Source organism: Stenotrophomonas lactitubi, from assembly GCF_002803515.1.
Classification (GTDB): domain Bacteria; phylum Pseudomonadota; class Gammaproteobacteria; order Xanthomonadales; family Xanthomonadaceae; genus Stenotrophomonas; species Stenotrophomonas lactitubi.
Map to the genome: position 1 here is coordinate 172,129 of NZ_PHQX01000001.1, position 54,654 is coordinate 226,782.

Sequence of the window (54,654 nt, forward strand, 5' to 3'; positions counted from 1 at the left end):
GGCGTCGGCGCTGCTGCTGGCGTGGCTGGGGCGCAGCCGCACTGCGGTGGCTGAAGCCTGCTGAGAGATGTGTTCCGGCAGGGCTGCGCCCTGCACCCGCCGAAGCGGTAGTGCCGGCCGCTGGCCGGCAACCTCAACAGCAACGGCAAAAACTGGCTATCCGTGGGATGGCGGGGTGGGTCCGGTGGCAGGGGACGGCGCAAGTACGTCCCTGTAGCCTCGGTCGCGCCATCCATGGCGCTCACGCCCCTGCCACCGGACCTACCCCGCCTTCGACAGTTTTCCGCGACCTGTCGGGACGGCGTTCTGTGCTGTTGGTAGGTGTCGACCTTGGTCGACACAAATGTCTGAAGAATCGGCTTTTGCTTTTGATTTTGATTTTTTTCTTTTGATCTCCCGCGGTGCGCAGGAAATTGTCCGTGGCCGGGAGGGTGGGTTGGCTGGGGGCGTAAGCGCCAAGGATGGCGCGCCCGAGCCTACAAGGACGTATTCACGGCGTCCCCCAGCCAACCCACCCTCCCGGCCTACCCCGATATCCAGCAAACACAACCACCGCGGAGGGGGCGGCGCTCGATGGCTGACGACGGCCGACACTCTCCACACGCCCGTTAACACCGACCATGGCATGCTCGGCGCTCAGTCCACCCGGAGCCTTGGCCATGCGCCTGTTGACCCGCCTCATTCCCCTGTTGCTGCTGGCCTCCCTGCTGTCCGGCTGCGGTTACAACGCCATCCAGCAGAAGGACGAAGCGGTCAAGGCCAGCTGGTCCGAAGTGCTCAACCAGTACAAGCGCCGTGCCGACCTGGTGCCGAACCTGGTGCAGACCGTGAAGGGTTTCGCCAGCCAGGAAGAGCGCGTGCTGACCGAGGTCACCAACGCCCGCTCGCGCGTTGGCCAGATCAACGTCAACGCCGACGATGAAGCCTCGCTCAAGCAATTCCAGCAGGCCCAGGGCGAACTCGGCAGCGCGCTGTCGCGCCTGCTGGTGGTCACCGAGAACTACCCGGTGCTCAAGTCCGACCAGAACTTCCGCGATCTGCAGGCGCAGCTGGAAGGGACCGAGAACCGCATCACCGTTGCCCGTGGCCGCTACATCCAGCAGGTGCAGGACTACAACACCTACATCCGCTCGTTCCCGCAGCTGATCACCGCCAAGATCTTCGGCTACCAGCCCAAGCCGAACTTCACCGTGGAAAACGAAGCGCAGATCTCCAACGCGCCGGCGGTTGATTTCGGCAACGCGCCGCAGCAGCAGCCAGCCCCGGCCCCGGGCCACTGACCGATGCGCCTGACCGCCACACTGCTGGCCCTGCTGTTGTGGCTGCCGTTGGGCGTGCAGGCGCAGACGCTGGCGCCGATCCCGGCGCTGGATTCGCCGGTGGTCGATACCACCGGCACCCTGGATGCCGCACAGAAGCAGGCGCTGGTGCAGCAGGCGTTGGACCTGCAGCAACGCAAGGGCAGCCAGATGCAGGTGCTGGTGGTGCCGACCACGCAGCCGGAAGACATCGCCCAGTACACCACCCGCGTGTTCGACCAGTGGCAGATCGGTCGCAAGGGCGTGGATGACGGCGTGCTGCTGGTGGTGGCCAAGGAGGATCGGCGGGTGCGCATCGAACCGGGCTATGGCCTGGAGGGCGCGATTCCCGATGCGATCGCCAACCGGGTGATCCAGGAGTACCTGGTGCCACGCTTCCGCGCCAATGACTATGCCGGTGGCATCACCGACGCCACGGCGATGCTGGTGAAGATCATCGACGGCGAACCGCTGCCGGCGCCGGTCAGCAGCCAGCAGGGACGTTCGCCCGAGGGCGGCGGCGATACCTGGTTCCTGGCGTTGTTCATCGGCGTGTTCGCCGGCAGCATCCTGCGCGGCGTCTTCTCGCGTGTACCGCGTCCGCTGCGCGGCCTGCTGGGGGGCGCCGGTGCGGCCGTTGCTGCCTTCCTTTTCACCTCCACGCTGCTGGCCAGCGGCCTGGCCGGCGTGGTTGGGCTGGTGGTGGCGATGCTGTCCGGCCATCCGGGGCGTTTCGCTGGCGGTGGCGGCTGGGGTGGAGGCAGTTGGGGCGGTGGCGGCTTCGGCGGCGGTGGTGGATTTGGCGGTGGCGGCGGCTGGGGTGGCGGCGGTGGCCGTTCCGGCGGCGGCGGCGCGTCGGGGGGCTGGTGATGATCCAGCGTCTCTGCAGGCATCTGTTTTCGCCATCGGTACGCCGGGCGTTCCCGCCGGCCACGCTGCAGGCGATCACCGAGGCGATCGCCGCTGGCGAGCAACGCCATGGCGGCCAGGTGATGTTCGCGGTCGAGGCCGACCTGCCGCTGCACGCGCTGTGGCACAAGGTCACCCCGCGGCAGGCGGCCGAACATGCCTTCGCCCGCTTGCGCACCTGGGATACCGTCCACAACAACGGCGTGCTGATCTACCTGCTGCTGGCCGACCATGCCATCGAGATCGTGGTCGACCGCGGCCTGCAGGGGCGGGTCGCGCCCGAGCAATGGCAGCGGGTCTGCACCCACCTGCGCGAGGGCCTGCGCGGCTCCCAGCCGGTGGCGGCGCTGCGCGATGCCATCGACGAGGTTTCCACCCTGCTGGAAGGGCACTTTCCGGCCTCGGCGCGGTCCGATCAGGACGGCCTGCCGGACACGCCGCAGATCCTGGGCTGAAGCCTGGCAATCGCGTGACCGGGGCCGCCGCGAGGCCGCTCCCGGGCGGCGCTAGAATATCTGCATCCCTGCAAGGCGCCCTTCATGATCTATTTCCACGACATCGACCCCATCGCCCTCTCGTTGGGACCGATCAAGGTGCACTGGTACGGCATCATGTACCTGCTCGGCTTCACCGCCGCCTGGCTGCTGGGGCGCAAGCGGATCGCCGACGGGCGCCTGCCGGGCGTCGATGCCAACGGCTTCTCCGACCTGCTGTTCTACGCCATGCTCGGCGTGGTGCTGGGCGGCCGCATCGGCTACATGCTGTTCTATGCGCTGGGTGATTTCCTGCACAACCCGCTGCTGCTGTTCAAGGTGTGGGACGGCGGCATGAGCTTCCACGGTGGCCTGCTGGGCGTGATCGCCGCCTGCTGGTGGTGGTCGCGCAAGCACGCGCTGCACTTCTTCGACACCATGGATTTCATGGCGCCGCTGGTGCCGCTGGGCCTGGGTTTTGGCCGCATCGGCAACTTCATCGGTGCCGAACTGTGGGGCAAGTACACCGACGGCAGCTGGGGCGTGGTGTTCCCGTCCGGCCTGCCGGCGCCGCTGAACCAGCTTGACCACGCCACCCTGCAGTCGCAGTTCGCCAGCGGTGCGCTCAACCAGTTCGCCCGCCATCCGTCGCAGTTGTATGAAGCGCTGCTGGAAGGGCTGGTGATGTTCGTGGTGCTGTGGACGGTGTCGGCCAAGCCGCGCCATCGCTATCTCATCGGCGGCCTGTTCGCGCTGCTGTACGGCATCTTCCGCTTCGCCGTCGAGTTCGTGCGCATGCCCGACAACGGCGTCTATGTGGCGTTCGGCTGGCTGACCAAGGGCCAGATCCTGTGCGTGCCGCTGATCGCCTTCGGCCTGGTGCTGCTGGTGATGTCGCGCCGCGCGCCGGTGCTGCAGCCGCAGCCGCTGGTGGTGGCGGAGGGCAAGGCGTGAAGGCCTACCTGGACCTGCTCTCGCACGTGCTCGAACACGGCGCGGAGAAGAGCGACCGCACCGGCACCGGCACCCGCAGCGTGTTCGGCTGGCAGATGCGCTTCAACCTCAACGACGGCTTTCCGCTGGTCACCACCAAGAAGCTGCACCTGCGCTCGATCATCCACGAGCTGCTGTGGTTCCTGAAGGGCGATACCAACATCGGTTACCTCAAGGACAACCAGGTGCGCATCTGGGACGAGTGGGCCGACGACAACGGCGACCTCGGCCCGGTGTACGGCAAGCAGTGGCGCAGCTGGGCCACGGCCGACGGAGGCAGCATCGACCAGATGCAGTGGCTGGTGGACGAGATCAAGCGCAACCCGGATTCACGGCGGCTGGTGGTCAGTGCCTGGAACGTGGGCGAGCTCTCGCAGATGGCGCTGATGCCGTGCCACAACCTGTTCCAGTTCTACGTGGTGGACGGCAAGCTCAGCTGCCAGCTGTACCAGCGCAGTGGCGACATCTTCCTCGGCGTGCCGTTCAACATCGCCAGCTACGCACTGCTGACCCATATGGTGGCGCAGGCCACTGGCCTGGGCGTGGGCGATTTCGTGCACACGCTGGGCGATGCGCACCTGTATTCGAACCACTTCGAGCAGGCCCGCGAGCAGCTGTCGCGTGAGCCGCGCGCGCTGCCGACGCTGTGGTTGAACCCGGAGGTGACCGATCTGTTCGGCTTCCAGTTCGACGACATCCGCATCGACGGCTACGATCCGCATCCGGCGATCAAGGCGCCGGTGGCGGTATGAGTACGATGAAGCTGTCGATGGTGGTAGCACTGGATCGCAATCGTGGCATCGGCCAGGGCAATGCCATGCCCTGGCACCTGCCGGACGACTTCAAGCACTTCAAGGCGCTGACCCTGGGCAAACCGATCCTGATGGGGCGCAAGACCGCCGAATCGATCGGACGGGTGCTGCCGGGGCGGACCAACCTGGTGCTGACCCGCAGCGGCCAGGTGCCGTTCAAGGGCATGCGTGCGGTGGCCTCGCTGGACGAGGCGCGGGCCATTGCCGAAGGCGAAGGTGCCAGCGAGCTGTGCATCATCGGCGGTGGTGAGATCTTCCATCAGCTGCTGGACCAGGCCAGCGACCTGTATCTGACCTGGGTGGATGCCAAAGTGCCGGCCGACACCCATTTCCCCGAGGTGGACGCGCAGGACTGGCAGGAAGCGAGCAGCGAGCCGCACCCGGCTGACGAACGCCACGCCTACGCCTTCCGCTTCGTGCATTACGTGCGCCGTTGATCGCGGAGTCCGGTAGAGCCGAGCCATGCTCGGCTGCTGTTGGCGGACACAAATCGCAGCCGAGCATGGCTCGGCTCTACAGCACCGCCTCACTCACGGCATGCGGTAGTGCCCGATGATCGCGTGCTGGAACAGCAGGTTCTCTTCCCGCGTACCACGCGCGATGTTGTGCAGCACCAGCGGCGTGCCGTCGGCCAGGCGCCGGTCGGAGACGATGCCCACGTGCAGCAGGCCGTTGCCGTTGAGCTTCCAGGCCACGATGTCGCCGGCAGCGAAGTCGCTGGCGCGCGCACTGATCGGTTGCTGCCAGCCCTGGCGATCAAACCAGCGCATCAGGTTGGGCACGCGCCGATGGTCGATGTTCCGATCCGGCCGCGACAGGCCCCACAGCGCTGGATAGGCGCTGAAATCAGCGCGCATGTCTTCGTTGACGCGGACCTGCAGGTCCAGCCCCTGCGTACGCAGGGCGCGTATCACCACGTCAGTGCATACGCCGCGATCAGCGGGCACGTCGCCAGCGGGGTAGGCCAGTACCTGATAGGCCGGGTCGTAGCGCGTGGTGACGCCGATCTGCGCGCGGGCGGCAGCGACCAGCGGTGGTGAAGGTGTCGGTGCAGGGGCGGCGGACTTGTCGGCGCCGGCGGTCGCTGGCGACGACGTGGGCTGGCAGCCGCTGGCCAGGGCCAGCGTCAGCAGCAGCACCGTCCATGGTGCGCGGTTGCCTGGCTTCATGCCGAAGGAGGCGTGCCGTTGTTGTTGCCGCCACCGCCGCCACCGCCACCGCCACCACGGCGGCGGCGCCGACGTGGACCACGGTTGCCGGGCGCACCAGCCGTTGCAGCGTTGCCGTTGCCCTGGCTGTTGTCCTTGCCTTGCCCTGCCGCGCGCTCATGTGCAGGCCGTGCAGGCGGCCGCGCGTTGGCGACCGGTGCCGGCACGTCACGTCCCGGTACCTGCACCACACGCAGTTCATCGGTGTCGAGCTGGATCGCGGTGAGCTTGCCGCCCCACACCGCGCCGGTGTCGATCGCGTGGATGCCCTGGGTGATGGTCAGGCCGAGCGCGGACCAATGGCCACAGACCACCTTCAGGTCGCGCTCGACCCGGCCCGGCACTTCGAACCAGGGATACAGCCCCTGTTCCTGGGTGCCCGGTGTGCCCTTGTCCTCGATGCCGATACGGCCGCGCGAGGTGCAGTAGCGCATGCGCGTCAGCACGTTGATGATCGCCCGCGAGCGCTCGTAGCCGGTCAGGTTCGGCGCCCAGCTGGGCTTGTCGCCGTACATGTTGCGGAACAGCTTGCGGTAGCCGGCGCCGTGCAGCTGCACTTCCACTTCGGCCGCATGCTTTTCGGCCATCTGCGTGGTCCACTTCGGCGCCAGGCCGGCATGCACCATCATCCAGCCAAGCTCACGGTCCACGTGCACCAGTTTCTGCAGGCGCAGCCAGTCCAGCAGCACGTCACGGTCTTCGGCCTGGACGATGCGCAGCAGGTCCGGGTTGACCTTGCGCTGTTCCTCTTCGGTGCGCGCACCGACGGCCAGCAGCGAAAGGTCGTGGTTGCCGAGCACCACCACGCTGTGTTCGCGCAGCGAATGCACCAGCCGCAGCGTTTCCAGCGACTGTCCGCCGCGGTTGACCAGGTCGCCGCAGAACCACAGGGTGTCCTGCGCCGGATCGAACCGGATCTTTTCCAGCAGGCGCTGGGTTACGTCATAGCAGCCTTGCAGGTCGCCGATCGCCCATACACTCATCGTTCGGCCTCCGTGTCAGTGCAGGGTGCGCGGGATGGCCAGCACGAAGGGTGCGACCGGCGCGGCGAATTCGGTGCCATCGTCGGCCACCATGTCGTAATGGCCCTGCATCGTGCCGTGCTCGGTGCCGAGCATGACACCTGAGGTGTAATGGAAGTCTTCACCCGGACGCAGGCGCGGCTGTTCGCCGATCACGCCATCGCCATCGACATGCTCGACGCGGCCGTTGGCATCGGTGATGCGCCAATGGCGTGCGACCAGGCGCGCAGCAACGCGGCCCTGGTTGTGGATGCGGATCGTATAGGCGAACGCATAGCGACCGTCTTCCGGTGCGGATTGGTCGTCGAGGAAGCGCGGTGCGACTTCGACGGAGATGGCGTAAACGTCAGCGTCTTCCATACCAGCAGTGTAATCAGGAGGCATTGGCCAAAGCGATGAATTCAGCCACGTCCAGCTGTTCGGCGCGGGCATCGGGACGCACGCCGGCGGCCACGAACTGCTCGGCGCTGACCACGTTGTTCAGGGCATTGCGCAGGGTCTTGCGGCGTTGGCCGAAGGCGGCCCTGACCACGTCGGCGAAGCGCTTGTGGTCCTTGATGTTGATGGTGGCCGGGTCACGCGGTATCAGACGCACCACGGCCGAATCGACCTTCGGTGGCGGCCTGAACGCACCCGGCGGCACCACGAACAGCGAGGTCACCTCGCAGTAGGCCTGCAGCATCACGCTGAGGCGGCCGAACACCTTGCTGCCGGGACCGGCGGCCATGCGATCGACCACTTCCTTCTGCAGCATGAAGTGCATGTCGGAAATCACCGCAGCGTGTTCCAGCGCATGGAACAGGATCGGCGAGGAAATGTTGTAGGGCAGGTTGCCGACCAGGCGGATCGGCTGGCCATCGGCAAGCTCGGTGAAGTCCACCCGCAGCACATCGCGGTTGACGATGGTCAACTCGCCCAGCGGTTCGGCGGCCGCGGTCAACGGCGCGATCAGGTCGCGGTCGAACTCGATCACCGTCATCTTCGGGTGCACGCGCAGCAGCGGCAGGGTGATCGCACCCTGGCCCGGGCCGATCTCGACCAGGCGGTCGCCGTCCCTGGGATTGACCGCCATCACGATCTTGTCGATGTAGTAGCGGTCGGCAAGGAAGTGCTGGCCGAGCTGCTTCTTGGCCGGGGCGGAAAACACCGGGCCGGAGGGGGAATGCGGGGAAGTCATGTGCTCAGTGTACGTTGCCGCGCCAGCCGCGCACACAGCGTCGTGGCGGCCTGCAGGCTGGAAGGATCGGCAACGCCGCGGCCGGCAAGATCCAGCGCGGTGCCGTGGTCCACCGCCACGCGCGGGTAGGGCAGGCCCAGGGTCAGGTTCACCGCCTGCTCGAAGCCGGAGTACTTCAGCACCGGCAGGCCCTGGTCGTGGTACATGGCCAGCACGGTGTCGAAGCCGGCCAGCTTGGCCGGCAGGAACGCGGTATCGGCCGGCAGCGGGCCGATCAGGTCCATGCCCTCGCTGCGCAGGCGCTGCAGCAGCGGGATGACCAGATCCAGTTCCTCGCGACCGAGGTGGCCGTCTTCGCCGGCATGCGGGTTCAGGCCAAGCACGGCGATGCGCGGTGCGGCCAGGCCGAACTCGCGGCGCAGCGCGGCATGCACGGTGCGCAGGGTGTGTTCCAGGCCGGGGGCGGTGATCGCATCGGCGACCTCACGCAGCGGCAGGTGGGTTGTGGCCAGGGCAACGCGGACGATGTCGTTGGCCAGCATCATCACCACCTTCACTCCGGCCTGGTCGGCCAGCAGTTCGGTGGTGCCGCTGTAGGCGATGCCGCCCTGGTTGATCACCGCCTTGTGCACCGGGCCGGTCACCACGCCGTGCAGCTCACCGGACAGGCAGGCCTGGCCAGCACCCAGCAGGGCAGCAATCACTGCGCCTGCGTTGGCAGGGTCGGTATGGCCAAAACGGCTGGGGGTGCGGTTGGCGACGGCGCGCAGGCGCAGGTCGCCGGGGACGCGGGCATGCGCGCCCTCGGGCAGCAGTTGCAGGGGCAGGTTCAGCGCGGCAGCGGCCGCGCGCAGGGTGTCCGGATCGGCGAATGCCAGCAGCCGGCAATCATCGCGCGGCTGCTGGACCAGTCGGACACACAGCTCCGGGCCGATCCCGGCGGGCTCGCCCGGTACCAGAGCGAGCTCGGGGAGCATGGCTCAGGACTGCGGAGGCGTGGCGGTATTTTCCGCCCGGTCACCGCTGCGGAAGCTGACGAAGGCTTCGCCACGCAGCTCCTGCAGGAAGCGGTTGTACTCGTCTTCCAGCTTGCGGCGACCGATGGTCTCGCGGACCTGGGCGCGCTGGTTGTCACTGCCGACATCGGTCTGGCGGGTGCCCACGCGCTGCACGATGTGCCAGCCCGCATCGGTGCGGAACGGCTGGCTGACGCCGCCGTCCTGGATGCCTGCCACCTGCTGGCCGAAGGCCGGGCCGAATGCGTCGGCCGGGAACCAGCCCAGATCGCCGCCCTGGCCCTTGCTGTTGGTGTCCTCGGACGATTCCTTGGCCACCTGCTGGAAGTCGGCACCGCCGGCAATGCGGGCGCGCAGGGTATCGATCTTGGCCTTGGCGGCCGCGTCGGACTGTGCATCGTCCACGCGCACCAGGATATGGCGGCCGTGGTACTCGGTGACGGTGTGGGTGCCTGCCGCCGCGCTGGCGTCACGCACTTCCACCAGCTTCAGCAGCTGGAAGCCGCTCGGGCCGCGGATCGGGCCAACCACTTCGCCAGCCTTCATCTGCTGCATCGTCTGTGCGAACGCCGCCGGGATTTCATCCAGGGTGCGCCAGCCAAGGTCGCCGCCTTCCAGTGCATTGGGGCTGTCGGAATAGCGCACGGCCGCCGCATTGAAGTCCAGTTCGCCCTTGTCCAGCAGCTCCTTCACGCCGTCGGCCTTCTTCTGGCCGGTGGCGATCTGCTCGGCAGTGGCGCCGTCGGGCAGGGCGACCAGGATGTGCGCCAAGTGGAATTGGTTGCCGGCATCGGCCTGCTGCTTCAGGGCCGCATCGACCTCGCCTTCGCTGACGCTGATGCGGCTCTGCGCAAAGCTCTGGCGCAGGCGCTGCACGGTGATCTCGTCACGCACCGAGGCGCGGAAATCGTTGAAATCGATGCCGTCATGGGCCAGACGCTGACGCAGGGCATCCAGGGTCGAACCGTTCTGCTGGGCGATGGCATTCATCGCCTGGGTCAGTTCCTGGTCGCCGACATGGATACCGCTGCCCTGCGCACGGGCCACCTGCAGCTTGACCAGCACCAGGCGCTCGAGCACCTGGCGGCTGAGCACGTCATCAGGGGGCAGCTGGGCCTCGCGGCCGGCGTACTGCGCCTTGATGTTGGCGATCGCACGCTGGAGCTCGCTCTGCAGGATCACGTCCTCATCGACGACAGCAGCGATGCGGTCCAACGGCTGGGCCTCCTGCGCAATGACCTGCAGGGGGGCGGACACGCTGGACACCGCCAGAAGCGATGCGAGGAGAACGGGGAAGCTCTTGGTCATGGGATCAGATTCGGATCGTAGTCATCGCGGGTCGCGCCGGTGTTGCTGGGCGGCACGAGATAGAGGTCGTCGCGGTTGTAGCCGAGGATAGCACGGCGCAAAGTGCGGTCCGTGTCCTGGCCGAGGGAGCTCAAGCCCTTGAGCACGAACTCGAGCTGGATGGAGTTGTTCATTTCGCCTTCGCGGTTGCGCACGTAGCGGCGGGCCACGGCGCGCACGGCCAGGCAGCAGCTGTCCCACTGTACGCCACCGATGATCTCCAGCGGTTCCTTGTCCTGGATCGAGTAGTAATAACGGCCCACCAGGCTCCAGCGCTCGTTCAGCGGGTACAGGAACGACAGGTCGGCCTGTTCCAGCAGGGTGCGGTCGTGCTTGTTGGCGGTGGCCGGGGCGCCGGAATTGATGCGGTAACGGTAGGTCAGGTTGACCACGCCGTCGTTGGACATCAGGTAGCGGGCACGGACGCTGGCCAGATCCTCGCGCTTGTACTTGGGATCCCACTGGTAGGTGGCGCCCAGCGTCCAGCGGTCGTTGATCATGTAGTTGCCGTCGGCGATCCAGGCCGACTTGCCCTTTTCCACCGGCGCGCCACCGGGGGTCACGGACACCCGCGATTCGTCGAAGTACTGGATCTGGCCGATGGAGGCCGAGAAGCGTTCCTTGCCGGTGGTCTGGTCGATGAAGCGGGTGCTCAGGGCCATGGTCAGCTGGTTGGCGTCGTTCTGGCGATCAGCGCCCGTATAACGCGAATCGCGGAACAGCTGGCCCCAGCTGAAGGTGAAGTCGCGGGTATCGAAGATCGGCAGCTCGTCCTGATCGCGGTAGGGCGTGCGCAGGTAGAACAGGCGCGGCTCCAGGGTCTGCAGGAACGACTTGCCACCGATCTTCGTCTCACGATCGAAGAACAGGCCGGCGTCGAGGCTGGCGATCGGCAGGCTGCGGCTGGGCGAGGTATTGCCGCGCAGCTGTTCCGGCGTGGCCGTGTTCGGATCGATGCCCTGCGAGACCAGGATGCTCCTGCGGGTGGCATCGGCCAACCCGCGGTCCAGCTCGTAGCCGGTGTAACGGTAGGCCAGGGTCGGGGTGACGTACCAGGCCGCGCCGCTGATCGGGAACGACACGTAGGGCTTCACATCCAGGCGCGAGCCGCCGTAAATGCGCTGGGTCTGGCCGTTGCGCGTGTACTGCAGGTCGGGACCGGCCTCGGCGCCGTACTTGAAGTTGATGTCGTCGTGGGTGAAGCGCACGGCCTCGGCATAGACACCGGTCTCCAGCCACGGCAGCAGCGGCTTGTCCCAGTTGAGGAACAGGCGTGGCTGCCGGTTGTAAGGCAGCGCGCTCTCGTTGAGGGTGTAGTCGGTCAGCTGCCAGCGGTCGGCCATGATGCCGGCCGTCCAGTTCTTGCCGGTGCCATACAGGCCCACGGTGCTCTGCAGGTTCGAGGCGGTGACACCTACCAGGCGGTTGGCGAAGTCTTCCACGTAGCGCTCGTCGCTGACCCAGGCCAGGTTGGCACGGGCCTGCCAGTGGCTGTCCACGTTGTGGTAGCCACCGAATATCACCTGGCCGCGATCGCGGTCGCGCAGCTTGTCGTTGGGCATGAACGCGGTGATCAGTTCGCCGCGGCCGCCTTCATAGAGGTAGCGGAACTCGTTGTCGAGCATCAGGCCGCGCCGGCTCATGTAGCGCGGGGTCAACGTGTCGTCGTAGTTCGGCGCCAGGTTGAAGTAGATCGGCTGTGCGTAATCGAAACCGTTGCGCCCGGACATGCCCAGCTGCGGGAACAGCAGGCCTGTCTTGCGCCGGTCATCGATCGGGAACTTGAAGTAGGGCGCCCACAGGATCGGCACCTTGCCGATCCGCAGTACGGCGTTGCGGGCGGTGCCGAAGCCTTCGTCGTTGTCGACTTCGATCTCCGGCGCCGTCAGCCGCCATACCGGCTGCGACGGGTCGCAGGTGGTGTAGGTGGAGCGGTGCATCTGCCCGACCGCGCCCTGCAGGTCGACTGATTCGGCTTCGCCATTGCCGCGGCGGGACACCAGCTGGTACTGGATGTCGGTGATCTTGTGGGTGTCGCTTTCCTGGTTGCCCTCGGCGCGCTTGGCGACCATCCGGATCGAGGCATCCTGGTAACGGACGTTGCCGTCGGCGACGTAGTTGCCGCTTTCGGTATCGAAGCTGAGCTTGTCGGTGCCGACGAACTGGTCGCCCCGGCGCAGCGCCACATTGCCCTGGTACTGCGGCACGGTGGTGGTGCCCAGCAGCTGGTCGCCCTCGATGTCGGTGGGCTGCTGTTCGCGCGCAGCGCTGGCGGCAGCCTTGTCCTGGCCGGGCACCGGCGTCGGCGCGTCGGTGAACGCAGGGATCACGTCCGTGGCCGGGCAAAGGCCCCAGTTGAGCGGCTTGTCATCGGCCCATGCCGGAAGGCAGACGGCGATGCTCAGGGGCAGGGGAAGCAGGCGGAGGGCTCGGCGCACGCGGTTCGGATTCGGGCGAAAACGGACGGTAGCTTGCCCCATCCCTTGCATAGGGGCAATGAAGGCCTCCCCGGATTGCCGGTTCGGGTTCATCCAGGCCCGTTGCCGGAAGGCGTCGCCATCAGTGCCTGCAGATGGGCCACGCTGCACTCGGCCAGGGCCTGCAGGTCGTATCCGCCCTCCAGCATCGACACCACCCGGCCAGCGGCATGGCGGCGTGCCAGCGCGTGCAGTTCGCGGGTGATCCAGGCGAAATCGTCGGTCTCCAGCATCAGGTCGGCCTGCGGATCGCGCAGGTGGGCATCGAAGCCGGCCGAGATCAGCAGCAGCTGGGGGCGGAAGTCGTCGATCGCCGGCAGCATCTCGTCGGCCCAGACGTTGCGGAAGCGGAAGCCACCGCTGCCCGGTGGCAGCAGGATGTTCATCAGGTTGCCGGCGCCGCGGTCACGGCGCAGGCCGGACTCGGGGAACAGCCCTGCCTGATGGGTGCTGTAGTAGGACACCCGGGCGTCGTGCTGGAAGATGTCCTGGGTGCCGTTGCCGTGGTGGACATCGAAATCGACCACCGCGATCCGCTCCAGGCCGTGGCGATCGCGGGCGTAGGCGGCGGCGATGGCGATGTTGTTGAGCAGGCAGAAACCCATCGCGGTACTGCTGGTGGCATGGTGGCCGGGCGGGCGCACCGCGCAGAAGGCCAGTGGATCCTCACCCAGCATCACTGCATCGACGGCCGCGACACCTGCGCCGGCGGCATGCACCGCGGCACTGGCCGAACCCGGCGAGGTCCAGGTGTCCATGTCCAGCTGGCGCAGCGGTGCGGTCTGCGGTTGCAGCACCAGATCCAGCAGCGCGCTGTCGTGGACCCGGGTCAGTTCGCCAAACTTGGCCGGTGGCGCTTCGCGCCACTCCAGTTGGCCGGGGAAAGCCTCATGCAGCGCATCGAGCACCACCTGCAGGCGTTGCGGGCATTCAGGATGGCCAGGGCCGGGATCGTGCAGCAGGCAGGCGGGATGGGTGAAGACCAACATGGCGGCTCAGCGCTGGCGATGCTGTGGTTGCCACAGCGCTTCGCCGTGGCCATCGGCCCGTGCCAGCACCCGGGCCAGCACGAACAGCAGGTCTGACAGCCGGTTGAGGTACTGCAGCGCTTCGCTGCGTACCGGTTCCACCCGGGCCAGGGCCACCGTGTCGCGCTCGGCGCGGCGGACCACGGTACGGGCCAGGTGGCAGCGCGCGGCGGCCTCGCCGCCGGCCGGCAGGATGAACTCCTTCAGCATCGGCAGGTCGGCGTTGTAGTGGTCCAGCTGCTGTTCCAGGGCCGATACGTCGGCGGCGTGGATCGCGGCATGGCCGGGAACGCACAGTTCGGCGCCCAGATCGAACAGCTGGTGCTGCAGGTGCACGACCAGCGCGCGGATGTCCTCCGGCAGCGGCACGGCGAGCAACAGCCCGAGCGTGGCATTGGCTTCGTCGACGGTGCCATAGGAGGCAACACGCAGATCGTCCTTGCCGACCCGGCTGCCGTCACCCAGGCCGGTGCTGCCGTCGTCGCCGGTGCGGGTGTAGATGCGCGAGAGGCGATGACCCATGGCGCGGCTCAGTGATGGATGTCGCGGCGGGCCTGCAGGAGCTTGAGCACCTGCTCCACGGCCAGCTGCAGTGCGGCGGCCAGGGCCACGTAGATCGCGGTGGTGCGCAGGTAGGGGCCGAACCACTGTGCGTAGTTCTGCGCCCAGCCGGCCACGGTCGGCTCGGCCACGTTCTGGCTGGTCCAGTAGAAACCGCCCTGTGCCAGCAGATGGCACAGCGCCACCGACGCCACCAGCAGCAACGCACCCTTGCCCAGCACCGACCACTGCGCACTGCGGTAGTTGCGGCCCAGCAGCATGCCGCCGGCCCACATGGCGAAGTACGCCGGCAACAGCAGCCAGTAGCCCGGCGACACGCAGTAGTGCTGCCAGAAATCGAGGCCGCTGCTGCGGATCACGATCCAGTCGACCAGCACCGCGAACACCATCAGCAGCGGGAACGCCCAGCGGGTCCAGCGGGCGAGGTAGAAGCCGCCGATGAAGAACACGGCCCAGGAGGCGTCCGGGATTGCCGCGAAGTGATTGACGCGGGTCGCCGCCAGCAACAGCACGAGCACTGACAGGACGAAGGCGCGGGGTGCGGAGTCGGACATGGCGGTGGGGGCCGGAGCGGATTCAGGTTTCATTCTAGCCCGGCGCGACGCTGGGCGCAGGCGGGGCCGTGCCGGGCATGCAGGCGCGGCGAGCGCGTATCATGCGCCCATGAGTGAACGACATGACGTGCTGATCGTCGGTGGTGGTCTGGTGGGTGCCAGCCTGGCCATCGCCCTGGACCGGCTGGGCCGCGACGTGGGCCTGCTCGAGGCCAGCCCGGCTGGCGAACTGCCAGCGGTGTTCGACCAGCGCAACCTCAGTTTTGCCGCAGCCACCATCAACGCGCTGACCGCGCTGGGGGTCATGCAGAAACTGTCGATGGCGCCCGGCCCGATCCGCCGCATCCATGTCAGCCGCGCCGGTGATTTCGGCCGCGTGCAGCTCGATGCAACGGATTACGACCGGCCGTGGTTCGGCCAGGTGGTGGTGGCGCGTGATTTCGGCCAGGCGCTGGAAAGCCGGCTGCAGGAGCTGCCACGACTGCGCCGCTACCGGCCGATGCGTTTCCTTGGTCTGGGCGATGTGATTGATGGTTACCGCCAGGTGCGGGTGGCCGATGACAGCGGCGAGCGCGTGCTGCTGGCGCGACTGGTGGTCGGTGCCGACGGCACCAGCAGCGGCGTGCGAGATGCGTTGGGCATCGAAGTTGATCGCCACGATTTCCAGCAGACGCTGTTCGTGGCCCGCGTACGCAGCCAGCGTGCGCCCGATGGCACCGCCTGGGAGCGCTTCACCGATACCGGCCCGACGGCGTTGCTGCCGCGTGGCGACCGCCATTTCGGCACCGTGCATGGCGTCGCCCGTGACCAGGCCGAAGCGGTGATGGCGCTGGACGACAGCGCGTGGCTGCAGCGCCTGCAGCAGGCCATCGGCTGGCGTGCGGGTCGCCTGCTCGACTCTGGTCCGCGCAGCGCCTATCCGCTGATCCAGGTACTGGCGAGCGCGCTGGTGGGGGAGCGCACGGTGCTGCTTGGCAATGCCGCGCAGACCATCCATCCGCTGGGTGCACAGGGTTTCAACCTCGGCCTGCGCGATGCGTTGACGTTGGCCGAGCTGCTGGAAGTGGAGGGCGACGCTGGCAGCGACGCACTGCTGCGATCCTATGTGGCCCGCCGTGAAGAAGATCGACGACAGACGGTGGCGTTCTCCGGTGGTCTTGCGCGCCTGACCAGCAATCCGGCGCCGCTGCTGCGCCCCCTGCGCAGCCTGGGCCTGGTGGCCGCACAGCGCGCCTCGGTGCAGTCGATGCTGGTCGGTGGTGCGATGGGCTTCCGTGGCGACGTGCCGCGCCTGTGTCGCGGAGAAGCCGCATGAACCGGCGCGCACGCCTGGACGTGGTCATTGTGGGCGGCGGCGTGGTCGGCGCTGCCTGCGCGCTGGCCCTGGCCGATGCTGGTCTTGCCGTGGCGCTGGTGGAAGGACGCGAGCCTGCACCGTGGCAGGCCGCACAGCCGGATCTGCGGGTGTTCGCCTTCGCCGCCGACAACGTGCAGCTGCTGCAGCGTCTCGGTGTGTGGCCGACGATCGCGCAGGCGCGCGCCTGGCCGTACCGGCGCATGCAGGTGTGGGATGCGGCCGGTGGCGACGACCTGCTGTTCGACGCGGACCGCTTCGGCCGTCGCGAACTGGGTTTCATCGTCGAGAACGGGTTGCTGCAGGATCGCCTGTGGGCGGCGCTGCCGGCCGCCGGCGTGGAGCTGCATTGCCCGGCGCGCGTGGAAGCGCTCGAACAGGACGAGCACGGTGTGCGCCTGCGCCTGGATGATGGCCGTCGCATCGAAGCCGCGCTGGCCGTGGCTGCCGACGGTGCGGAATCGACCCTGCGCGGACTGGCCGGGATCGAGGTCGAGCGCCACGATTACCAGCAGCGCGGGGTGGTCGCCTATGTGGACAGCGAGCTGCCCAACCAAGCGACGGCCTGGCAGCGTTTCCTGCCGACCGGTCCGCTGGCGCTGCTGCCGGTGGCCGAGCGCCGCAGCTCCATCGTCTGGACGTTGCCCGACGACGAGGCGGCACGCGTGCTGGCGCTGGACGAAGACGCATTCAATCGTGAACTGACCCGTGCCTTCGCCGCGCGCCTGGGTGAGCTGCGGCTGGCCTCGCCGCGCGCGGCGTTCCCGCTGCGCCGGCAGTTGGCCCGCCACTACGTGGCCGGTCGCGTGTTGGCGCTGGGCGATGCCGCCCACGTGGTGCACCCGCTGGCCGGGCAGGGCGTCAACCTCGGCCTGCGCGACGTCGCCGCCCTGCGGCACTGGCTGGCGCCGTCCGCCGAACGTCGTGGGCAGCCACGGTTGTCGCCGCAGCGTCTGCAGCGCTGGGCGCGTGAGCGTCGCAGCGACAACCAGATCGCTGCTTACAGCTTCGACGCGATCAACCGACTGTTCTCCAACGACGAGATGCACCTGACCCTGGCGCGTGGACGCGCGCTGGGCTGTGCGGGCAAGTGGCCGCCGCTGGTGCAGGCCTTCTGGAAGCGCGCCGCAGGGGTGTGACGCCTGGGTGCCAACCAAGGTTGGCAACTACCAACCACGGGTGATGCGGGCCCGCGCCGAATCGCTTCTGGTAGACGCCAACCTTGGTTGGCGCGCGTGCCCCGGATCATCCACCGGTAGCGCCGGGCCATGCCCGGCGAGCGCGCAGCGCGGTTCATGGATCCCGCCGGGCATGGCCCGGCGCTACCGCCGTCGGTAGATCCACGCCATGCGTGGATACCGTTACCGCAGCGGCGTCAATCCACCAGCCAACCGGCCAGATCGGCGCGGTCCAGCTTGCCGCGACGCTTCACGTCCAATGCGTTGAACTCGTCGGCAAGCGCCGGGTTCACCTGCGCCTCCTCACGGCTGATGAAGCCATCACCGTCCACGTCCAGCTCGGCGAAATGGATGCGGTACTGGCCGACCACGCTGGCCGGCGCCACCGAACGCACCGTTATCGGGGTTTCGCCCAGCGGCACCACGATGTCGACGCTGCCGGTCACCCGGCCGGCCGACAGCGACTGCTGGCGGACCACGCCACTGTCATCGCGCAGCGGAGCACTCTGCGCCGGCTGCGGGCGCACCGGCTGTGCCAGTGCCGGCGATGCCAGCAACGCGGTACACAGCAGCAGGGAAATGCGCGGGGTGTTCATCAGCGCAGCGGCGACGCCAGCACCGTGATTTCCTCACGGTCGTGGTACAGCTGCTTGGCACGCACCACCAGCGGCTTGCCGGCCTGGTCCTGGAACAGGTCCAGGCACAGGCGCGTTTCGTCCCAGCGCTTCTTCATCGGCAGCTTCAGGTTGAAAATCGCGTGCTTGCACCAGCCTTCGCGGAACCAGGTGGCCATGCGTTCGGCGACGCGACGCGGTTGCTCGACCATGTCGCAGACCATCCAGTCCAGCGGCTGCTCCGGATGCCAATGGAAGCCATCGGCACGCAGGTGCTCGACCAGGCCGGTGTCCAGTACGTGCTGGCGCAGCGGGCCGTTGTCGATGCTCAGCACATGCACGTGCTGGCGGGTCAGCACCCAGGTCCAGCCGCCCGGTGCCGCGCCGAGGTCGGCCGCGCGCATGCCCGGGCGAACCAGCGCTTCGCGTTCTTCCGGGGCAAGCAGGGTCAGCAGTGCCTCATCCAGCTTCAATGCCGAGCGCGAGGGTGCGTCGGGCAACAGCTTCAGGCGCGGAATGCCCAACGCCCAGGGTGCACTGTCGTCCGGGTTGGCCACGCAGATGAAAGCGTGGGTGCCATCGACGAACACCACGTGCAGGCGCGGCAGGCGTGCGTTGGGTTTGTCGCTGAGTTTGCCGGCCTTGCGCAGCGCCGGGCGCAGGGCATTGCCGAACGCACGCGCCAGTCCGGACAGCGGTTTGCCAGCGTCCGAATCGGGATGCTCCACCCACAGATCACCAAAGCGCGGCGCATCGGCCAGCACGTCCAGCATCGGGGTGATGCGGTCGGCCGGGTCCAGCTGCGGCAGCTCGGCCAGCACCACCAGCTTCTGGCGGGCGAAGATCAGCTCGCGCCACGGCAGTCGCGGTGCAAGCGCCGCGGCTTCATCGCACATGAAGAGCACGTAGCCATCATTGCGCTGGGTGCGGGCGTAACCGGCAAAACCGGCAGCGCCTGCGCGGAACTGCAGTTCGCCGGCCAGCTCGGGCTCGAAGCCCTGCCGGCACAGGCACAGCAGGCCGATGCCGGTCTCAGTAACGGGCGCCATCGCTTTCCCCATAGGCACGCAGCACGCTGCGCGCCGCATCGCGGTTCAGACCCTGCACCACTTCGATGCCGCGCTTGTTGAGTTCGCCCACCCAGTCGGCCGGCAGCGGGCCTTCATCGAACGGGGTCAGTTCTTCCACGTCGGCCGAACTCGCGCCGATCAGCAGGCGGTCGATGCCGGCCCACACGGTGGCTCCGTAGCACTGGCAGCACGGCTGCGAGCTGGTGGCCAGGGTGATCGGCGACAGCACCGCGTTCAGGCGCGGGGTCTGCAGGCGCTGCTGGGCCAGCATGTAGGCCATGTTCTCGGCGTGCGCCAGCGAGGTCGAGTGCGGCATCACCCGGTTCACGCCGGCGGCGATCACCTTGTCATCCGGCCCGAACACCACGGCGCCGAACGGGCCGCCACTGGCGTGGTCGACGTTCAGCCGCGACAGCTCGATCGCCAGCGCGACCTTGGCCTCGTCGCCCGGATATCGACGATCCAGGTCGATCTGGTCGTGGATCCAGGCGGGAAGGGTCAGGTGGACTTGCGCGTACAGCATCGCGGGGGTGCCTCGTTGGGAGTGAAAGGAACAGGTGCAACAGATGTCGGCGCGCAGTGTAGCGGCAGTGGCATGTACCGGGCGTGCGCGCTGGATTCAGGCCGGTGACGGTGAGCCGGTGCGGATCACCACGTACTGCTTGCGGAACTCCAGCCCCGCCTGCGGCCAGCGTGCGGCATAGGCGCGCAGCAGTGGCAGGGCAGGGGCGAAGTCATGGCCGTTGACCCTGCAGTCGGCTTCGCACTGGCCCTGCTCGTCGCGCGACGCGAACAGGCGGATGGCCAGGAAGTGGTGGGCCTTCAGCAGGTCGTCGAAGGCGTCGATGCTCTTGGTGAACAGGCAGCAGGGGCAGGAGCCGTGGTCGTCCTCGCTGCACGCGGCAGCGTCGTCCAGTTCGCGGGCGCGGTAATGGGCCAGCGGCCCCAGCACCACGGTGCGCTCGTGTTCTTCGCCTTCGTCGCCGCTCGGGTAAGTCAGCCCCATCATCGGCAGATCCGGTGCGTCTTCGGCACCGACGGCGGCCTGCAGGGTCGCCAGATCCACCCGCACCCAGGTGTCGAAGCCGGACAGCAACGACTCCTGTTCGGTCGCGCCATTGGCGTGCTGGTATTCGAACAGGCCATCGGCGAACAGGCCGGCGTGACGGGTCTCGATGACGGTGGACGTCTGCCAGCCGCCGTTGTCGCGTTCGTTGCTGGAGACGCTGTGCGGCGTCAGCTGCAGGCCGCTGTCGAGCAACAGGTCGCCGCCCTCGACGGTGCAGGCGATGTCACGGCCCAGCAGGACCTGTTGCAGCAGCGGCAGAAGTGCACTCGGGTCAGCGGACATGGCAGGGCCTGACAGGGGCGAGGAGGGGATGATGACGCCGACAGCGGCTGCGCGGTGGCATTGCATGCCTGCGCTCGCGCAGCAAGGCCTGCCGTTACCGAGGGTCGGCTACGCAGGCTTCAGCAGAGGATGAGGCAGTTGCAGGATGACGCGGGCGCCTTCGCGGCGCCCGCGCAGGTCCTCAGGCCGACCAGGTGTCGCGCAGGGTCACGCTGCGGTTGAACACCGGCTTGGCTTCGGTGTGGTCACGGCGGTCGGCAACGAAGTAGCCGGTGCGCTCGAACTGGAACGACTGTTCCGGCGCCGCGGTGGCGGCAGCCGGCTCGACATAGCCGGTGACGGTGCGGCGCGATTCCGGATTGAGATAGTCGCGGTAGGTCTTGCCTTCCGATTCGTCGTCCGGGTTCGGTACCGAGAACAGGCGGTCGTACAGGCGGATCTCGGCCGGCACGCCGTGCACGGCGCTGACCCAGTGGATGGTGCCCTTGACCTTGCGGTTGGCGCCTTCCATGCCCGGGCGCGATTCCGGATCCAGCCAGCCGCGCAGCTCGGTGATGGTGCCGTCGGCATCCTTGATCACGTCGTCGCAGCGGATGATGCCGGCACCGCGCAGGCGCACTTCACCACCAGGAACCAGGCGCTTCCAGCCCTTCGGCGGCACTTCGGCGAAGTCCTCGCGGTCGATCCACACCTCACGTGCGAACGGCACTTCGCGGGTACCGAAGCTTTCGTCCTTCGGGTGGTTGCTGAAGGTCAGCTGCTCTTCGTGGCCTTCGGCCAGGTTGGTCAGCACCAGCTTGACCGGGTCGACCACGGCCATGCGACGCGGCGCGGCGCTGTCCAGGTCTTCGCGCAGCGCGCCTTCCAGTACGCTGAAATCGATCATCGAATTCTGCTTGCTGATGCCCACGCGCTCGGCGAACAGGCACATCGCCGCCGGCGTGTAGCCACGGCGACGCAGGCCCTGCAGGGTCGGCATGCGCGGGTCTTCCCAGCCGTCCACCAGCTGTTCGGTGACCAGCGCCATCAGCTTGCGCTTGCTCATCACCGTGTAGTTGATGTTCAAGCGCGAGAACTCGATCTGGCGCGGTTTGGCCGCTTCGCGCGGCAGGCCGGCGTCGACCAGCGGCTGGGTCAGCGCGTCATCGTGGGCGAAGTCGACGTTGTCCACGCACCAGTCGTACAGCGGGCGATGGTCTTCGAACTCCAGGGTGCACAGCGAGTGTGTGATGCCCTCGATCGAATCGCCCAGCGCATGGGCGAAGTCGTACATCGGGTAGATCGGCCATGCGTTGCCGGTGTTCTGGTGCTCGACGTGCTTGATGCGGTACAGCGCCGGATCGCGCAGGTTGATGTTGCCGCTGGCCATGTCGATCTTGGCGCGCACGGTGCGCGCGCCATCGGGGAATTCCCCGGCGCGCATGCGGCGGAACAGGTCGAGGTTTTCCTCGACGCTGCGCTCGCGGTAAGGCGAGGGGCGACCCGGTTCGGTCAGGGTGCCGCGGTAGGCGCGCACTTCCTCGGCCGACAGGTCGCAGACATAGGCCTTGCCGTCGGCGATCAGCTTCTCGGCGGCCAGGTAATAGGTCTGGAAGTAGTCCGAGGCGTGGCGCAGCTCGTTCCACTCAAAGCCCAGCCAACGCACGTCGTCCTGGATCGCAGCCACGTACTCCGGGTCTTCCTTGGCCGGGTTGGTGTCGTCGAAACGCAGGTTGCAGACGCCACTGAACTCACCGGCGATGCCGAAGTTCAGGCAGATCGACTTGGCATGGCCGATGTGCAGGTAGCCGTTCGGCTCCGGCGGGAAGCGGGTCTTGATCGCCTGGTGCTTACCGCTGGCCAGGTCCTCGCGCACGATCTGGCGGATGAAATCGCGCTTCTCGTGGCTGTCGGCGGGGGTCTCGGGGCTGGCGGGGGTGTGCTCTGACATGAGTCGGCGAAAGTAAGGCAGAAAGATTGCCAGTCTAACGCTTACCGGGAAGGGCTGCCCGGTGGGCGGGCATGGATGGTTGGTGTTGCCGGCCAGCGGCCGGCACTACCTGCGTCATCTGTAGTGCCGGCTGCTGGCCAGCAACCCGCGGATGCCGCCCCCGGCACCATTCATCCCCCGGGCGTATGCTGGAATCCTGTCCCACGGAGCCGCCCGCATGCACATCGTGTACAAGGCCGACAATCTGTTCGACGCCCACCTGGTCAAGCACGCGCTGGAAGACGCCGGCATCCCGGCCTTTGTGTTCGGCGAGTCGCTGCTGGGTGGCATGGGCGAGCTGCCGTTGTTCGGCGTGCTGCGGGTCGGTATCCCCGACGCCGCGCGCCCGCAGGCCGAGGACATCGTCGCCGCGCTGGACTTGGGCCACGCCCCCGGCGACCCCATTTCAGATGCCGACGACATTGCCGGCCTTCCGGCGTAGGAGCGCATCATGTTGGGAATCGGACAGGGCATCCTCGGCATCGGGGCCTTCAAGCAGCGCCTGCCGCGCCCGGAAGAAGCGCTGCCGGGCCGCGAGCAACCGCTGCCGCTGCACAGCAACCAGCACTTCGTGAACAGCCATCCGTTGAAGGACCGTTTCGCCGGCCTGCAGCAGATCCGCTTCGCCCTGGGCTGCTTCTGGGGCGCCGAGCGCAAGTTCTGGAGCGAACCGGGCGTGTACAGCACCTCGGTGGGCTATGCCGGCGGCATCACCCCGAACCCCACCTATGAAGAGGTCTGTTCAGGCCTGACCGGCCACACCGAGGTGGTGCAGGTGGTGTTCGACCCGGCGGTGGTGAGCCTGGAGCGGCTGCTGCAGCTGTTCTGGGAGAGCCACGACCCGACCCAGGGCATGCGCCAGGGCAACGACACAGGCACCCAGTACCGTTCGGCGATCCACGCTACCGACGAGGCGCAGTACGCGGCGGCGCTGGCCAGCCGCGAGGCCTACCAGGCGCAGTTGGCTGCAGCGGGCTATGGCCCGATCACCACCGAGATCGTGTACCCGGCGCCTGAGTACTACTACGCCGAGGACTATCACCAGCAGTACCTGGCGAAGAATCCGAACGGTTACTGCGGCATCGGCGGTACCGGCGTGAGCTGCCCGATCGGGTTGGATGTGGAGGTGCCGCGCTGACGCGCGGTGGTCCGCCTGCGGCGGGCAGAAGCTGAAAGCAACGGCCAAAGCCAAAGCCAAAGCGGCTCTGGGTTGCTGCGGGTTGGGCGGGGCGGTGTGGGTTGGCAGGACACGCCGTGAACCCATCCATGGGGGCTCGATGGCGCCATCCATGGCGCCAACGGTCCTGCCAACCCACACCGCCCCGCCCCCGACAGTTTCCCGGTGACGGTGGGCAAGAGCATTGGGTTACTGACGACCTGATAGAAAACAAAAAGGACGCGGCATTCGCCGCGTCCTTTTTGTTTGTGAGCACGCGTAGCGCGCGACCCGCTTTTGCTCTTCTTTTCTTTCTTCCGTGGCGGACCGCCGCAGGAAACTGTCAGAGGTCGGGCGGGTTGGGTTCGCGGGGGTGTCCGCGGCATGGATGCCGCGGCCAAGCCTCCATGGACGGATTCACGGCGTCTCCCGCGTACCCAACCCGCCCGGCCAAGCGCAGCTTTTGCTCATAGCGACCCGCCACAAGGGGCTCAGCCGTTGGCCGGAATCCTCACAGCGCCTCGCGGATCCGCTGACGCAGCGCTTCCAGATCCTTGGCAAACGCATCGATACCCGTCGCCAGCTTCTCGGTCGCCATCGGATCGGCCGCCAGGTCCGCAGCGAACGTCGCCGCGTCGATCGGCGTCACCTGCACCGCTTCAGCGGCACCGGCCACCAGCTTGCGCGGCAGCACGCCGTGGTCGGCATCCAGCTTCTCCAGCAGGTCCGGCGAAATGGTCAGGCGGTCGCAGCCGGCCAGCGCTTCGATCTGCGCGGTCGAACGGAACGAGGCGCCCATCACCACGGTCGGCGAACCGCGGCGCTTGAATTCGGCATACACGCCACGCACGAACACCACGCCCGGGTCTTCGTCGATGTTCGCCGGGGTCTGGCCGTTGGCCACGTACCAGTCGAGAATGCGGCCGACGAACGGCGAGATCAGGAACGCACCCGCTTCGCTGCAGGCCAGTGCCTGGGTCGGGTTGAAGATCAGGGTCAGGTTGCAGTCGATGCCTTCGGCCTGCAGCACGCGCGCGGCTTCCACGCCTTCCCAGGTCGCAGCGATCTTGATCAGGATCTTCTCGCGCGGCACGCCGGCATCGGCGTACATCTGGATGAACTGGCGGGCCTTGGCCACGGTCGCGGCAGTGTCATGGGCCTGGTCGGCATCCACTTCGGTGGACACACGGCCCGGTACCAGCGTGCTCAGCAGCGCGCCGACGCCGATGGTCAGGCGGTCGGCCACGGCGTGCACCACGGTCTCGCGGTCACCGCCCTGCTGGCGGCCCCAGGCCAGTTCGCGTTCGATCAGTTCCGCATAGACCGGCAGGTCCAGCGCCTTCTTCACCAGGGTCGGATTGGTGGTGCAGTCCACCGGCTGCAAGCGCTTGATCGCCTCGTAGTCACCGGTATCGGCAACGACCACGGACAGTTCGCGCAGCTGGGACAGTTTGGACGGGGTACTCATTACGGCTCCTGGTGCGGGGATTGCAGGGAAACTGATCGCGCGCGGTACGCAGCGCAGGTCAGGGACGGTCGTTGTGGACCGCGCTCACGCGCAGCCGCAGCTTGCGGCCGCCGGGGGCGGTCCAGTCGATGCTCTGGCCCACGGCCAGGCCAAGCAGGGCGCTGCCCACGGGCGCCAGCACGGACACCTTGCCTTCATCGACATTGGCTTCGCGGGGGAAGACCAGGGTCAGGACATGCTTTTCGCCCGACACTTCATCTTCGCACTCCACGCGCGAATGCATCATGACGATGCCTTCGGGAATCTGGTCTGGCGGCAACACGGTCGCCCGGTTGAGTTCGTCGGCAAGCGCACGCGCGGCCGGCGTCTGGCTGTTTGCCGGAGATTCGAGCATGGCGTCCAGGCGGTCCATGTCGAGGGTGGAAACGGTGATCGACGGCGGCAGGCCGCTGGCGGTGTTCATGGTGACGCTCCTTGGTTGAAAGCCATGCAAAAGGCGGCACCTGCTGGCGCCGCCTGACTGTATTGTGGGGACAAATGCGGCCGGAATCGACTCCCGGCGGTTTCGAGGCCCGGCTGCGGTGTCTCAGCCGTTCAGCACCGGCGTGGGCGGGGTGGCAGCATCGCCGTTTGCCGGGGCCAACGCCTCCAGCGTAAACAGCGCATCGGGCAGGCGCTTGAACTGTTCGGCCAGCTCCATCAGGAACTCGTTCATCGCCGAGCTGCGGCGCCAGATCATGGCGATGCGACGGCTGGGACGGCCCTCGCCGACGAAGTCGATCAGGCGGATGTTGTTCGAGCGCGGCACCGGCGGCTGGACCGACAGGCTGGGCAGCAGGGTGATGCCAACGTCGGCGGCGACCATCTGTCGCAGCGTTTCCAGGCTGGTGGCGCGGAATTCGGATTTTTCATTGGCGCCGAACAGGCGACAGACTTCCAGCGCCTGGTCACGCAGGCAGTGGCCGTCTTCCAGCAACAGCAGTTTCTGCGTGGCCAGTTCCTGCACGTCCAGATGCTCGCGCGTGGCCAGCGGATGGCGGCCGGACACGGCCAGCAGGAACGGCTCCTCGAACAGGAATTCGGCATGCAGCTGGTCGTCGATCACCGGCAGTGCCAACAGTGCGGCGTCGAGCTTGCCTTCGCGCAGGCGCTCCAGCAGCACATCGCTCTTTTCTTCCACCAGCAGCAGTTCCAGCTCGGGGAAGCGCGTGCGGATGCGCGGAATCACGTGCGGCAACAGGTACGGGCCCAGGGTGGGGAAGATCCCCAGGCGCACGGTACCCGCTTCCGGATCGCGGCTGCGTCGCGCCGCTTCCTTCAGCTGTTCCACTTCGGCCACGATCACCCGTGCCCGCGCGGCCGCTTCGTGGCCGGCAGGCGTCAGCATCACCTTGCGCGGCGCACGTTCCACCAGTGGCAGGCCCAGTTCCTCTTCCAGCTTGCGGATCTGCGTCGACAGCGTGGGCTGGCTGACGAAGCAGGAGGCGGCGGCCCGGCCGAAGTGCTTGTGATCGGCCAGGGCCACCAGGTATTTCAGGTCACGCAGGTTCATCCTCAGACCTCTCGGGGTACTGCACCGGCATGGCGTTGCCCCGCCGGTTGATGGTGCTCCCGATGGCCTGGGAACGTTGGATCAGGCCGCTTCGGCCACCGCACCGCTACTCTTGGGAACCGAGGAGCGGATCAGGTGATCGAAAGCGCTAAGTGCGGCGGTCGAACCGGCGCCCATCGCGATGATGATCTGCTTGTAGGGTACCGTCGTGCAATCACCCGCGGCGAACACGCCCGGCAGATTGGTCTGCCCGCGGTCATCGATGACGATCTCGCCACGCGGCGAAAGAGCCACGGTGTCCTTCAGCCATTCGGTGTTCGGCAGCAGGCCGATCTGCACGAAGATGCCTTCCAGTTCAACGCGATGCGAATCGCCGCCGACACGGTCCTTGTAGACCAGGCCGGTGACACGGCTGCCGTCGCCCAGCACTTCGGTGGTCTGCGCGCTGGTCAGCACGGTGACATTGGCCAGGCTGCGCAGCTTCTTCTGCAGCACTTCGTCGGCACGCAGGCTGGAATCGAATTCCAGCAGGGTCACATGCGACACGATGCCGGCCAGATCGATGGCGGCTTCAACGCCCGAATTGCCACCGCCGATCACCGCTACGCGCTTGCCCTTGAACAGGGGGCCATCGCAGTGCGGGCAGTAGGCCACGCCCTTGTTGCGGTACTGGTCTTCGCCTGGCACGTTCATCTGCCGCCAGCGGGCGCCAGTGGACAGGATCACCGAGCGCGACTTCAGCACCGCGCCGTTTTCCAGCTGCACCTGCACCAGGCCGTCTTCACCGGCCGGCACCAGCGCACTGGCGCGTTGCAGGTCCATGATGTCGACCTCGTATTCGCGCACGTGCTGCTCCAGCGCCGCGGCCAGCTTCGGGCCTTCGGTCTCCTTCACCGAAATGAAGTTCTCGATCGCCATGGTGTCCAGCACCTGGCCACCGAAACGCTCGGCAGCGATGCCGGTACGGATGCCCTTGCGCGCAGCGTAGATCGCCGCTGCGGCACCGGCTGGGCCACCACCGACCACCAGCACGTCGAAGGCCTCCTTGGCGCCGATCTTCTCGGCATCACGCTTGCTGGCGTTGGTGTCCAGCTTGGCCACGATCTGCTCGAGGGTCATGCGACCCTGGTCGAACACCGCACCATTGAGGTAGACGGTGGGCACCGACATGATCTCGCGCTGCTCGACTTCTTCCTGGAACAGCGCACCGTCGATGGCTACGTGCTGGATGCGCGGGTTGAGCACGGCAGCCAGGTTCAGCGCCTGCACCACATCCGGGCAGTTCTGGCAGGACAGCGAGAAATAGGTTTCAAACCTGTAATCGCCTTCCAGGTTCTGCACCTGTTCGATCAGCTCGGCGGTGGCCTTGGACGGATGCCCGCCGACCTGCAGCAGTGCCAGCACCAGCGAGGTGAACTCGTGGCCCATCGGCAGGCCGGCGAAGGTCAGGTGGATGTCCTGGCCCGGCGTGCCCAGGTCGAAGGACGGCACGCGGCCTTGGCCATCACGCAGCACCTGCAGCGAGATCTTGTCCGACAGGCTTTCCAGGGTCTGCAGCAGGTCCAGCATCTCCTGCGACTTGGCACCGTCGTCGGCATGCGCGGTGATCTGGATCGGGCGGGTCACGCGCTCCAGATAGGTCTTCAGCTGCGACTGCAGGTTGGCGTCCAACATGGTCTTCTCCTGGCTTCAGGCAAAACGGGGGCGTGGCACCGCTGTAGAAGGTAGCGGACCAGCGAGGGGTAGGGGTGAACCCAAGACAGCGACACCGTGGAAGGGGCTGGCTGGCCAAGGCTGGCGCGCGTTGGCTTGCGGGCTCGGCTGTCTTGGGTTCACCCCCACGCCGGCGGGGGGACCGGCACGGGGATGAAGGCCGCACCGCAGCGTGGGGCTGCGGCAGGCCGGTACTGCTTTAGATCTTGCCGACCAGGTCCAGCGACGGGGTCAGGGTCTTTTCGCCTTCCTTCCACTTGGCCGGGCAGACCTGGTTCGGGTTGGCGGCGGTGAACTGGGCAGCCTTCAGCTTGCGCAGGGTCTCGGAGACGTCACGGGCGATCTCGTTGGAGTGGATCTCCAGGGTCTTGATCACGCCTTCCGGGTTGATGATGAAGGTGCCGCGCAGGGCCAGGCCTTCTTCTTCGATGTGCACGCCGAAGGCGCGGGTCAGCTGGTGGGTCGGGTCGCCGACCAGCGGGAACTGGGCCTTGCCGACGGCCGGCGAGGTTTCGTGCCAGACCTTGTGCGAGAAGTGGGTGTCGGTGGTGACGATGTAGACCTCGGCGCCGGCCTTCTTGAACTCGGCGTAATGGTCAGCGGCGTCTTCGATCTCGGTCGGGCAGTTGAAGGTGAAGGCTGCCGGCATGAAGATCAGGACCGACCACTGGCCCTTCAGGGTGCTGTCGGAGACCTTGATGAACTCGCCATTCAGGTAAGCGTTGGCTTCGAACGGCTGGATCTGGGTGTTGATCAGGGACATCGTTTTTCCTCTGGGTGAAGGGGAGTGGGTGAATCGACAGGACCTAGATTACTGGTTCTGTTTCGATAAGGACAATGCATTGATTACATCTATTTAATAGATGGAGACTATCAAAATCCAATGAGCAGGCACTGAACCCGGCCACGTCCATCCTGCAACTGCCTGTGTGACAAGGAAAATCTTCCTGGACGTGTGAAGAGGGCTGATAGCCCCTCCTTATCCCCTCTGGCGGAACCTGAACGGATTCCAGCATTCTCTAGCGTCGAGCCATGCCCGGCTGGGGCTACCGCGAACAGCAGCCGAGCATGGGCTCGGCTCTACAATTGCCGGATGTCTCTACAACCCGAACCCACCCTGCGCCAAGTCGTGACCGACGCGAGTACCCGGCTGGGCGGCGTCGACGCCCGCCATGAGGCCGAACTGCTGCTGCTGCATGTGCTGGAGCGGCCGCGCAGCTGGTTGTTCGCGCATGCCACCGATCCGTTGCCGGCCGCCGAACAGGCCGCCTTCGAGGCCCTGCTGGGCCGTCGCCTTGCGGGTGAACCGGTGGCTTACCTGACCGGCCGCCGTGGCTTCTGGACGCTGGACCTGGAGGTCGACCCGGCCACCCTGATTCCGCGGCCGGAGACCGAACTGCTGGTGGAACTGGCATTGGACCGCCTGCCACCGGACCGCGCGCTGCAGCTGGCCGACCTCGGCACCGGCAGCGGCGCCATCGCCCTGGCCCTGGCCAGCGAACGGCCGCAGGCGCAGGTGCTGGCCACCGACGCCAGTGCCGCGGCCTTGGCGGTGGCGGCCCGCAACGCCGCGCGCCACGAGCTGGGCAACGTGCGTTTTGCCGAAGGGGGCGACGACTGGTACGGACCGCTGCGCGGCGAGCGCTTCGATCTGATCGCCAGCAATCCGCCCTATATCGCCAGCGACGACCCGCACCTGGAACAGGGCGACCTGCGCTTCGAGCCGGCCACGGCACTGGCCTCGGGCGTTGATGGGCTGGACGACATCCGCCGCATCGTCGCCGGCGGCGGCGACCATCTGCAGCTCGGCGGCTGGCTGCTGATCGAGCACGGCTGGGACCAGGGCGATGCCATCCGCGCGCTGTTCGAGCAGGCCGTCTACAGCGACGTGCAGACCGTGCAGGACCTGGAGCAGCGCGACCGGGTCACCCTGGGCCGGCGACCGGCCTAGAATGGGGGTTCTCCTGCCAAGGGCAGGGCACCACCACGGAGCTGCAAGCATGCGTACGCTGTACCCCGCCATCACCCCTTACGACGTCGGCACCCTGAAGGTCGACGACCGCCACACGCTGTACTTCGAACAGTGCGGCAACCCGGACGGCAAGCCGGTGGTGATGCTGCATGGTGGGCCGGGCGGCGGCTGCAGCGACAAGATGCGCCAGTTCCACGACCCGGCCAAGTACCGCATCATCCTGTTCGACCAGCGCGGCGCCGGTCGTTCCACCCCGCACGCCGATCTGGTGGACAACACCACCTGGGACCTCGTTGCCGACATCGAGAAGCTGCGCCAGCACCTGAAGGTCGATCGCTGGCAGGTGTTCGGTGGCAGCTGGGGCTCGACCCTGGCGCTGGCCTATGCCGAAACCCATCCGCAGCGAGTGACCGAACTGGTGCTGCGCGGCATCTTCATGCTGCGCCGCTGGGAACTGGAATGGTTCTACCAGGAAGGCGCCAACCGCCTGTTCCCGGATGCGTGGGAGCACTACCTCAAGCCGATTCCGGCGGTGGAGCGCCACGATCTGATCTCCGCCTTCCATCGCCGCCTGACCAGCGAAGACGAAGCAACGCGGCTGGATGCGGCCAAGGCCTGGGCGGTGTGGGAAGGTGCGACCAGCTTCCTGCATGTGGACGATGACTTCATCAACAGCCATGAAGACCCGCATTTCGCGCTGGCGTTCGCCCGCATCGAGAACCACTACTTCGTCAACGGCGGTTTCTTCGAAGTGGAAGACCAGCTGCTGCGCGACGCGCACCGCATCGCCGATATCCCGGGCGTGATCGTGCACGGGCGTTACGACGTGGTCTGTCCGCTGGCCAACGCCTGGGACCTGACCAAGGTGTGGCCGAAGGCCAAGCTGGAGATCACCCCGGCCTCGGGGCACTCTGCGTTCGAAGCCGAGAACGTCGACGCGCTGGTGCGCGCCACCGATAGCTTCGCCTGATCTTTGGTAGTGCCGGCCGCTGGCCGGCAACGCCTTACCGGTAGCGCCGGGCCATGCCCGGCTGATCTCGCGTCGAAGCATTCATCCACGCATGGCGTGGATCTACTACGGGTCGGTATCCACGCATGGCGTGGATCTACCAGTCGCCAGCGAGCAACGCCTCGGCCAGCACCTGCAGCTTCGGCGAGTGCTGCCGCGACGGCGGGTAGATCAACGACAACGCGCGGCTGCGGCCTTCGAACGGCTGCAGCACGCGCTGCAGGCGGCCATCGGCCAGCGCGTCGGCCACCGCGAAATCCATCACCTGCACGATGCCGATGCCAGCGATCGCTGACTCCACCAACGGATCGCCGCAGTCGAACACCATCCGCGTCGGCGGCGTGACCTCGCGCAGCTGCCCGTCCTGCAGGAACTGCCAGTCCACCAACCGGCCACTGCGCAGGTTGCGCACCGCCAGGCAGGCATGGTCCTGCAATGCCGCCACGTCGGCCGGCTCGCCCTGCGCGGCCAGGTAGGCCGGGCTGGCCACGGTCACCCAGCGCAGTGGCTTCAATGGACGCGCGACCATCCGCTGGTCGGCGATGGTGCCGGTGCGCAGGGCGGCATCGAAGCCTTCCTCCACCAGATCCACCAGACGGTCACTGAGCACGGCCTCCACCTGCAGCTGCGGATGCCGTTCCAGCAACGGCCCCAGCAATGGCACCAGCACCTTGCGCCCGAACATCGAAGGCGCGCTGATCTTCAGTACGCCCGAGGGTGTGCAGGGGCGGTCGGCCAGCAGTCGCTCGGCGTCTTCCATCCCGCACAGCAAGGGTCCCACCTGCTCGACGAACTGCTGGCCATCCGGGGTCAGCGCGACATTGCGCGTGTTCCGCTGCAGCAGCTTCACCCCCAGCGAGGCTTCCAGCCGGCCGATTGCGCGCGACAGCCCGGACTGGCTCAGGCCGAGTTGGCCGGCGGCCACGGTGAAGCTGCGCGCTTCGGCCACCTGCACCAGCATGCGCACCGCATTGAGGTCCATCGACGATCCATTCATGCCAAAAATCATGACAGATATAGCCGCCAGGGGGTTTATTGATTCGTCCGCATCAATGAGACTGCCGTCCCCCCTCCGCACCGGGCGCCTCATGCCTCCCCTGAAATACCCGCGCTGGGCGCTGACGCTGCTGGCCACCGCGCAGCTGATCATCGCCCTGGACGCCACCATCATCTTCGTTGCCCTGCACGACATGGGCCGCGCGCTGCAGATCAATGCGCAGCAGCTGCAGTGGGTGGTCAGCGCCTACACCGTGGCCTTCGGCGGCAGCCTGCTGCTGGGCGGGCGGGCGGCTGATCTGCTGGGCCGGCGCCGCTTCTATCGGCTGGGCATGCTGCTGTTCGCGCTGGCCTCGCTGCTGGGCGCGCTGGCGCCCAATGCCACGCTGCTGATCGTGGCGCGTGCGGCGCAGGGCATCGGTGCGGCACTGCTGTTCCCGGCCACCCTGGCCTTGATCAATACCCTGTATGCCGAAGGCCCCGTGCGCAACCGCGCGCTGGCGATCTGGAGCATGGCCAGTGCGGCGGGCCTGGCGCTGGGCACGCTGCTGGGCGGCGTGCTGACCCAGGCCTTCGGCTGGCCGGCGGTGCTGGCAGTGATCGTGCCGCTGGCGACCGCCTGTGCGGTTGCCGCCGGTGCATGGCTGCCGGCCGATGGCCCGCGCGTGCGCGGCCGTTCCTTCGACCTGGCCGGTTGCCTCACCGTCACCGCCGGCGGCAGCCTGCTGGTCACCACCCTGGTGCAGGGGCCGGAGTGGGGCTGGACGGCGCCGGCCACGCTCATCTGCCTGCTGCTGTCAGCCGTGCTGCTGACGGTGTTCGTACAGATTGAAAAGCGCAGCCGTGACCCGCTGATGCAGTTCGCGCTGCTGCGCCTGCCTGGCCTGCGTGCGGCACTCGGCCTGACCTTTGCGTTCATGAGTAGCTATGGCGTGCAGTACTACTTCCTGGCGCTGTACTTCCAGGATGGTTACGGCTGGAGCCCGCTGCAGGCCGGCATGGCTTTCCTGCTGCCGACGCTGGTGTGCACCTTCGGCATCCGCATTGCCGAACGCATGCTGCAGCGCCGTTCGCCGCGGCAGGTGTTGGCATGGGGCTTCGCCGCCGGTGCCGTCGGCATCGCCGCGGTGGCGCTGGCGATGCCGCACGGCGCCAGCTACTGGCCGCTGCTGCCGGGCATCGTGGTGCTCAGCGTGGGGCAGGGCATGAGCTGGACGGCGATGTGGATCGTGGCCGGGCAGGGCGTGCCGGGGCCGCAGCAGGGTGTAGCGTCCGGCATGGCCGCCACCGCGCAGCAGATCGGTGGTGCGCTGGGCCTGGCGGTGCTGGTGATGGTGGCCAACGCCGCGCGCGGCACGCAGGCGGCAACCAGTGCCGATGCCCTGCAGGGCATGGTCAACGCACAGTACGGCGCTGCGCTGTTCGCTGCACTCGGCGTGGTCATCGCGCTGGGCCTGCGTCCGGCAAGGGTAGACTGCAGCTCCGCCGACGCACTGCCCAACGACGCATGATTGCACTGCTTGATCTTCGCCAGACGCTGGAGGCGTTTGCCGCCTGCAACGATGACGATGAGGTGTATGCCTCCTTCGGTTGGGTGCACGCCACCGATGACGACCTGCTGCAGGCGCGCTTCTGGTTGCCGGCCGATGAAGACGCCGCGTTCGATGATGACGGTGAGGTGCCCGGGGCCGCGCAGGCGCTGGGTCTGACGACCTACCTGGAACCGGCCACGTTCGCTGACGTCCTGGATGTGCAGAAGCGCCAGCGTCCGCTTTCTTCGCTGCGCGATTACGCCGAAGCGTTGGCGTACTACGCCGAGTACGACGCTTTCCTGCAGGTGGACGGTGTCGATGAAGCATTGGGCGAAGCGGGTGCTGCCGAGCAGGCCGCTGCGCACGCAGCCGGGGTAGGGCAGGGCATATTCGCCGCGTTCGGGTTGACGCTGGAGGGATGTGCGGACGAACAAATCAAGGCTGCGGCACAGCGCGTGGCGCACCTGCTCGACATTCCGGTGGGCGAAGCGCTGGCACGTTGCCGCGCGCTGCCGTTGGTGCTGGGGGAGGCACTGGATCGGCGTCGAGCACAGGCGATCAAGGATGATGTTGAAGCGCTCGGCGCACGCGTGCAGGTGCGCGGGTTCAAGCCGTTCCCGTGGATGGATGTTCCCGTGCTGCGTTGACGAAAATCATCCACGCATGGCGTGGATCTACTTGTAGTGTCCCAGTAGATCCACGCCATGCGTGGATGCGGTCATCCGAACGCCAACAACTGCGGCTGCAACGCGGTGAAAATCCGCGCCAACCGCTCCGCCCATGCCTGCTGCCCGGCTTCATCGGCAATCAGGTCCTGGCGGATCTCCAGTTCCACATGCACCAGGCCGCGGCCTTCGCCGTGCACCGGCACCGCGTAGTCGCTGCTGCTGTTGACCGAATAGGGTTCGTTGTCGCCCACCACCAGGTCGCCTTCATCGCGCAGCGCCTGCAGCAAGGCGTGGGCAAAGCGCGTGTCCTGGTGGTACAGCACGCCGGCATGCCAGGGACGCTCAACGCCGTTCATCACTGGGGTGAAACTGTGCATCATCACCAGCAGCGTCGGCCGTGCCGCATCGCGGCGCGCATCCAGTTCGGCATCGATGCGTGCATGGTAGGGCGCGTGGATCGCATTGATGCGCTGCTGCCGCTGCGCGGGCGACAGCCCGGCATTGCCCGGCACCACGGTGTGGTCGCTGACCTCGGGGATCAGCGTGGGCGAAACCAGCGGACGGTTGCAGTCGATCAGCAGCCGCGAATAGGTCTGCTCGATCGCCCACGCATCCAGCCGCTCGGCCAGTGCACGCGTGGTGCCGCCGATGCCGATGTCCCAGCCGATATGGCGGTCCAGTTCGGTCTGCGGCAATCCAAGATCGGCCAGCGCACGCGGTACCCGCTGGCCTGCATGATCGGCCAGCAGCAGGAACGGCGAAGCGCCCTGCGCACGGTGCACGCTGAAGATCGCCGGATCGTCGGCACCCAGCAGCGCCGGCAGCGCGTGCAGGCCGGCATCAGCCACGGGGGCGGCCGTCCAGGTGGTGCTCGATCATCCACAGGCCGGCCCACAGCTTGGCATCGGCTTCATAGCCTTCGGCCATTTTCTGCACCAGCCAGGCGGCCGCCTGCGTGCGTGGGATCTCATGCACGGTGATGTCCTCGCTCTCGTCGCCGCCGCCTTCGCCGATGCGACGCAGGCCGGTGGCACGGACGAAGGCGATCTTCTCGCTGCTGGCACCGGAGGAGGTAGGACCGATCATCAGCACTTCGGCGTGCTCGGCGGTCCAGCCGGTTTCCTCTTCCAGCTCGCGTACCGCGGAAACTTCGATCGACTCGCCCGCATCGATGTCGCCGACCAGCCCGGCCGGCATCTCGATGGTCGGTGCCTGCAGCGGCACGCGGAACTGTTCGACGAACAGCACCTTGTCCTCGGGGGTGACGGCGATGATGATCGCGGCCAGGCCACCGGCGTGGGTGCGCTCGCTGTATTCCCAGGTGCCGCGCACCACCATGCGCTGGTATTTGCCTTCGTAGACGACACGCGGTGCTTCGGTGTTGCGCTGGCTCATGCGGGCTCGCTGGAAGTGGGAGAAGTGGGAACGGGGTCGGAAATGCCGGCGGCATTGAACAGCCGACGACGGGTCATGGGGCCGAAGCGCAGGGTCTGGCACAGGCCGCCAAGCAGCTCTGGATCGGCCGCCTGGCGCGGCATGCCGGGCTGGCAGCCTTCCAGTGGGGCGTCCAGGGCGATGGTGGTCAGCTGGCGCCAGAGCTGGGCGTGCTCGCGCTGCTCACGCAGGCGCACCGCCATCTGGGCCGCGCCGCGCAGGCGCAGGAACGGCACTTCGTCGAGGCGTTCGTACAGCACGTCCATGCTGCCGAAATGGGCCAGCAGCACGGCTGCCGATTTGGCGCCGACACCGCTGATCCCCGGGATGTTGTCGACCGCATCGCCGCACAGCGCCAGGTAGTCGGCGATCTGGTGCGCGTGCACACCGTGCCTGGCCTTTACCCCGGCCACGTCCCAGCGCTGGTTGCGTGCGTAGTCCCATTGCTCGTCATGGTCGAGCAGCAACTGCGACAGGTCCTTGTCGGCGGAAATGATCACGCCGCGATGGCTGTTGCGATGGCCATGCAGGGCGCTGCCGATCAGGTCGTCGGCTTCGTAATCATGGTGGGCCAGCACCGCCAGGCCCAGTGCCGCGCACAGCGCCTTGCAGTGCACGAACTGGCGCTTGAGCGCTTCCGGCGCCGGGTCGCGGTTGGCCTTGTAGGCCGGGTACAGGCGGTGGCGGAAGCCGCTGTCGAGCGCTTCATCGAAGGCGATGGCGATGTGCCGCGGGCGCTCGCGTTCCAGCAGGTCGAGCAGGAAACGGGCGAAACCATGCACGGCGTTGGTCGGCCAGCCCTGGCTGTCCTGGAACTCGTCCGGCAGCGAATGCCAGGCGCGGAACACATAGATGCTGGCGTCGACCAGGTACAGCGGCGGCGGTGCCGGCAGGCTCATGCCGGCGGGGTCCAGTCACGCAGCAGGGCCGCCGGGTCCGGGCGCTCGCGCTCGGGCACCTCGGCCTTGGGCGTGCCGATGTGGATGAAACCGGCAATGCCTTCGCCCTCGGCCAGTCCCAGATGGGCGTGCACGGCGGGATCAAAGGCCATCCACGCGGTCAGCCACTGCGCGCCGAAGCCCAGCGCCTGGGCCGCCTGCAACAGAGCAAAGCACACGCAGCCAGCGGTCATCAGCTGTTCCTGCGCGGGCACCTTCGGGTCCGGGCGCGGGCTGGCCACCACCACGATCACCAGGGGTGCGTGGCTGAAGCGCTGGCGGTCCTTCTCGAACACGGCGTCGCCGGCATGCGGGTCTCGCTCACGGCTGCGCGCGGCCAGGAAGTCGCCCAGAGTGTGACGTGCATCGCCGGCGATCTTCAGGAAGCGGAACGGCACGCGCTTGCCGTGGTCGGGCACGCGCACCGCCGAGGCCAGCATCCGCTGCAGGGTGGCCGGGTCTGGTCCGGGCTCGCCCAGTTGCCGCGAGGGCACCGAACGGCGGGCATCCAGGGCAAGCAGGGCAGCAGGGTCGGGCATGGAGTCTGAACCGGTCATCACGGGTCGCTGATTATAGTCGGGGAGGTAGATGACGCCGTTTGTGTCGCGTCAGACCCCTGAATAGCAAACTGTGATGAACATCATGCCACTGGCGGATCACGGAGCCCCGCTTCCCCTCGCCTCGCAGGCCCTGCACGGCTTACGATACGTAATATTGCCGGGCCGCCGTTCATGAGGTTTGAAGTGAGGACTGTTTCACTGTCCGTGATGGGCTGGCCGGCCTACCATCGAGGGACCGGTGCATGGGGTGCACCGGCCGTCGCGATGTCCATGATGTCTGTCGCACCAGAGAAGGTGGGGAGCCTTCCCGAATGATGAGCGCGCCCACTCCGATGGGATCGCCGGGCCGTGACCCGGCCCAGCTCCAGCTTGCCCGGGACATCGTCCTGCCGGCGTTGTGCCAGGCCTTTGGCGCGGCACTGGCCCGCTTCGATGATGCCCTGTTCGACCGTGCCGGCAATGCCGGCTCGTCGCAGTTGCTGTTCCTGGACGCGATGCGCGAGCTGCGTCGCCGCCGTGAGGAGATTGCCGGTGCCTTCGCTGGCCATCTCGGCCATGCCTGGGCCGGCTTGGCTGCGGGCGAGCCCGTCTCTGCCGAGCTGACCCTGTCCGGACAGGCCCAGGACGGCCTGAGCCTGGTGCCGGAACATGTACTGGAATCGCGGTTGGCGGTGCGCAACTTCGCCACCGTGCTGCTGCGCGACTTCAAGCCGGTGCTGGCGCGGCTCGACCGTCGCCTGGGCTGGCTGGGCGGCGGTATCGACCTCGATGCCGACCGCAACCCGATCAGCCCCGAGCATCTGGGCGTGGCCATCCACGAAGCCTTCGCCGGCTGTGAGCTTGCCCCGGAAGTGCACCTGGTGCTGATCAAGCTGTGCGAGCGCGACCTGCGCGCGCCGGTGGGCCGCATCTACGAAAAGCTGGACGAGCACCTGGCCGCGGCCGGGGTGATGTCGCAGATGGGCGCCCCGCGCCGACCACTGGCGCCGGCCCCGACGCAGCACGTTGCGCATGGCCTGGATGATCTGGTCGAGCAGCGCACGGCACCTGGCTTCGACAACGAATTCAATGACGACGAACAGGCCGCACCGGCCTGGGCGCAGCGATTCGCCGCGCGCTGGTCGGAGCGTCGTGGCCACATGCAGCAACACGCGGGTGGCGAAGAGAGCCCGTCCGGTGAAGCCTATTCCGGCCAGCAGGGCATGCTGCTGGAGGCCCTGCACGAACTGCTGCAGCAGACCCGCCACGTGCGCGAGGACGCGACCTCTGCGGCGCAGGTCGCGGTCGGCCAGCATCGCCCGTTGAGCCAGCGCGAAATGATGTCCGTACTGTCGCTGCTGCAGGCCACGCCCAGTGCGACCCTGCGCGCGGCGATCGGCGAGGACGGCGAATCCCTGGCGCAGCGCTTGAAGAGCGAAGTGCTGTCCAGCGCCACCCGGCTGGGTGTCGATCCGGGCCAGACCCGGCTGGACGCGCAGGACGAGGATGCGATCGACCTGGTCGGCATGCTGTTCGACGTGATGCTCGATGAGCGTGAACTGGAAGGCCGCTCGCGTGAGCTGATCGGCCGCCTGGTGGTTCCGTTCGTGAAGGTGGCGATGCTGGATCGCCGCATGTTCGTGCAGAAGACCCACCCGGCGCGCAAGCTGCTCAATTCGCTGGCTGAAGCCTGCGAGGGCAACACCGGCGAAAGCCAGGCCGAACGCATGCTGATGGCCAAGGTCGAAGAAATCATCGAGCGGTTGGTCGCCGAGTTCAACGAGAACCTGGCAATCTTCCTGACCCTGGAAGAAGAGTTCCGCGATTTCCTGGTACAGCACCGCCGTCGCGTGGAAATCGCCGAGCGTCGGGCCGCCGAGACCCAGCGCGGCCAGGAAAAGCTGGAAATGGCCCGTACCCGTGCCGGTGCCGAACTGGATCGTCGCATCGGCGACGCCACCCTGCCGCCGGCGATCGCCGAATTCCTGCGCCAGCCCTGGCAGCACCATCTGACCTTGGCGCTGCTGCGCGAGGGCGAGGAGGGGGCTTCGGTGGCCGAGGCGCTGAACCTGGCCGATGGCCTGCTGGAGGAAGTGGCCGAGGCGCGCCGGCAGATTGTAGGCAAGCCGTGGCTGCAGGCCTGGCAGCCGCTGCTGGCCAAGGTGTTTGCCAGCGTCGGCGTGCATGGCGACGCAGCCACCGCCGCCGTCGATGCGCTGCACGACACATTGCAGGGCATCGCCGAATCGCGACCGGAGCTGCAGCGCGCGTTGCCTGAGCTGCCGCAGGTGGTGCTGCCCGCACCGCCGGCACCGGAAACGCCGGCCGTGGAGCTGGGCAGTAGCTTCAATACCGACGATTTCGACAACGCCGATGCCGATCGCTTCCGCCGGATGGAAATCGGCAACTGGCTGGACTTCGTCGACAAGGATGGCAAGGTGCAGGCCGGCAAGCTGTCCTGGATCAGCCCGATTTCCGCGCGCCTGCTGTTCGTCAACCGTCGTGGCGTGCGCTTCTGCGTGGCCTCGCCCGAGGAGCTGGCGGTGATGGTGCGGTTGGGTCGCCTGCGTCCCCACGTCGACGATGGCGCCTTCGACAGCGCCATGCAGGGCGTGCTTGACCGCCTCGACCCGGGTGGTGCGACGCTGCACTGAGCCGCGTACGCCTGCTAGGATCGGACCCACTCACCGATCAGCGGGAATCTGCATGGCCGTGGCGTTGCTGGGGATCAAGGAGACCGCGCCGGGCGAACGACGCGTTGCGCTCACGCCGGAGACGGCGCGCAAGCTCGGTGCGCTGGGCATCACCGTGTGGTATCAGCCCGGTGCGGGCCAGGCCGCCGGTTTCACCGATGCCGCCTACGACGACGCAGGTGCCCGCGCATTCGACGCCGCCCGTTGGGCCGAGATCGACATCCTGCTGTGCGTGCAGGCACCAGCGGCCGAGGTGCTGGCCCAGCTCAAGCCGGGCGCCAGTGTGGTCGGGCTGCTGACCCCGGCGGCTGACCCGGCGTTGGCCGCATTGGCTTCGGATGACCGCCTGCACCTGTTCCCGCTGCAGCAGTTGCCGCGCACCACGCGCGCGCAGGCGATGGACGTACTCAGTTCGCAGGCGGGCATGGCCGGCTACAAGGCGGCATTGATCGCTGCCGAACGTGCGCCGCGCTTCTTCCCGATGCTGACCACTGCCGCCGGTACCGTGCGTCCAGCCAAGGTGCTGGTGATCGGCGCCGGTGTCGCCGGCCTGCAGGCCATTGCCACCTCGCGCCGCCTGGGTGCGCAGGTGGAGGGCTTCGACGTGCGCCCGGAAACCCGCGAGCAGATCCAGTCGCTCGGTGCGCGCTTCCTCGATCTCGGGGTAAGCGCGGCGGGCGAGGGCGGGTACGCGCGGGCGCTGACCGATGAAGAACGCGCCGAACAGCAGCGGCGCCTGGGCGACCATCTGCGCAGCGTGGACGTGGTGGTCTGCACTGCCGCCGTGCCGGGACGCCGTGCGCCGACGATCGTCACCGCCGCGATGGTCGAAGGCATGGCAGCGGGCAGCGTGATCGTCGATCTGGCCGCAGAGAGTGGTGGCAACTGCGAACTGACCCAGCCCGGCGAATGCATCGAGCACCAGGGCGTGACCATCGACGGCCCGCTGGGCCTGGCCAGCTTGGGTGCGACCCAGGCCAGCGAGATGTATGCGCGCAACCTGATGAACTTCGTCGCCCTGTTCGTGCGCGAAGGCCAGCTTGGTTTCGACTGGGAAGACGAGCTGCTGGCGAAGACACGCTGGCAGGCATGACCCGGCAACGCCGGTTGCCTCTCCGGTAGATCCACGCCATGCGTGGATGAGGGGCCCCGCGTGCGGATGGCGGGTTACCGCGGCTTCGCCGGCGGCGGATTGTCGCGCACCCATTCCCTGCGTTCGTCCGCGCTCATCTGTGACCAGCGCTCGCGCATGGCATCGCGCTGGGCCGGGCTGAGGTCACGCATCTGGCCGAACAGCGCCCGGGCCTGCTCGCGCTGTTCCGGGCTCATGTGTTCGAAGCGGCGCAGGCCGCGGCGGGCCTTGTCGCGCTCTTCCGGGCTCATCGACTGCCAGCGCTGGCCGTGCGACAGCATGCGCTGGCGCTGCGCGGGATCGGCGCCGTTCCAGCGGTCACGCAGCGGCGCCAGCAGCGCCTCGCGCTGGGCCGGGCCCAGCTGTTCCCAGTTTGGCAGCGGCGTGGCAGCAGGTGCCGGCCGGGTGGCAGGCACCGGTGCGGAGGCCTGTGCCAGGGCCGACGCAGCCGGCAACAGGGTCAGGGCGATCAGCAGGGGCAGGGAGGGGTATCGCAACATGGGTTCACTCCATCGCCAGGTCGTTGTCGCCCAGCCACAGGTACAGATCGGGATTCTCGTCGTACAGCGCGCCATTGTCTTCTTCTGCGGCCGCGATCGGCGTGGTGGCAGCGCCCTGATGCTCGCCCGGGCCGACGAACTGGACACCGATGCCCAGCGCGATCACCAGCGAACAGGCGCTGGCCAGCCACCAGCGCCAGCGACCGGCGTGCGCTCTGGCAGCGCTGTGACGGGCACTACGCAGGCGTGCCAGCGTGGCCGGCGACAGCGCCTGCAACGACTGCGCGTGCAGGCTGCGCAGGGCGTCATCGGAAGGCAGGGGGCGGTTCACAGGTGCATCTCCAGTTGATTCTGCAGCGCCTGTCGGGCGCGCGCCAGATGGGTCTTTACCGCGCCCTCGCTGCAGCCCATGGCGCGGGCGGTGGTGGCGCCGTCCAGGTCCTGCAGCACGCGCAGGGTGAAGGCTTCGCGCTGGCGGGCGGGCAGCGCGCGCAGTGCCTGCACCAGCTGCTGGTACTGCTGGCGCTGCTCGTGCGCCTGCGCGGGGTCCGGGCCAGGGTCGGCCCAGTCGATCTCGCCACCGTCGGCGTCCTGGTTGTCGCGCCAGAACGGCAGGCGGAAGCGGCGGCGGCGCTGCAGGTCGATCACCCGCCGGCGCAGGATGCTCCAGAACAACGGCGCCCACTCGGCGGCCGGCTTGTCGGCGTAGTCCAGCATGCGCAGCAGCGCATCCTGCACCGCATCCAGCGCGTCATCACGCTGGCGCAGGCCGGCCTCGGCGAAGCGGAAGGCGCGCGGCCCGACGCTGGCCAGGAACGCTTCCAGCGAGGCCGGAACGGCGTCGGCATCGGTGGTTGAGGGGACAGGGCTGCTCACCAGCACAGGGTACGGTTCCTCGGCAGGGGTCACCATCGACAACGCGTGAGCGCGGTTGTGGTTGACCGGAACGCGCGCCGGGTTCAGCCCGTGGTTATGATGGGGCGACGAAGACAGAGCAGGAGCGTTGCCGGTGAGTGACGGGTTCGTGGCGCTGTACATCTTCATGTTGGCCGCGATTGCCGGCCACGTGATCATTTCCCGGGTCCCGGTGATCCTGCATACCCCGTTGATGTCGGGCTCCAACTTCATCCACGGCATCGTGCTGATCGGCGCGATGGTGGTGCTGGGGCACGCGCAGACACCGCTGGAGAAAATCCTGGGGTTCCTTGCCGTGGTACTCGGCGCCGGCAACGCAGCCGGCGGCTATGTGGTCACCGCGCGCATGCTGGAAATGTTCAAGCCGAGCGTGCGCAAGACCGGCAACGATGAACCGAAGGAGCCACAGGCTTGAACATCAGCACTGTCGAACTGCTCGATTGGCTGGTCAAGGCCAGCTACCTGGTTGCCGCCACGTTGTTCCTGCTCGGCCTGCAGCGCATGGCCTCGCCGATGACCGCAAGCAGCGGTATCCGCTGGGCGGGGCTGGGCATGCTGCTGGCCACGGTGGCGACCTTCTTCCTGCCCGAACTGCACAACGTGCCGCTGATCCTGGTGGCACTGCTGCTGGGTGCCGGCCTGGCCTGGTGGTCGGCGGGCAAGGTCGCGGTCACCGACATGCCGCAGATGGTCGCGCTGTACAACGGCATGGGCGGTGGCTCGGCGGCGGCCATCGGTGCGGTGGAACTGCTGCGCTATGCCTTCCTGGCCAACCGCGATACCACCCACTGGAGCGCGCAGGCGCTGGCCGACCTGGCCGCGCGCCAGCCGTCCGGCACGGTGCTGGTGCTGGCCGTGGTCGGCGCAGCGATCGGTGCGGTGTCGCTGTCCGGCTCGGTGATCGCCTGGGCCAAACTCGATGGCCGACTCGACAAGCGCGTGACCTGGCCGGGCCAGCAGGTGATGAACCTGCTGGTGGCGCTGGCCGTAGTGGTGCTGGGCATCATCGCTGCAAGCACGCTCAGCACCTGGGCCATCGTTGCCTTCTTCGTGCTGGCGCTGGCGCTGGGCGTGTTGATGACGCTGCCGATCGGTGGCGCCGACATGCCCGTGGTGATCTCGCTGTACAACGCGTTCACCGGCCTGGCGGTGTCCTTCGAAGGCTACGTGCTGGGCAACGAAGCATTGATCATTGCCGGCATGATGGTCGGCGCAGCCGGCATCCTGCTGACCCGGTTGATGGCCAAGGCGATGAACCGGCCGATCCGCAACGTGCTGTTCTCCAATTTCGGCGGTGGCGCCGGGGGGGAAGTGCAGGCGATTTCCGGTTCGCAGAAGCCCATCGAAGCGGCCGACGTGGCCGCGATGATGGGCTTTGCCGAACGTGTGGTGATCGTGCCCGGCTATGGCATGGCCGTGGCCCAGGCCCAGCACAAGATCTGGGAACTGGCGCAGCGGTTGATCACGCGCGGGGTGAAGGTGAAGTTCGCCATCCACCCAGTGGCCGGGCGCATGCCCGGGCACATGAACGTGCTGCTGGCCGAAGCGGGTGTGCCGTATGACCTGATCGCGGACATGGACGACATCAATCCCGAATTCGCCACCACCGACGTGGTGCTGGTGATCGGCGCCAACGACGTGGTCAATCCGGTGGCGCGCACCGATCCGGCCAGCCCGATCTACGGCATGCCGGTGCTGGACGTGGTCAACGCGCGCAACGTGGTGGTGATCAAGCGCGGCAAGGGCACCGGCTTTGCCGGCATCGAGAATGCGCTGTTCTACGCCGACAACACGCGCATGCTGTACGGCGATGGTGCAGAGGCGGCGGCGTCGCTGGTCAGCGAACTGAAGGCGCTCGACGGCGGGCATTGAGGGTTGGGGTCGGATCCCTTTCCGCAGGAAAGGGCTCCGACCCCAGATCCAACCACCCATCCACGCGTGGCGTGGATCTACCAGGGCATCACCGGCGCGATCAACGCGCCAGCCACGCTCCAATCACAACGGCCACCGCCAGCCACAGCCATTCGACCACGCCATTGGCCAGGGTGATCAGCGTCCAGGCCAGGTGCGGGCCCATCCGCAGCGAGGCGTCCCACGGGTTCAGGCCCATCGAGCCGCCCATCCAGGCACTGGCGATGGCCCAGTTCGCGATGGCGGCCACCAGCAGCGTGCCCAGCACCACCAGGGCGATGCGCAGCTTGCCGGGGCCAAGTGTGCCCAGACGCAGCATGAACACCAGTTCCAGGGCGGTCAGTACCGCCATCCAGCCGACCGGACGGCCGGTGAACAGGGCGATCAGCATCCAGGCGAGGGGGGCGGTGGCCAGCGCCAGCAACAGCATGAAGGGCCAGAGCCAGGTAACGGTCCTGGCGCGTGCGGCATTGGAGGACATCGAAGCTCCTGAAGGTCACCCACAGGATACTGTGGTTTGCCGCAGTGCACCGGCGAGGGCCGGGCGCCTACGTTAGAATGCCGTCTTGCGTGGCTTCGGCCGCAGCCCCATATCGGTCCCCATGTATTCCCGTAGCAGCGAACCTGTCCACTTCGAACGCGATTGCGAGGCCGTGATGGTCCCGCAGGGCGACACCGTGACCCTGCCCGCCGGCAGCTATGGGTACATCACCCAGGCGTTGGGCGGCAGTTATTCGGTGTTCGTCGAGGGCAATCTGTTCCGCATCGCCGGCAAGGATGGCGATGCCATCGGCAAGGAAGCGCCGGCGCCGCTGGAGCTGCCCGACGATGCCAGCGACGAGCAGGTCGAACAACTGGTGTGGCAGCAGCTGCGCACCTGTTTCGACCCGGAAATTCCGGTGAACATCGTCGAACTGGGCCTGGTCTACGAGGTCGAGATCAAGCACCTGGACGAAGGGCAGCGCGAGATCGACGTGAAGATGACCCTGACCGCGCCCGCGTGCGGCATGGGCGACATCCTGGTCGACGACGTGCGCAGCAAGCTTGAAATGATCCCGACGGTGGCCGAGGCCGACGTCGAGCTGGTCTTCGATCCGCCGTGGAACCAGCACATGATGTCCGAGGCTGCGCGCCTCGAAACCGGCATGCTTTGACCCACGGCCCGCAGTGACGCGGGCCCGGCATTACCCGCAACCAGAACAGGAAATCTCCGGTGTCCCAGTCCATTCCCAGCTTCGCCGTCACCCGTTCGGACCACCCGCGCAGCGCTGAAGAGCGCGCCCAGATCCTGGAGAAGCCGGGCTTCGGCCTGCACTTCACCGACCACATGGTGGAAGTGCGCTGGGACAAGGACACCGGCTGGCACAACGCCAACGTGCGTGCCTATGGTCCGCTGCAGCTGGACCCGGCCGCGGCCGTGCTGCACTACGGCCAGGAGATTTTCGAGGGCATCAAGGCCTACCGCCATGCTGATGGTTCGATCTGGACCTTCCGCCCCGATGCCAACGGCCGTCGCCTGCAGCGTTCGGCGCAGCGCCTGGCGCTGCCGGAACTGCCGGTGGAGATCTTCGTCGAATCGCTGAAGCAGATGATCGCCGTCGACAGCGCCTGGGTGCCGTCGGCCGATGAGTCGAGCCTGTATTTCCGTCCGTTCATGATCGGCGATGAAGCCTTCCTTGGCGTGCGCGGTGCACACAAGGCCGGTTACTACGTGATCGCCAGCCCGGCCGGCCCGTACTTCGCCAAGGGCGTCGCCCCGGTGTCGATCTGGCTGTCCACCGAGTACGCGCGTGCGGCCAAGGGCGGCACCGGTGCGGCCAAGTGCGGTGGCAACTATGCCGCGTCGCTGCTGCCGCAGCAGAAGGCGCAGGCACAGGGCTGCTCGCAGGTGCTGTTCCTGGACCCGGTCGAAGGCAAGTATCTGGAAGAACTGGGCGGCATGAACGTGTTCCTGGTCTACAAGGACGGCACGCTGGTCACGCCGGAACTGTCCGGCAGCATCCTCGAGGGCATCACCCGCGAGAGCATCCTGCAGCTGGCCCGCGACCGCGGCATGAAGGTCGAAGAGCGCAAGGTCACCATTGACGAGTGGAAGCAGGGCGTGACCTCCGGCGAGATCGCTGAAGTGTTCGCCTGCGGTACCGCTGCGGTGGTCACCCCGATCGGCCAGCTGAAGGGCGAAGGCTTCTCGGTGGGTGACATCGATGCGCCTGCCGGCGAAGTGACCATGTCGCTGCGCAAGGAACTGACCGACATCCAGTACGGCCGCCTGCCGGACCGCCACGGTTGGCTGGTCAAGCTGGGTTGATCGCCTGCATTGAACTGTAGAGCCGAGCCCACGCTCGGCTGCTCCTCCGGAAAGCCCGTCCTTGTGACGGGCTTTCTGCGTTGTGAGCCTGGGGTCAGATCCCTTTTCCGCAGGAAAAGGGATCTGACCCCGAATCTACCGACGCCGATGTCAGCAAAGACATGATGAGACAGGACATTGCGCAGTCAGGTCTGTGCAGGTGACGCGAAAGTTCCTTCACCTTCACAAACCCTCGACCCGGAAAGTCTCAGATCCAACATTTCATCTTGCTGAAAAGACGCTGAAAATCTTGTGGTGTCCGGTTTGAGCCACTAGCGTCATCAACACAGCGGATGGTCAGGGGAATCCGCTGGCTCGCCGGACCCGAACCTCGCCATTGCAAGCCAGCCCACGGTTCAGGCCGGTGCTTCTGCCGATTCCGGCATTCCTACCATTAGAAGGGAAATCCGATGTCCCAGGTAACGCAACCGCGTGTGCGTCGTGTGTGGGTGGTCCTTGGTGCGTCCGTCCTGTCATCGCTGCTGCTGGCCACGCCTGCGCTGGCCGGTGATGTCCAGCTCAGCGGCCTGCAGTCCGCGCCGACCCATCAGCGGTTCATCGTGAAGTACCGCGACGGCAGTGCGCCGGTGGCCAACACCACCGCACTCGCCTCTTCGCTGAAGACCGCTGCTGCCGGCATCGCCAGCAGCCAGGGCCGCGCGCTGGGCCTGCAGCAGGTCCGCAAGCTCGCTGTCGGCTCCACCGTGGTCAGGACCGACCGTGCACTGGACCAGGCCGACGCCGAACTGCTGATGCGCAAGCTCGCCGCCGACCCGAACGTGGAATACGTCGAAGTCGACCAGATCATGCGCCCGACGCTGACCCCGAACGACACCCGCTTCAGCGAGCAGTGGGGCTTCGGTACGTCCAACGCGTCGATCAACGTGCGCCCGGCCTGGGACAAGGCCACCGGCACCGGCGTGGTCGTGGCCGTGATCGATACCGGCATCACCAACCATGCCGACCTCAACGCCAACATCCTGCCCGGCTATGACTTCATCAGCGACGCGGCGATGGCGCGCGATGGTGGTGGCCGTGACAGCAATCCCAACGACGAGGGTGACTGGTACGGCGACAACGAGTGCCAGGCCGGTTACCCGGGCTCGAACTCCAGCTGGCATGGCACCCACGTGGCCGGCACGGTCGCTGCGGTGACCAACAACAGCACCGGCGTGGCCGGTACCGCCTTCAATGCCAAGGTCGTGCCGGTGCGCGTGCTCGGCAAGTGCGGCGGCTATACCTCCGATATCGCCGACGCTATCGTCTGGGCCTCCGGCGGCACGGTCAGCGGTGTGCCGGCCAACGCCAATCCGGCCGAGGTCATCAACCTCTCACTGGGCGGCGGCGGCAGCTGCTCGACCACCTACCAGAACGCCATCAACGGCGCGGTCGGCCGTGGCACCACCGTGGTGGTCGCTGCCGGCAACAGCAATACCAACGTGTCCTCGTCGGTTCCGGCGAACTGCCCGAACGTGATCGCGGTTGCCGCGACCACCTCGGCAGGTGCACGTGCCAGCTTCTCCAACTACGGCACCGGCATCGACATCTCCGCACCGGGCCAGGGCATCCTGTCCACCCTCAACAGCGGCACCACCACCCCGGGCAGCGCCAGCTATGCGTCCTACAACGGCACCTCGATGGCGGCGCCGCACGTGGCTGGCGTCGTTGCGCTGATGCAGTCGGTGGCACCGAGCCCGCTCAGCCCGGCGCAGGTGGAAAGCATCATCAAGAGCACGGCGCGTCCGCTGCCGGGTGCGTGCTCGGGTGGTTGCGGCGCCGGCATCATCGACGCCGATGCCGCGGTGACAGCCGCGATCAACGGCACCACGCCCAACCCGGGTGGCACCGTGCTGCAGAACAACGTGCCGGTCACCGGCCTTGGCGCGGCCAGCGGCGCATCGCTCAGCTACACCGTCAACGTCCCGGCTGGCAGCGCGCAGCTGCGCGTGGCGATCAGCGGCGGCAGCGGTGACGCCGACCTGTACCTGCGCCAGGGCAGTGCCCCGACCGACACCGTCTACACCTGCCGCCCGTACCTGAGTGGCAACAACGAGACCTGCACCGTCAACAGCCCCGCTGCCGGCGTATGGCACGTGCGGGTGAAGGCCTACAGCACCTTCTCGGGCGTGACCCTCAACGCCCAGTACTGAGCCCAAGCCCCTCTCCATGGGCACGCCCCGGCTTCGGCCGGGGTGTTTTTTTGTAGAGCCGAGCCCACGCTCGGCTATCAGAGGGCTGCCGAGCATGGGCTCGGCACTACAAATCCCTCAAACCGACTCGAACCGGTTCGCCGCCACGTTCTTGCGCACATGCTGCGGATCGAAGATCCGGCCATTCATCGCGATGAACACCCCCGCCGGCAGCGACTGCACCGCACCGATCGCACAGCCGATGTTGAACTCCGCATCCGAACCACGGAAACGCGCCGGGCTCAGCGCACCGGTCATCACGATGGTCTTGTCGGGGATCGTCGCCAGCACCTTGCCGGTCTGCACCATCGAATCGGTGCCGTGGGTCACCAGCACGTGGCGGGTGGGCTGCGCAGCGATCGTCGCGCGGATCAGCTCACGATCGTCGTCGTTGATGTGCAGCGAATCCTTGCGCAGGATCGGAATCACGTTGAACCGGAACGTGACCCCCAGTTCGCGCAGGATCATGCCGATCTGCGGGTCGCCGATCTGGTAGTCCGACTTGTCGTCGAAATAGATCTTGTCGATCGTGCCACCGGTGGTGACGACCAGGAGCTCTTCCATCATGTGCATGCGCGAAACCAAGGCAGGTACAGCGGCGCGGGGCCGGGAACGCAGATGATACGGCCCGCCGGGCGCAGCGTCAGCGCCGCGGACCGAAACGGGCGCGCAGGCCGGGCAGGCTGGCCGAGAAGATCACCAGCAGCGCCAGCGCGATCTCGATCAGCGCCAGCCAGCGGGTCTCGGGATGGCTCCAGGCGCTCATCACGCCGTGGCTGAACCAGCCCAGGGCCAGCACCGCCGCCCAGAACCCGGCCTTGCGCCAGCCCAGCCGCAGGGCGATGGCCAGCGCCAGCGGTGGCGCGGTGAACACCAGCTGGGTGGCCAGCCAGTGCCTGTCGTTGATGAACCAGCCGGCAAACAGCGCCGCCAACCCCATCAAGGCCAGCAGCAGCACGGTGCGCGGCGCGGCGCTCATCGTGCCAGCCGCTGCGCGATGTCGGCCACGCGCCGGCCCAGCGCCCGTGCCAGAACCGCCTCATCGTCGGTCGGTTGCGGGTCGTCGGCGGCACCGGCCACGTGGCTGGCGCCATACGGCGTGCCGCCACTGGTGGTGTGGCTCAGCGCCGGCTCGGTGAACGGAATGCCGACGATCAGGCAGCCGTGGTGCAGCAGCGGCACCTGCATCGACAGCAGGGTCGACTCCTGGCCGCCATGCATCGACGCGGTGGACGTAAACACCCCGGCCGGCTTGCCCGCCAGCGTGCCGTTCACCCATTCGGCGCCGAGCCCGTCGAGGAAATGCTTGACCGGCGCGGCCATGTTGCCGAAACGGGTGGGGCTGCCCAGCAGCAGTCCCTGGCACTCCACCAGGTCCTGCACGCTTACATACGGCGCGCCATCGTCCGGCACCGGGGGCTGCGCGGTCTGGGTGACGGCAGCCACCGGCGGCACCGTGCGCAGCCGCGCCGCCATGCCCGGCACCTCGCCGATGCCGCGCGCGATCTGGCGCGCCAGCCGTGCCACCGAACCGCCGCGGCTGTAGTACAGCACCAGGATTTCGCCCATCGCGCCCAGCTCTCCTCATCGTGTGGACGCCAGTATGGCTATCCTGCACCGATTCCGCATCGGGTACCCTTTCGCCGATGGAACCTTTGGATACGCTCAATTTGTGGATGGAGCGCGCGCGGGATCGCGCACGCGCCGCCAGCTTCGGCCGCTTCCTGTGGCGCCGCTTCCTCGACGACCGCCTGTTCCAGGCGGCCGCCGCGCTGGCCTACACCACGGTGTTCGCGCTGGTGCCGTTGGCGATCGTGGTGTTCGGCGTACTCTCGGCCTTCCCGGTGTTCGACCGCTGGAGCGACCAGCTCAGCGACTACGTCTTCTCCAACTTCGTGCCCAATGCCGCGCGCGCCGCCGAGGGCTACCTGCGGCAGTTCTCGGCCAGCGCAGGCCAGCTCACGGCCGCCGGCTTCATCGCCCTGGTCATCTCGCTGCTGATCACCCTCAACAGTGTTGAAGAGACCTTCAACCAGATCTGGCGCGTCGGCAGCAGCCGGCCACGACTGACCCGCTTTCTGGTCTACTGGACGGTGCTGACCCTCGGCGCGATGCTTGCCGCCGCTTCACTGGCCGTGTCGGCGCGGGTGTTCGCGATGCCGCTGTTCGGCACGCAGGAGGGGCGCTGGCTGGCCGATCTCGCGTTGCGGCTGGCGCCGATCCTGATCGAATTCGTCTGCATCACCCTGATGTTCCGGGTGGTGCCACACCACACCGTGAAGTGGCGCCACGCGGTTCCGGGTGCGATTCTCGCCGCGGTGATCCTGGAGCTGGTGAAGTGGGGCATCGGTGCTTACCTGGGCAGCTTCCAGTCCTACCAGAAGCTGTATGGCACGGTGGCCTTCGTGCCGATCCTGCTGCTGTGGATCTACCTGTGCTGGGTGGCCGTGCTGCTGGGCGCGTCGCTGGCATCGTCGATGGCGGCCTTCCGCTACCAGCCGGTGGAACTTCGCCTGCCGCAGGGCTACGAGTTCTATGGCCTGCTGCGCCTGCTCGGGCGCTTCCAGCACGCACGCGCCAAAGGCAGGGGTCTGGCCGACGACGAGATCCTGCGGCTGGAACCGATGCTGACCGACTCGCTGCTGCAGGACCTGGCCTGCAACCTGGAGGGCATCGGCCTGCTGCGCCGTGATGAGCGCGGGGAATGGCTGCTGGCCCGTGACCTGGACCAGGTCAGCCTGGGCGATCTGTACGAATGCACGCAGCTGCGCATTCCGGTGGCCGAACAACACCTGCCTTACCGCGATGACAGCCTTGGCCGGGCCGCATTGGCCGCGCTGGATGAGTTGCGCCTGCCGCTGCGTGAACGCCTCAAGCGTCGCGTCAGCGACATCTACCCTGATTCTGGAGACGCCCCATGACCTGCAAGACCCCGTTGCTGCTGGCTGCGCTGCTGGCCCTGGCCGCCTGCAAACCCGCGCAGGAGCCGACCCCGGCCAGCAGCCAGCCGCCCGCGCAGGCACCGACCCCGGCCGCGCCGGCGCCGGTGGAGGACACGCCCGCCGAGCGTGTCACTGCCGAGTTCCCGACGCTGAAGATGAAGGCGGTCGATGGCAGCGATTACGACCTGGCCGCACATCGCGGCAAGTGGGTGGTGGTGAACTTCTGGGCGACCTGGTGTGCACCCTGCCGCAAGGAAATGCCCGAGCTGTCGGCATTGCATGCCATGCGCAGCAACATCGAAGTGGTTGGCCTGGCCTACGAGGACATCGAGGCGCCGGAGATGCAGTCGTTCCTGACCAAGCATCCGGTGACCTATCCGATCGTGATCGTCGATCCGTTCGATCCGCCGGCCGACTTCGCCACCCCGCGCGGCCTGCCGCTGACCCACCTGATCGATCCGCAGGGCAAGCTGGCCCACAGCTTCCTGGGCCCGGTCACCGCCGCCGACATCGAACAGCAGATCGCGGCTGCCAAGTAACAGGTGGGTCGGCAGGGCTGCGCCCTGCACCTGCAGAGGCCAGAGCAACAGCCGAAGCAACAGCAGAAGCGGGTTTCCTGAGGGTAGGCGGGGTGGGTCCGGTTGCGGGGGACGCTGCAAGTACGTCCATGTAAGCTCGGTCGCGCCATCCATGGCGCTCACGCCCCCGCAACCGGACCCACCCCGCCTTCGACAGATTCTCGCGAACTGTCGGAATGGCATGGTCTGCTCTTGGTGGGTGTCGACCTTGGTCGACACGTAGATCCACGCCATGCGTGGATGCTCTTCGTTCAATTGTCGAAATATTCGATTTCAGTGGAGATTCATTCACGCATAGCGTGAATCCATCAGCCACCGGAAATCTGTCGAAGGTGGAGCGGTGTCGGATTGCGGGGTGTCAGCCGCATGGGCTCGAGGCATGCCTCGGGCGGGTTGGGCAGGACGCCCAACCCCGGTCTTGCCGTGTGCGCAGGATCGCGCACACGAGCAAGCGGCTGCCAAGCCTACAAGGACGTACTTGCGGCGTCCCCGCAATCCGACACCGCCCCGCCATCCCACGGAATGCCGCTTCGGCCGTTGCTTCGGCTGTTGCCGTTGCCTGTAGCAGGTGCAGGGCCGCACGCCCTGCCGACCACCCCTACTCCTTGACCGGAAAATCCTCGATCGGCTTCAGCACGTCGTAGTGCTCGCGATGCAGCTTGCCCTTCAGCTTCGGCAGCTCCGGCAGCGGCGCATCCACCCGCGTGTCCGGCAGCCGGTCCAGCAGGTTGCGGGCCAGGGTCAGGCGGCCCAGCCGCTGGTCGTTGAAATCCACCAGCGTCCACGGCGCACCGTCGCGATGGGTGGCGCGCAGCATTGCCTCGCGCGCTTCGGTGTATGCGCTGTACTTGCTGCGTGACTTCAGATCCACCGGCGACAGCTTCCAGCCTTTCAGTGGATCGACATGGCGTTCGGCAAAGCGCTTTTCCTGCTGCTCCTGGTCCACGCACAACCAGTACTTGAACAGCAGGATGCCGTCATCCACCAGCAGCTGTTCGAACACCGGTGCCTGACGAAGGAACTGCTGGTACTCGGTCTCGCTGCAGTAGCCCATCACCCGTTCAACGCCGGCGCGGTTGTACCAGCTGCGGTCCATCAGCACGATCTCGCCGGCAGCCGGAAGATGCGAGGCGTAGCGCTGGAAGTACCACTGCGTGGCTTCGCGGTCGGTGGGTTTGGGCAGCGCCACCACCCTGCATTGGCGTGGGTTGAGGTGCTCGCTGATGGTCTGGATCGCGCTACCCTTGCCGGCGGTATCGCGTCCTTCGAACAGCACCAGCAGGCGTTGCCCGCTGTGCTGCACCCAGCGCGCCATCGCAGCCAGTTCCAGCTGCAGCGGCTGCAGCAGTTCGTCGTATTCCTTGCGCTTGAGCTTGGCCATCGTCATACCACGCGGGAAGGAAGCCCGAGCGTAGCGCAGGGCGATGTCAGGGCGTGTCGAGGCCCTGCCAGCCGTGTTCGCGGGCCAGCTGCTGCAGCAGTGCGGACAGATCGCGCGCGAAAGCTGCCATGTCGAACAGGCCACTACGCTCGCGTGCCTGCGCCAGTTCGGCGCGCACTGCGGCCAAGGCGGCCGGATCGTTGCCGAGTGCGCTGGCGGTGGCGATGAACGACGCGTCGTCGGCGACGTTCATGTGCTCCAGGCCCAGCTGATGGTTGAGGCTGCCGGCCACGCGCGCGGCGAAGGTGGCGCCGGGGCAGGTCAATACCGGGCAGCCGGCCCACAGGGCATCCGATGCGGTGGTGTGTGCGTTGTACGGGTTTGTATCCAGGAACAGGTCGGCCAGCTGATAGCGGGCCAGATACTGCGGATGCGGCAGTTTGGCCATGAACACCAGGCGCGCCGGGTCCAGTCCAGCAGCCTGCGCCGCGGCACGCAGCCGCGCATCGGCCTGGCCGGGGCCGGACAGCAGCCACAGCACGCTGCCGGGTACTGCCTGCAGCACCGCGAACGCGCGGCCCATGCTGCGCGGGTTGAGCTTGTAGCTGTTGTTGAAGCAGCAGAACACCGTGCCCTGCGCGGGCAGCCCGCATGCCACGCGCTCTGGTGCCGGCTCCA

General features: G+C 67.3%; 58 protein-coding genes (2 of these 58 cut by a window edge). 24 read left to right on the forward strand and 34 right to left on the reverse strand.

The window, feature by feature from the left end; all coding sequences use genetic code 11:
• The 7 genes from CR156_RS00715 to CR156_RS00750 all read left to right on the forward strand — a co-directional run.
• Positions 1 to 64, forward strand: the end of a protein-coding gene (locus CR156_RS00715; protein WP_100551595.1) for an MFS transporter. Its footprint begins 1,097 nt before the window's first position; the window shows 64 of its 1,161 coding nt (coding positions 1,098-1,161); the start codon falls outside the window, past its left edge; its stop codon occupies positions 62 to 64.
• Between the two features lie 595 nt (positions 65 to 659).
• Entirely contained in the window at positions 660 to 1,280 is a 621-nt protein-coding gene (locus CR156_RS00725; protein ID WP_025877902.1) for a LemA family protein, read from the forward strand.
• 3 nt (positions 1,281 to 1,283) lie between these two features.
• Complete coding sequence (locus CR156_RS00730; RefSeq protein ID WP_100551597.1) at positions 1,284 to 2,168, forward strand: TPM domain-containing protein; 885 nt, start codon at positions 1,284 to 1,286, stop codon at positions 2,166 to 2,168.
• Entirely contained in the window at positions 2,168 to 2,662 is a 495-nt protein-coding gene (locus tag CR156_RS00735; protein ID WP_100551598.1) for a TPM domain-containing protein, read from the forward strand. The genes CR156_RS00730 and CR156_RS00735 overlap by 1 nt, the downstream gene beginning before the upstream one ends.
• An 84-nt stretch (positions 2,663 to 2,746) precedes the next feature.
• On the forward strand, positions 2,747 to 3,634 hold the full coding sequence (lgt, locus tag CR156_RS00740; RefSeq protein ID WP_100551599.1) for a prolipoprotein diacylglyceryl transferase: 888 nt from the start codon (positions 2,747 to 2,749) through the stop codon (positions 3,632 to 3,634).
• Positions 3,631 to 4,425, forward strand: a complete 795-nt coding sequence (locus CR156_RS00745) for a thymidylate synthase (RefSeq protein WP_100463025.1) — start codon at positions 3,631 to 3,633, stop codon at positions 4,423 to 4,425. Before lgt ends, CR156_RS00745 begins: the two co-directional genes overlap by 4 nt.
• A gap of 5 nt (positions 4,426 to 4,430) precedes the next feature.
• Positions 4,431 to 4,922 carry a dihydrofolate reductase gene (locus CR156_RS00750; RefSeq protein WP_100554047.1) on the forward strand — a complete coding sequence of 164 codons (492 nt, stop codon included), beginning with the start codon at positions 4,431 to 4,433 and terminating at the stop codon, positions 4,920 to 4,922.
• Between the two features lie 93 nt (positions 4,923 to 5,015).
• Here the strand turns inward: CR156_RS00750 and CR156_RS00755 are convergent, their stop codons facing one another.
• The 10 genes from CR156_RS00755 to CR156_RS00800 form a co-directional block, all read right to left on the reverse strand.
• The gene (locus CR156_RS00755) at positions 5,016 to 5,654 is read right to left on the reverse strand and encodes a DUF1287 domain-containing protein (RefSeq protein WP_100551600.1); all 639 of its coding nucleotides are present in this window, start codon (positions 5,652 to 5,654) and stop codon (positions 5,016 to 5,018) included.
• Positions 5,651 to 6,676 (reverse strand): symmetrical bis(5'-nucleosyl)-tetraphosphatase, encoded by a 1,026-nt coding sequence (locus CR156_RS00760; protein WP_100551601.1) that lies wholly within the window; start codon positions 6,674 to 6,676, stop codon positions 5,651 to 5,653. The genes CR156_RS00755 and CR156_RS00760 overlap by 4 nt, the downstream gene beginning before the upstream one ends.
• Positions 6,677 to 6,691: 15 nt before the next feature.
• Entirely contained in the window at positions 6,692 to 7,075 is a 384-nt protein-coding gene (gene apaG, locus CR156_RS00765) for a Co2+/Mg2+ efflux protein ApaG (RefSeq protein ID WP_025877914.1), read from the reverse strand.
• A gap of 13 nt (positions 7,076 to 7,088) precedes the next feature.
• Entirely contained in the window at positions 7,089 to 7,892 is an 804-nt protein-coding gene (gene rsmA / locus CR156_RS00770; RefSeq protein ID WP_089238873.1) for a 16S rRNA (adenine(1518)-N(6)/adenine(1519)-N(6))-dimethyltransferase RsmA, read from the reverse strand.
• Positions 7,889 to 8,869 carry a 4-hydroxythreonine-4-phosphate dehydrogenase PdxA gene (gene pdxA / locus CR156_RS00775; protein ID WP_100551602.1) on the reverse strand — a complete coding sequence of 327 codons (981 nt, stop codon included), beginning with the start codon at positions 8,867 to 8,869 and terminating at the stop codon, positions 7,889 to 7,891. Before pdxA ends, rsmA begins: the two co-directional genes overlap by 4 nt.
• Positions 8,870 to 8,872: 3 nt before the next feature.
• Complete coding sequence (locus CR156_RS00780; protein WP_100551603.1) at positions 8,873 to 10,216, reverse strand: peptidylprolyl isomerase; 1,344 nt, start codon at positions 10,214 to 10,216, stop codon at positions 8,873 to 8,875.
• Complete coding sequence (gene lptD / locus CR156_RS00785; RefSeq protein ID WP_165780960.1) at positions 10,213 to 12,693, reverse strand: LPS-assembly protein LptD; 2,481 nt, start codon at positions 12,691 to 12,693, stop codon at positions 10,213 to 10,215. Before lptD ends, CR156_RS00780 begins: the two co-directional genes overlap by 4 nt.
• 89 nt (positions 12,694 to 12,782) lie before the next feature.
• Positions 12,783 to 13,721, reverse strand: coding sequence for a histone deacetylase family protein (locus tag CR156_RS00790; protein WP_100551605.1), 939 nt, complete (start codon positions 13,719 to 13,721; stop codon positions 12,783 to 12,785).
• 6 nt (positions 13,722 to 13,727) lie between these two features.
• Positions 13,728 to 14,282, reverse strand: a complete 555-nt coding sequence (locus tag CR156_RS00795; protein ID WP_100551606.1) for a cob(I)yrinic acid a,c-diamide adenosyltransferase — start codon at positions 14,280 to 14,282, stop codon at positions 13,728 to 13,730.
• An 8-nt stretch (positions 14,283 to 14,290) separates the two neighbouring features.
• Positions 14,291 to 14,875: a hypothetical protein gene (locus CR156_RS00800; protein WP_025877927.1), complete on the reverse strand. Its 585-nt coding sequence runs from the start codon at positions 14,873 to 14,875 to the stop codon at positions 14,291 to 14,293.
• A 109-nt stretch (positions 14,876 to 14,984) separates the two neighbouring features.
• Here CR156_RS00800 and ubiH point away from each other — a divergent pair, with 109 nt between their 5' ends.
• Together ubiH and CR156_RS00810 are read left to right on the forward strand one after the other, a co-directional pair.
• A complete protein-coding gene (ubiH, locus tag CR156_RS00805; protein ID WP_100551607.1) occupies positions 14,985 to 16,190 on the forward strand; it encodes a 2-octaprenyl-6-methoxyphenyl hydroxylase in 1,206 nt (401 codons plus the stop codon).
• Entirely contained in the window at positions 16,187 to 17,368 is a 1,182-nt protein-coding gene (locus CR156_RS00810; RefSeq protein WP_100551608.1) for a UbiH/UbiF family hydroxylase, read from the forward strand. The genes ubiH and CR156_RS00810 overlap by 4 nt, the downstream gene beginning before the upstream one ends.
• A gap of 236 nt (positions 17,369 to 17,604) precedes the next feature.
• Here CR156_RS00810 and CR156_RS00815 read toward each other — a convergent pair whose 3' ends face one another.
• The 5 genes from CR156_RS00815 to CR156_RS00835 form a co-directional block, all read right to left on the reverse strand.
• Positions 17,605 to 18,003 carry an EF-hand domain-containing protein gene (locus tag CR156_RS00815; protein WP_100551609.1) on the reverse strand — a complete coding sequence of 133 codons (399 nt, stop codon included), beginning with the start codon at positions 18,001 to 18,003 and terminating at the stop codon, positions 17,605 to 17,607.
• Complete coding sequence (gene rlmM, locus CR156_RS00820; protein ID WP_100551610.1) at positions 18,003 to 19,070, reverse strand: 23S rRNA (cytidine(2498)-2'-O)-methyltransferase RlmM; 1,068 nt, start codon at positions 19,068 to 19,070, stop codon at positions 18,003 to 18,005. Before rlmM ends, CR156_RS00815 begins: the two co-directional genes overlap by 1 nt.
• Positions 19,054 to 19,614, reverse strand: a complete 561-nt coding sequence (locus CR156_RS00825; protein ID WP_033830398.1) for a nucleoside deaminase — start codon at positions 19,612 to 19,614, stop codon at positions 19,054 to 19,056. The genes rlmM and CR156_RS00825 overlap by 17 nt, the downstream gene beginning before the upstream one ends.
• Before the next feature lie 96 nt (positions 19,615 to 19,710).
• Entirely contained in the window at positions 19,711 to 20,442 is a 732-nt protein-coding gene (locus CR156_RS00830) for a DUF6348 family protein (RefSeq protein ID WP_100551611.1), read from the reverse strand.
• A gap of 181 nt (positions 20,443 to 20,623) precedes the next feature.
• Complete coding sequence (locus CR156_RS00835) at positions 20,624 to 22,372, reverse strand: glutamine--tRNA ligase/YqeY domain fusion protein (RefSeq protein WP_100551612.1); 1,749 nt, start codon at positions 22,370 to 22,372, stop codon at positions 20,624 to 20,626.
• A gap of 217 nt (positions 22,373 to 22,589) precedes the next feature.
• On the opposite strand from CR156_RS00835, the gene CR156_RS00840 reads away from it, so the two are divergent.
• Entirely contained in the window at positions 22,590 to 22,853 is a 264-nt protein-coding gene (locus CR156_RS00840) for a putative signal transducing protein (protein WP_089238899.1), read from the forward strand.
• A gap of 30 nt (positions 22,854 to 22,883) precedes the next feature.
• A complete protein-coding gene (gene msrA, locus CR156_RS00845) occupies positions 22,884 to 23,549 on the forward strand; it encodes a peptide-methionine (S)-S-oxide reductase MsrA (RefSeq protein WP_089241180.1) in 666 nt (221 codons plus the stop codon).
• A gap of 529 nt (positions 23,550 to 24,078) precedes the next feature.
• Here msrA and CR156_RS00850 read toward each other — a convergent pair.
• The 5 genes from CR156_RS00850 to ahpC form a co-directional block, all read right to left on the reverse strand.
• Positions 24,079 to 25,035: a transaldolase gene (locus CR156_RS00850; protein ID WP_100551613.1), complete on the reverse strand. Its 957-nt coding sequence runs from the start codon at positions 25,033 to 25,035 to the stop codon at positions 24,079 to 24,081.
• A gap of 58 nt (positions 25,036 to 25,093) precedes the next feature.
• Complete coding sequence (gene rnk, locus CR156_RS00855; RefSeq protein ID WP_089238903.1) at positions 25,094 to 25,498, reverse strand: nucleoside diphosphate kinase regulator; 405 nt, start codon at positions 25,496 to 25,498, stop codon at positions 25,094 to 25,096.
• Between the two features lie 123 nt (positions 25,499 to 25,621).
• Positions 25,622 to 26,587, reverse strand: a complete 966-nt coding sequence (locus CR156_RS00860; RefSeq protein ID WP_100551614.1) for a LysR substrate-binding domain-containing protein — start codon at positions 26,585 to 26,587, stop codon at positions 25,622 to 25,624.
• 81 nt (positions 26,588 to 26,668) lie between these two features.
• Entirely contained in the window at positions 26,669 to 28,261 is a 1,593-nt protein-coding gene (ahpF, locus tag CR156_RS00865) for an alkyl hydroperoxide reductase subunit F (RefSeq protein WP_100463089.1), read from the reverse strand.
• A gap of 238 nt (positions 28,262 to 28,499) precedes the next feature.
• The gene (ahpC, locus tag CR156_RS00870; protein ID WP_025877950.1) at positions 28,500 to 29,063 is read right to left on the reverse strand and encodes an alkyl hydroperoxide reductase subunit C; all 564 of its coding nucleotides are present in this window, start codon (positions 29,061 to 29,063) and stop codon (positions 28,500 to 28,502) included.
• 330 nt (positions 29,064 to 29,393) lie between these two features.
• On the opposite strand from ahpC, the gene prmC reads away from it, so the two are divergent.
• Complete coding sequence (gene prmC / locus CR156_RS00875) at positions 29,394 to 30,251, forward strand: peptide chain release factor N(5)-glutamine methyltransferase (protein ID WP_100551615.1); 858 nt, start codon at positions 29,394 to 29,396, stop codon at positions 30,249 to 30,251.
• Positions 30,252 to 30,300: 49 nt separating this feature from the next.
• Positions 30,301 to 31,242, forward strand: a complete 942-nt coding sequence (gene pip / locus CR156_RS00880) for a prolyl aminopeptidase (RefSeq protein ID WP_100551616.1) — start codon at positions 30,301 to 30,303, stop codon at positions 31,240 to 31,242.
• A 136-nt stretch (positions 31,243 to 31,378) separates the two neighbouring features.
• Here the strand turns inward: pip and CR156_RS00885 are convergent, their stop codons facing one another.
• Positions 31,379 to 32,263, reverse strand: coding sequence for a LysR family transcriptional regulator (locus CR156_RS00885; RefSeq protein WP_100551617.1), 885 nt, complete (start codon positions 32,261 to 32,263; stop codon positions 31,379 to 31,381).
• Positions 32,264 to 32,369: 106 nt separating this feature from the next.
• Here CR156_RS00885 and CR156_RS00890 point away from each other — a divergent pair, with 106 nt between their 5' ends.
• Both CR156_RS00890 and CR156_RS00895 read left to right on the forward strand, forming a co-directional pair.
• On the forward strand, positions 32,370 to 33,788 hold the full coding sequence (locus CR156_RS00890) for an MFS transporter (protein WP_100551618.1): 1,419 nt from the start codon (positions 32,370 to 32,372) through the stop codon (positions 33,786 to 33,788).
• Positions 33,785 to 34,456 carry a DUF7716 domain-containing protein gene (locus CR156_RS00895; RefSeq protein WP_100551619.1) on the forward strand — a complete coding sequence of 224 codons (672 nt, stop codon included), beginning with the start codon at positions 33,785 to 33,787 and terminating at the stop codon, positions 34,454 to 34,456. Before CR156_RS00890 ends, CR156_RS00895 begins: the two co-directional genes overlap by 4 nt.
• Before the next feature lie 71 nt (positions 34,457 to 34,527).
• On the opposite strand, the gene CR156_RS00900 is transcribed toward CR156_RS00895, so the two are convergent.
• The 4 genes from CR156_RS00900 to CR156_RS00915 are packed head-to-tail and all read right to left on the reverse strand — an operon-like array spanning position 34,528 to position 37,388.
• The gene (locus tag CR156_RS00900) at positions 34,528 to 35,325 is read right to left on the reverse strand and encodes an N-formylglutamate amidohydrolase (RefSeq protein ID WP_100551620.1); all 798 of its coding nucleotides are present in this window, start codon (positions 35,323 to 35,325) and stop codon (positions 34,528 to 34,530) included.
• Positions 35,318 to 35,872 carry an NUDIX hydrolase gene (locus CR156_RS00905; protein WP_100551621.1) on the reverse strand — a complete coding sequence of 185 codons (555 nt, stop codon included), beginning with the start codon at positions 35,870 to 35,872 and terminating at the stop codon, positions 35,318 to 35,320. The genes CR156_RS00900 and CR156_RS00905 overlap by 8 nt, the downstream gene beginning before the upstream one ends.
• The gene (locus CR156_RS00910) at positions 35,869 to 36,810 is read right to left on the reverse strand and encodes a 5'-3' exonuclease (protein WP_100551622.1); all 942 of its coding nucleotides are present in this window, start codon (positions 36,808 to 36,810) and stop codon (positions 35,869 to 35,871) included. Before CR156_RS00910 ends, CR156_RS00905 begins: the two co-directional genes overlap by 4 nt.
• On the reverse strand, positions 36,807 to 37,388 hold the full coding sequence (locus CR156_RS00915) for a nitroreductase family protein (protein ID WP_100554048.1): 582 nt from the start codon (positions 37,386 to 37,388) through the stop codon (positions 36,807 to 36,809). The genes CR156_RS00910 and CR156_RS00915 overlap by 4 nt, the downstream gene beginning before the upstream one ends.
• A gap of 332 nt (positions 37,389 to 37,720) precedes the next feature.
• Here CR156_RS00915 and CR156_RS00920 point away from each other — a divergent pair, with 332 nt between their 5' ends.
• Both CR156_RS00920 and CR156_RS00925 read left to right on the forward strand, forming a co-directional pair.
• Positions 37,721 to 40,042 (forward strand): DUF1631 domain-containing protein, encoded by a 2,322-nt coding sequence (locus CR156_RS00920; protein WP_100551623.1) that lies wholly within the window; start codon positions 37,721 to 37,723, stop codon positions 40,040 to 40,042.
• Positions 40,043 to 40,094: 52 nt separating this feature from the next.
• A complete protein-coding gene (locus CR156_RS00925) occupies positions 40,095 to 41,174 on the forward strand; it encodes an NAD(P) transhydrogenase subunit alpha (protein ID WP_100551624.1) in 1,080 nt (359 codons plus the stop codon).
• 74 nt (positions 41,175 to 41,248) lie between these two features.
• Here CR156_RS00925 and CR156_RS00930 read toward each other — a convergent pair whose 3' ends face one another.
• From CR156_RS00930 to CR156_RS00940, 3 genes are read right to left on the reverse strand one after another with little or no spacing between them, the layout of a single operon-like run.
• A complete protein-coding gene (locus CR156_RS00930) occupies positions 41,249 to 41,713 on the reverse strand; it encodes a DUF3106 domain-containing protein (protein WP_100551625.1) in 465 nt (154 codons plus the stop codon).
• A gap of 4 nt (positions 41,714 to 41,717) precedes the next feature.
• Complete coding sequence (locus tag CR156_RS00935) at positions 41,718 to 42,044, reverse strand: hypothetical protein (protein WP_100551626.1); 327 nt, start codon at positions 42,042 to 42,044, stop codon at positions 41,718 to 41,720.
• The gene (locus CR156_RS00940; protein ID WP_100551627.1) at positions 42,041 to 42,625 is read right to left on the reverse strand and encodes an RNA polymerase sigma factor; all 585 of its coding nucleotides are present in this window, start codon (positions 42,623 to 42,625) and stop codon (positions 42,041 to 42,043) included. Before CR156_RS00940 ends, CR156_RS00935 begins: the two co-directional genes overlap by 4 nt.
• A gap of 97 nt (positions 42,626 to 42,722) precedes the next feature.
• Between CR156_RS00940 and CR156_RS00945 the strand changes: the two genes are divergently transcribed.
• Both CR156_RS00945 and CR156_RS00950 read left to right on the forward strand, forming a co-directional pair.
• Entirely contained in the window at positions 42,723 to 43,043 is a 321-nt protein-coding gene (locus tag CR156_RS00945) for an NAD(P) transhydrogenase subunit alpha part 2 (RefSeq protein ID WP_089238935.1), read from the forward strand.
• Entirely contained in the window at positions 43,040 to 44,500 is a 1,461-nt protein-coding gene (locus tag CR156_RS00950; RefSeq protein WP_100551628.1) for an NAD(P)(+) transhydrogenase (Re/Si-specific) subunit beta, read from the forward strand. The genes CR156_RS00945 and CR156_RS00950 overlap by 4 nt, the downstream gene beginning before the upstream one ends.
• Positions 44,501 to 44,600: 100 nt before the next feature.
• On the opposite strand, the gene CR156_RS00955 is transcribed toward CR156_RS00950, so the two are convergent.
• Positions 44,601 to 45,020 carry a hypothetical protein gene (locus CR156_RS00955; RefSeq protein WP_089238939.1) on the reverse strand — a complete coding sequence of 140 codons (420 nt, stop codon included), beginning with the start codon at positions 45,018 to 45,020 and terminating at the stop codon, positions 44,601 to 44,603.
• 121 nt (positions 45,021 to 45,141) lie between these two features.
• On the opposite strand from CR156_RS00955, the gene sufT reads away from it, so the two are divergent.
• The 3 genes from sufT to CR156_RS00970 all read left to right on the forward strand — a co-directional run bounded on the left by sufT (position 45,142) and on the right by CR156_RS00970 (position 49,036).
• Positions 45,142 to 45,693, forward strand: a complete 552-nt coding sequence (sufT, locus tag CR156_RS00960; RefSeq protein WP_025877975.1) for a putative Fe-S cluster assembly protein SufT — start codon at positions 45,142 to 45,144, stop codon at positions 45,691 to 45,693.
• A 59-nt stretch (positions 45,694 to 45,752) separates the two neighbouring features.
• Positions 45,753 to 46,847, forward strand: a complete 1,095-nt coding sequence (locus CR156_RS00965) for a branched-chain amino acid aminotransferase (RefSeq protein WP_100463132.1) — start codon at positions 45,753 to 45,755, stop codon at positions 46,845 to 46,847.
• Between the two features lie 449 nt (positions 46,848 to 47,296).
• On the forward strand, positions 47,297 to 49,036 hold the full coding sequence (locus CR156_RS00970; protein WP_100551629.1) for a S8 family peptidase: 1,740 nt from the start codon (positions 47,297 to 47,299) through the stop codon (positions 49,034 to 49,036).
• A gap of 117 nt (positions 49,037 to 49,153) precedes the next feature.
• Here the strand turns inward: CR156_RS00970 and CR156_RS00975 are convergent, their stop codons facing one another.
• The 3 genes from CR156_RS00975 to wrbA form a co-directional block, all read right to left on the reverse strand.
• Complete coding sequence (locus CR156_RS00975) at positions 49,154 to 49,639, reverse strand: asparaginase domain-containing protein (protein ID WP_033830416.1); 486 nt, start codon at positions 49,637 to 49,639, stop codon at positions 49,154 to 49,156.
• A gap of 79 nt (positions 49,640 to 49,718) precedes the next feature.
• Complete coding sequence (locus tag CR156_RS00980) at positions 49,719 to 50,054, reverse strand: DUF2069 domain-containing protein (protein WP_100551630.1); 336 nt, start codon at positions 50,052 to 50,054, stop codon at positions 49,719 to 49,721.
• Positions 50,051 to 50,644: an NAD(P)H:quinone oxidoreductase gene (wrbA, locus tag CR156_RS00985; protein ID WP_093818977.1), complete on the reverse strand. Its 594-nt coding sequence runs from the start codon at positions 50,642 to 50,644 to the stop codon at positions 50,051 to 50,053. Before wrbA ends, CR156_RS00980 begins: the two co-directional genes overlap by 4 nt.
• A gap of 77 nt (positions 50,645 to 50,721) precedes the next feature.
• Here wrbA and CR156_RS00990 point away from each other — a divergent pair, with 77 nt between their 5' ends.
• Entirely contained in the window at positions 50,722 to 51,996 is a 1,275-nt protein-coding gene (locus tag CR156_RS00990) for a YihY family inner membrane protein (protein ID WP_100463142.1), read from the forward strand.
• Positions 51,993 to 52,556, forward strand: coding sequence for a TlpA family protein disulfide reductase (locus CR156_RS00995; protein ID WP_099820219.1), 564 nt, complete (start codon positions 51,993 to 51,995; stop codon positions 52,554 to 52,556). Before CR156_RS00990 ends, CR156_RS00995 begins: the two co-directional genes overlap by 4 nt.
• 637 nt (positions 52,557 to 53,193) lie before the next feature.
• On the opposite strand, the gene ppk2 is transcribed toward CR156_RS00995, so the two are convergent.
• On the reverse strand, positions 53,194 to 53,976 hold the full coding sequence (gene ppk2, locus CR156_RS01000; RefSeq protein WP_100554049.1) for a polyphosphate kinase 2: 783 nt from the start codon (positions 53,974 to 53,976) through the stop codon (positions 53,194 to 53,196).
• A gap of 46 nt (positions 53,977 to 54,022) precedes the next feature.
• Positions 54,023 to 54,654, reverse strand: partial view of an O-linked N-acetylglucosamine transferase, SPINDLY family protein gene (locus tag CR156_RS01005; RefSeq protein WP_100551631.1) — the final stretch only. Its footprint extends 1,075 nt past the window's final position; the window shows 632 of its 1,707 coding nt (coding positions 1,076-1,707); the start codon falls outside the window, past its right edge — the gene reads right to left on this strand; its stop codon occupies positions 54,023 to 54,025.

Excerpts from the sequence above, each read along its gene's own strand:
- CR156_RS00725 (WP_025877902.1), top strand. The coding sequence starts at position 660 with ATGCGCCTGTTGACCCGCCTCATTCCCCTGTTGCTGCTGGCCTCCCTG.
- CR156_RS00730 (WP_100551597.1), top strand. The coding sequence starts at position 1,284 with ATGCGCCTGACCGCCACACTGCTGGCCCTGCTGTTGTGGCTGCCGTTG.
- CR156_RS00735 (WP_100551598.1), top strand. The coding sequence starts at position 2,168 with ATGATCCAGCGTCTCTGCAGGCATCTGTTTTCGCCATCGGTACGCCGG.
- lgt (WP_100551599.1), top strand. The coding sequence starts at position 2,747 with ATGATCTATTTCCACGACATCGACCCCATCGCCCTCTCGTTGGGACCG.
- CR156_RS00750 (WP_100554047.1), top strand. The coding sequence starts at position 4,431 with ATGAAGCTGTCGATGGTGGTAGCACTGGATCGCAATCGTGGCATCGGC.
- CR156_RS00755 (WP_100551600.1), bottom strand. The coding sequence starts at position 5,654 with ATGAAGCCAGGCAACCGCGCACCATGGACGGTGCTGCTGCTGACGCTG.
- CR156_RS00760 (WP_100551601.1), bottom strand. The coding sequence starts at position 6,676 with ATGAGTGTATGGGCGATCGGCGACCTGCAAGGCTGCTATGACGTAACC.
- apaG (WP_025877914.1), bottom strand. The coding sequence starts at position 7,075 with ATGGAAGACGCTGACGTTTACGCCATCTCCGTCGAAGTCGCACCGCGC.
- rsmA (WP_089238873.1), bottom strand. The coding sequence starts at position 7,892 with ATGACTTCCCCGCATTCCCCCTCCGGCCCGGTGTTTTCCGCCCCGGCC.
- pdxA (WP_100551602.1), bottom strand. The coding sequence starts at position 8,869 with ATGCTCCCCGAGCTCGCTCTGGTACCGGGCGAGCCCGCCGGGATCGGC.
- CR156_RS00780 (WP_100551603.1), bottom strand. The coding sequence starts at position 10,216 with ATGACCAAGAGCTTCCCCGTTCTCCTCGCATCGCTTCTGGCGGTGTCC.
- CR156_RS00790 (WP_100551605.1), bottom strand. The coding sequence starts at position 13,721 with ATGTTGGTCTTCACCCATCCCGCCTGCCTGCTGCACGATCCCGGCCCT.
- CR156_RS00795 (WP_100551606.1), bottom strand. The coding sequence starts at position 14,282 with ATGGGTCATCGCCTCTCGCGCATCTACACCCGCACCGGCGACGACGGC.
- CR156_RS00800 (WP_025877927.1), bottom strand. The coding sequence starts at position 14,875 with ATGTCCGACTCCGCACCCCGCGCCTTCGTCCTGTCAGTGCTCGTGCTG.
- ubiH (WP_100551607.1), top strand. The coding sequence starts at position 14,985 with ATGAGTGAACGACATGACGTGCTGATCGTCGGTGGTGGTCTGGTGGGT.
- CR156_RS00810 (WP_100551608.1), top strand. The coding sequence starts at position 16,187 with ATGAACCGGCGCGCACGCCTGGACGTGGTCATTGTGGGCGGCGGCGTG.
- CR156_RS00815 (WP_100551609.1), bottom strand. The coding sequence starts at position 18,003 with ATGAACACCCCGCGCATTTCCCTGCTGCTGTGTACCGCGTTGCTGGCA.
- rlmM (WP_100551610.1), bottom strand. The coding sequence starts at position 19,070 with ATGGCGCCCGTTACTGAGACCGGCATCGGCCTGCTGTGCCTGTGCCGG.
- CR156_RS00825 (WP_033830398.1), bottom strand. The coding sequence starts at position 19,614 with ATGCTGTACGCGCAAGTCCACCTGACCCTTCCCGCCTGGATCCACGAC.
- CR156_RS00830 (WP_100551611.1), bottom strand. The coding sequence starts at position 20,442 with ATGTCCGCTGACCCGAGTGCACTTCTGCCGCTGCTGCAACAGGTCCTG.
- CR156_RS00835 (WP_100551612.1), bottom strand. The coding sequence starts at position 22,372 with ATGTCAGAGCACACCCCCGCCAGCCCCGAGACCCCCGCCGACAGCCAC.
- CR156_RS00840 (WP_089238899.1), top strand. The coding sequence starts at position 22,590 with ATGCACATCGTGTACAAGGCCGACAATCTGTTCGACGCCCACCTGGTC.
- CR156_RS00850 (WP_100551613.1), bottom strand. The coding sequence starts at position 25,035 with ATGAGTACCCCGTCCAAACTGTCCCAGCTGCGCGAACTGTCCGTGGTC.
- rnk (WP_089238903.1), bottom strand. The coding sequence starts at position 25,498 with ATGAACACCGCCAGCGGCCTGCCGCCGTCGATCACCGTTTCCACCCTC.
- CR156_RS00860 (WP_100551614.1), bottom strand. The coding sequence starts at position 26,587 with ATGAACCTGCGTGACCTGAAATACCTGGTGGCCCTGGCCGATCACAAG.
- ahpF (WP_100463089.1), bottom strand. The coding sequence starts at position 28,261 with ATGTTGGACGCCAACCTGCAGTCGCAGCTGAAGACCTATCTGGAGCGC.
- ahpC (WP_025877950.1), bottom strand. The coding sequence starts at position 29,063 with ATGTCCCTGATCAACACCCAGATCCAGCCGTTCGAAGCCAACGCTTAC.
- prmC (WP_100551615.1), top strand. The coding sequence starts at position 29,394 with ATGTCTCTACAACCCGAACCCACCCTGCGCCAAGTCGTGACCGACGCG.
- pip (WP_100551616.1), top strand. The coding sequence starts at position 30,301 with ATGCGTACGCTGTACCCCGCCATCACCCCTTACGACGTCGGCACCCTG.
- CR156_RS00885 (WP_100551617.1), bottom strand. The coding sequence starts at position 32,263 with ATGGACCTCAATGCGGTGCGCATGCTGGTGCAGGTGGCCGAAGCGCGC.
- CR156_RS00890 (WP_100551618.1), top strand. The coding sequence starts at position 32,370 with ATGCCTCCCCTGAAATACCCGCGCTGGGCGCTGACGCTGCTGGCCACC.
- CR156_RS00895 (WP_100551619.1), top strand. The coding sequence starts at position 33,785 with ATGATTGCACTGCTTGATCTTCGCCAGACGCTGGAGGCGTTTGCCGCC.
- CR156_RS00905 (WP_100551621.1), bottom strand. The coding sequence starts at position 35,872 with ATGAGCCAGCGCAACACCGAAGCACCGCGTGTCGTCTACGAAGGCAAA.
- CR156_RS00910 (WP_100551622.1), bottom strand. The coding sequence starts at position 36,810 with ATGAGCCTGCCGGCACCGCCGCCGCTGTACCTGGTCGACGCCAGCATC.
- CR156_RS00915 (WP_100554048.1), bottom strand. The coding sequence starts at position 37,388 with ATGCCCGACCCTGCTGCCCTGCTTGCCCTGGATGCCCGCCGTTCGGTG.
- CR156_RS00920 (WP_100551623.1), top strand. The coding sequence starts at position 37,721 with ATGATGAGCGCGCCCACTCCGATGGGATCGCCGGGCCGTGACCCGGCC.
- CR156_RS00925 (WP_100551624.1), top strand. The coding sequence starts at position 40,095 with ATGGCCGTGGCGTTGCTGGGGATCAAGGAGACCGCGCCGGGCGAACGA.
- CR156_RS00930 (WP_100551625.1), bottom strand. The coding sequence starts at position 41,713 with ATGTTGCGATACCCCTCCCTGCCCCTGCTGATCGCCCTGACCCTGTTG.
- CR156_RS00940 (WP_100551627.1), bottom strand. The coding sequence starts at position 42,625 with ATGGTGACCCCTGCCGAGGAACCGTACCCTGTGCTGGTGAGCAGCCCT.
- CR156_RS00955 (WP_089238939.1), bottom strand. The coding sequence starts at position 45,020 with ATGTCCTCCAATGCCGCACGCGCCAGGACCGTTACCTGGCTCTGGCCC.
- sufT (WP_025877975.1), top strand. The coding sequence starts at position 45,142 with ATGTATTCCCGTAGCAGCGAACCTGTCCACTTCGAACGCGATTGCGAG.
- CR156_RS00970 (WP_100551629.1), top strand. The coding sequence starts at position 47,297 with ATGTCCCAGGTAACGCAACCGCGTGTGCGTCGTGTGTGGGTGGTCCTT.
- CR156_RS00975 (WP_033830416.1), bottom strand. The coding sequence starts at position 49,639 with ATGGAAGAGCTCCTGGTCGTCACCACCGGTGGCACGATCGACAAGATC.
- CR156_RS00980 (WP_100551630.1), bottom strand. The coding sequence starts at position 50,054 with ATGAGCGCCGCGCCGCGCACCGTGCTGCTGCTGGCCTTGATGGGGTTG.
- wrbA (WP_093818977.1), bottom strand. The coding sequence starts at position 50,644 with ATGGGCGAAATCCTGGTGCTGTACTACAGCCGCGGCGGTTCGGTGGCA.
- CR156_RS00990 (WP_100463142.1), top strand. The coding sequence starts at position 50,722 with ATGGAACCTTTGGATACGCTCAATTTGTGGATGGAGCGCGCGCGGGAT.
- CR156_RS00995 (WP_099820219.1), top strand. The coding sequence starts at position 51,993 with ATGACCTGCAAGACCCCGTTGCTGCTGGCTGCGCTGCTGGCCCTGGCC.
- ppk2 (WP_100554049.1), bottom strand. The coding sequence starts at position 53,976 with ATGGCCAAGCTCAAGCGCAAGGAATACGACGAACTGCTGCAGCCGCTG.